This is a genomic window from Lysinibacillus sp. G01H, from assembly GCF_028872195.1.
Classification (GTDB): domain Bacteria; phylum Bacillota; class Bacilli; order Bacillales_A; family Planococcaceae; genus Lysinibacillus; species Lysinibacillus capsici.
Genome location: NZ_CP118397.1, coordinates 2,652,891 through 2,710,561, shown reverse-complemented (window position 1 = coordinate 2,710,561; position 57,671 = coordinate 2,652,891). Strand labels below are relative to the sequence as shown.

Here is a 57,671-nt window from a genome sequence, read left to right as displayed (position 1 = left end):
TGAAAAGCAATTGATTCAGGTTCAGCAAATAAAAGAAGCATTTTTTAATGAGCACCTTGGTATAGAGGGAGTAACACTTACCGAGCTTATTACTCGAATGGAAAAGGGGGAGGTTTTATTACTAGATGTTCGTCCAAAAGAAGAGTTTGAAAAAGCACATATTCCTGGAGCTGTTTCGATTCCAATTGAAGAGTTAGAGGAACAACTATCTTCATTGCCAACCCATTTTGACATTGTGGCTTATTGTAGAGGCCCCTACTGCTTATTGTCAGCACAAGCTGTAAAAATGTTGAAAGCAAAAGGCATGAATGCTTTTCGATTAGAAGAGGGCGTTTTAGAATGGCAAAGTTTAACTGAAAATAAATGAAGTGTTTGTAGCTCTGATAAAGATTAATGGAAAGAAGGTTGAAAAATGGTTGAAAAATCTCAAGAGTCAATTGCGTCCTATATTGAGTCACCAGAAAAACTAAAAAACCTATATAGGCGTGTATTGATAGTTGTTAGCTTATCCCAAATTTTTGGTGGAGCTGGACTTGCAGCGGGTATTACTGTAGGCGCTCTACTGGCACAACAAATGCTTGGAACGGATGCCTATGCGGGTGTACCCTCTGCATTATTTACATTAGGCTCTGCGGTTGCGGCTTTCATTGTAGGAAAACTATCACAACGTTATGGTCGCCGCATAGGCTTATCAACGGGTTTTATAGTGGGTGGACTCGGTGCAATAGGTGTAGTTCTTGCTACTTTAATAAATAGTATTGTGTTATTGTTTGCCTCTTTATTAATCTATGGAGCTGGTACGGCAACTAATTTACAGGCACGCTATGCCGGGACAGATTTAGCCAATAATAAGCAACGTGCTACAGCAATCAGTACAACCATGCTTATGACCACGTTTGGAGCTGTTTTAGGTCCAAATTTAGTAGAATGGATGGGAAAAGTGGCCCTGTCTATCGGTATTCCAGCTCTAGCGGGTCCATTTCTATTATCTGCTTTGGCCTTTATTATGGCGGGGCTTGTATTGTTTACTATGTTGCGTCCTGACCCTCTAGAAATAGCGAAAGCCATAGAGGCACATAAGCAAAAAATGAACAAAGAAAATCAAACACCATCCATGCCTATATCAAGCAATAAAAGAGGCCTAGCGGTAGGAGCAACAGTTATGGTCCTAACACAAATTGTCATGGTGGCCATCATGACAATGACACCTGTACATATGAAACATCATGGACATGGATTAGCTGAGGTTGGTATTGTGATAGGGTTTCATGTAGGTGCTATGTATCTGCCATCACTCGTCACAGGTATGCTTGTTGATAAAATCGGACGTACGGCAATGAGTATTGCTTCAGGTATTACGCTGCTGCTCGCGGGCGTAGTGGCTGCATTTGCACCAAGCGATTCCATGGTGTTACTCATTGTGGCACTTTCTTTACTGGGATTAGGTTGGAACTTCGGCTTAATTAGTGGAACTGCTCAAATTGTTGATGCGACGGAGCCTTCTACCCGTGCAAAAACACAGGGGAAAATGGATGTCTTTGTGGCATTGGCAGGTGCATCAGGTGGTGCGCTATCAGGTATGGTAGTAGCGAATTCAAGCTATGCAGTGTTGTCCTTAGCAGGAGGGCTATTGTCGTTAGTATTAATTCCTGTTGTCATTTGGTCTAGAAGAGCCTAAAAAAGAGAAGGAGAAAAAAGGGAATCTCATCATCTTGGACATGGTACCTTTTGATTGCGCAAGATGTTGTCCGACGTGATATGTTAAAGGTGCATTTATCGAGAAGGCAATCTTTCTATTGAATTAATTCGTCAAATCGCAGAGTATGGTAAAGGTCGTTGTGAAGTTGTCATTGTAGAAGGAATATTACATACCAGTCGTTATGGAGCTATGTTAAAAGATTTAATCCACTTCTATGATCAGAAGGCCAATACTTATTATTTTGATTTATCTTTTGAGGAAACCGTTATTCGTCATCATTCTAGCGCTAAAAAGAATGACTTCGGGGAAGATTCTTTACGTGCTTGGTGGAATCCGCATGATTATCTTGGGGTGGATGGAGCAACGCTGCTGACGGCAGAGATGTCTCAGGATGATCGATTAAAATTGATGGTAAAGCAACAAACTTACCCTTTCTTAGGGTAAGTTTTTTCATAGTGTTGAAAAACAAAACCATCAATAGAATTGTTGTAAAAGGTGAAAATGGATTTCCGTGCAGGTTACTTCTTTGGCGAACACAGCTCCGTTTAGAGGTTTACCTGTATCGCTATCCCAGAAGATTCAAGTAGCCTTCCACTCCAACCCATTAAAATGTTTCTTTTTTAGAAAAATTTATCGAATAAAACAAAGGTGTTCACTACTCTTTATGGCGAGGGTAGTCACTCATCACTTCTCACTACTGCCAGTATGAAAGAGGAAAAGACACTTTTGTAGAATGGTTGATTGGAGAGGAGTCAGCAACACAGAGGAGACCCCTAAAGCGAACGCCCTGGAAAGGACACTGGCGGAACGAAATCAAACCCTCGCCTTTTAAAATTGCATTTTCTACCGTTGACATCACATTTTTTCAATTGGAACTATTTTATTGAATAAGCGTTACAATATTAAATCGTTAGAAAGCGAAGAGTAGGTACATATGTGGATTTAATAACAGAAAAATTAATCATGATTGCTTTATTTATTTTAATCATTCATGCGATTGAAACGCTTGCCTATGCCGTACGTTTATCAGGAGCACGTGTCAAATTACTAGCATCGGCTTTATCTCTTTTTAATGTAATGGTCATGGTGTCGAGGTTAGCAAATATGATGCAACAACCATTTACAGGGAGCCTTGTTGATACAGCACCCACGGTTAATGCGATGACATTTGTAGAGCATCAATTTCGACTAATTATTGGAGCGGCTTCGCTTGGAACAATAGTAGGAATCTTACTTATCCCCACCTTTGTAGCCATTTTTTCAAGGGCTATCGTTCATTTGGCTGAGGAAAGAGGTTCAATCCCGTCTTTATTGAAAAAGGGCTTTACATTTGACTATGTAAGACGGGGGATTAAGCATATTCATACACCAAATTTTAGTTATTTAAAAGGCATTCGTCTACAGGATATACCGATTAAATTATTTGTCATCAATATTGTCATTACAGCTATCTATACGATTGGCGTTTTATCTGCATTGTATGCCACATTATTAGTACCAGAATTAAAGACTACTGCTGTTATGGCATCTGGATTAATTAATGGCATTGCAACGATACTATTAATCCTATTTATTGACCCGAAAATATCCATTCTAGCAGATGATGTGATCAATAAGAGAGGAAGCTATCTAGACCTAAAAAGAATGTCTGTTATGATGATGTTTTCCAGATTTTTAGGAACCATTGTGGCACAGTTATTATTGATTCCAGGGGCTCATTACGTTGCATGGTTTGCAAAGCTAATTGCTTGATTAGAACCACTTCCTTTATGTTTTTTTAGGAAGTGGTTTTTTACTTTTAGGACACAGCAATTAATCGTGAGGTGTGGTAGGGGAGAAGTAAAGAAATTATATAGTATAATGTGGGTGAATAATAGATTCGAAAAGAGGGGAACGAATGTATGCCAACGATACTTGTTGCGGATGACGATGCGAACATTCGTGAACTTGTTTGCCTTTTTCTGCGCAAAGACGGGTTCACTACAATGGAGGCAGGAGATGGTAAAGAAGCATTAGCCATCTACGGCTCAGCACCTATTGATCTTGTTGTACTGGATATTATGATGCCAACGATGGATGGCTGGACACTATGTAAGGAGCTCCGCAAAATGAATATGGATCTTCCTCTACTGATGCTGACTGCAAGAGGGGAGACATGGGAAAAAGTGAAGGGCTTTGAGCTTGGAACGGATGATTATTTAACAAAGCCATTTGATCCGTTAGAGCTAACTGTACGTGTAAAGGCACTTTTAAAGCGCTACAGAATTGGCCATTCGCAGACCATTCAACTTGGTCAAGTCACGTTGGACCGTCAGACCTATAAAGTAATGAGAGGAAAAGATGTTATTTCACTACCACTCAAGGAATTTGAATTATTATATAAGCTTGCAGAAACACCTGGACAAGTCTATACAAGAGAACAACTGATCGACCAAATTTGGGGGATTGATTATGTGGGAGATAATCGAACCATCGATGTACATATTAAGCGCCTGCGTGAGCGCTTCAACACCATCACTGATTTTCATATCGATACAATAAGGGGTCTGGGCTATAGGCTTGAGGTTGAGGAATGATTAAATCTTTATATACACGCGTCGTTTTAATCTTTCTAGTTGCTGTCATTGGGGGAACTGTTATCTCTTTTTTCATGGCAACATGGGTATTTAAAGATAAATTAAATGAAAGCTTACAAATTCCCTTACTAAATTTTGGACAAGACATGGTACAAATTTTTGACACATTGCCATATCATGAAGCAGATCGTTTTATACGTGATATGCATCAGCTTGAATCCTATCATATTCGCATTTATGAAGAAACAGGGCAGTTTACGTCTTACGGAAAGCTTCATGGCAATCAGTTAGCCCCTGTAACAATGGAACAAGTACAAGCTGTACTGGATGGAGAGGTCATTCAAGTAATTCCAAGTGGTATTTCATCAATATTTGTCGGCATACCTCTAACAACAGAAATGGGAACTAGAGCGATGTTTATCCAAACGATTTCTTTACCTTCAACCTCTTTTTCCATTAAGTTGATTTTGAATTTTGCTACTTATGCCCTTGTTATTGGAAGCGTTGTGTTTTTAGTTGCAGCGATGTTTTTAGTCAAGCCAATCAAAAAACTAACACAAGCAACTAAACATATTGCTGGTGGTGATTTCAATGTCGAATTAAATATTAAGCAATCGGGGGAGTTAGGTACGTTGGCTAAAAGCTTTGAAGACATGGCGGAGGAGTTACAGCAGCTAGAGCAAATGAGGAGGGATTTTGTATCAAATGTGTCTCATGAGGTGCAATCTCCACTTACCTCCATTTCTGGTTACGCATTAGCACTGAAACAAGTCGATGTAACGGATGACGAGAAACGCCGTTATCTTGATATCATCATTTCAGAGGCCAATCGAATGTCTAAGATGAGTGATAGTCTTTTAAAGCTGAGCTTACTAGAATCAAAGACACAGCCAATGCTTCTCGATACGTTCAGTCTAGATGAACAAATTAGACGTGTCATAGTCTCCCTCCAGCCTCAATGGTCCTCTCGTAATATTGATTTTGAGCTTCAGTTGAAGGCTGTTCGCCTCATGGCTGATTACGATCAATTACATCAGGTATGGACAAATATTCTTACGAATAGTATTAAATTTTCAAATGCTAATGATACGATTGAGATCAGCATGAAGCAAAGTGCAAATCATGTGACAGTCCGAATAGCGGATAGAGGCATTGGGATTTCTTTAGAGAATCAGCAACGTATATTCGAACGGTTTTTCAAGGCTGATCGTTCCCATAGTCATAAGTATGAAGGCAGTGGGATGGGGCTTGCTATCGTAAAGCAAATCGTCTCGCTACATCGAGGAGAAATTGAAGTCGAGAGTGAGCTTGGATACGGGACGACAATGATTGTCAGATTACCTATCACCTTAAATTAAAGAGAGAATGTTTGTCGTAACATTTTTTTTGTTGTTCATCTTGTGTTCATCTTGTCGTCATGCGTAAGACATCTCTCTCCTTTATAGTAACACTAACAGCTCAAAAGTAGCTGGAATAATCGTAGTAAAGGAGGGAGGCACGAGTAAAGGTGAATCCCCCTCGTGCATTAAACATGAAAAAATTTATGCGTGTTTTACTGAAATCAATGGCAGTCCTAGGTGTAACAATTGTGGGATTACTTCTCATTGTTTTTACAATAAACATTATTTGCAACAAAATAGAGCAAGGAAAAATAGAACCCTATGGTCAGCTCGTCTCCGTTAATGGGGAAAAGATGAATGTCACTATTCAAGGAAAGGGTACTGAAACCATCGTATTACTACCAGGCTTTGGGACTGCAGCACCGACGCTTGATTTTAAGCCATTGATAGATGAACTAGCTCCCTATTATAAGATCGTCTCAATAGAGCCATTTGGCTATGGCTTAAGTGAGGATACAGCTAAAGAACGAAGCACAGAGAATATTGTTAGTGAAATTCATGAAGCTTTACAGGAGTTAAAGATTGATCGGTATATGCTAATGGGCCATTCGATAGCAGGCATCTATGGACTCGATTATGTTAATAAATATCCGAATGAGGTAACTGGATTTGTCGGAATTGATAGCAGTGTCCCTACACAGGATGGTATGGACACGAAGTTTCCAATCAAGTCGTTACAACTTCTAAAAAAATCAGGGATTGCAAGAATTCTTATAAAATTTTCAGATGATCCCTATGCAGGTTTTCCGTATGATGATGACACAAAAGAGCAAATTAGGATGATTACACTCAAAAACTTTTATAATACAAGTACTTCAAATGAATTAGAATATATAAGCGAAAATTTTACAGCAGCAAAAAATCTTACATTCCCTAAAGATTTACCGCTTCTCTTATTTGTCCAAGCAAAAAGTGGTGGAGTTGAAAAGAACTGGATACCGCTTCATGAAGAACAAGTCAAACATTCAGTTTATGGCAAAGTAATCACATTGGATGGGGATCATTACTTACACCATACAAAATCGCAGGACATCGCAGACAACGTCAGATCGTTTATGCAAAATAAATAATCCATAGTATCTTACCTCTTTGCTTTTGGAGGTAAGATTTTTTAAAGACTATTCCTTTCATTAATTTCTTCCTAAGGAAAGCTTATAAAATTTTTCAATCGAGTTGTAATCCATACTTCGATGAGTATTGAAATACTTCCTGATTATAATGGACGTAGAACAATTATTCTATCAGGTAAGGAGCTATTGGATGAAAAATTATCAATTTATTGCTTTATTAGTAGTAACGACCTTTTTAATGGGTTCATCATTTGCCATTGTTAAATTAGGCTTACCGTATGCCTCGCCTTTATTATTGGCTGCACTTCGTTTTATATTGGCTGGTATAATCATGGCGATCGTTGTTATCATCTTGAAGAGACCCCATCCTATTACAAGGAGGGAGTGGTTCAAGTTATGCATGATCGGGCTCTTTCAAACGGCAGGTGTGATGGGGTGTATTTTTTTAAGTCTACGCACCATCACGGCAAGTGAGTCTTCTATTTTAACATTTACAAACCCATTACTGGTTGTGATTTTTGCCACCATTTTCATGAAAGTGCGCTACCGTTTCTATCAATGGATAGGGGTTTTATTTGGCTTAATCGGGGTGATGATTACGATGGGGGCACAAGTTGATTTGAAAGTAGGGATCCTTTTTGGCTTGCTATCAGCTATTTTTTGGGCTACTGCCACCCTGTTAGTGAAAAAATGGGGCGTGTTATTTGATACGTGGGTTTTATCTGCTTATCAGATGCTGTTTGGTGGCTTACTATTATTAATAGGAAGTTTATTGTTAGAACAGCCATTTTTTATTGTGAACCCACAATCGTTATTTATTCTATTGTGGCTTAGTATTTTTTCCTCCATCATTCAATTTGCAGGGTGGTATTATCTTCTGCAAAATAGTGATCCAGGGAAAACAAGTGCCTATTTATTTTTAGCTCCTTTTTTTGGCGTATTAACAGGCTGGGTGTTATTGGATGAACCGTTAAAACCATCACTAATGGTTGGCGGCTTACTCATCATCATGGGCATTTATTTAGTAAACCGTACTTTTAGTAGAGAAAAGGGCTAGGAGATAACTCCGTGCCCTTTCCTATTTTACAAATCTAAATGAAAGATCTCTTTAAAGCCTATTTTCCCTTTCTCCGTCACTTTAATGGCGCGAATAGAGGGAACGCGTAAAAGCCAACCAAGGTTGAAAAATTGATTTAATAGCTCACAGCCTAATGCACCAGCTAAATGATAACGCCGTTCACTCCAATCTAAACAGGCATGAGAAAAGGATCGTCGTTTTCTCTTTAAAGCAGTTAAATCGATTCCGAATGTCGTAAAAAATAATGTGCCCTCATCTGTCAGGACAAATTGTTTACCCTCCAATGTAAGATAGCCTGCCTTCAGCATTGATTCCGTTAATTGGACACCCAATTTACCAGCAAGGTGATCATAGCAAGTTCTAGCATCCTGTAATAACTTGATTTGGCTCGATTGCTTTAATGAACGTACTTCAGGTGGTGGAGAGATGGCTAGGAATGACTCTAAAAAATGAGCAATGTCCTCACCAGCCAATTGAAAATAACGATGACGGCCCTGTTTTTCAACTTTTATCAGCTTTCCTTCTACTAATTTAGCAAGATGAAAGCTAGCAGTTTGTGGTTTGATGGCAGCCATATAAGCTAGTTCACTAGCCGTATGAAAACGACCGTCCATCATACTAGCAAGTATGGTTGCCCTTGATGTTTCACCAAGAAGTGCCGCTATTTCTGCCATGTTTGGATTAATTCCCATTCTGTCACAATCCTTTCAGTGTCCTATATTTAGATTTTAGTCAAAGTCATTATGGTTTACAATAAAAGTAATGGAGGAGGAGAAATAAATGGAAACATATTATGCAGTGATTTTTACATCGCAAAGAACTGAGCAAGATGGGGATGGCTATGGCAAGATGGCTGACCTAATCGATGCCTTAGCACAGCAACAGCCTGGCTTCATTCGTGTTGAAAGTGTTAGAAATGAGGAAGGAAAGGGCATAACAGTGTCTTATTGGGAATCGCTAGAGGCTATCCAAGCATGGAAAGACAATACTAAGCATTTAACAGCACAACAATTGGGTAAAGACAAATGGTACGCAAACTATAAAGTGGAAATCTGCCAACTGATAAAAGATTATTCATTTGCCAAATAGCAAGTGAGAAGGAGGCTTATTTTTTATGACGATTGTGGAAGAATGGCACGAACTAAGACAAAAATTTAATCCTTCCAATCCGATAACCATTAATCAAATGCATATTTTTAAAGATCAATTAAAGCAGGTTCAACAAACAGAAGAAACATTAAGGATATTAGTAGAGGTTTACTGTTTACTTAGGATGTATCCTGAGGCATATCAGTTATTTACTGTCATTATGAATAAAGACGATAAAAAGGATCTGAAAAAATATGGCGTTCTCCAGACCTACATAGATAAACCAATTACGGTGAATCCTCTGCTACCAAGAAAAATTAGAGACCATCAGCAACTTAAAACGAAAATTCCAACGTTTAAATATCTACCAAACCCTCTTGAGGCTGAAATTTTTGAAACAGATGAAATCGTTGTATGTGATTGTTGCGAGCAAGAAGTGGATGTTTATTATACTGGTGGTATTTATGCAATTGAGGACGTAGATTATCTTTGTCCTTCCTGCATCCATAGCGGGGAAGCAGCTCAAAAATATGATGGTTCTTTCCAGCAAGACTTAATGGATGATGAACAGGTTACGAATCCCAAGTTTGCGGAGGAAGTGCTCTTTCGGACGCCTGGCTATGTAAGCTGGCAGGGCAATAATTGGGTGGCACATTGCTCTGACTATTGTGCGTTTATCGGCTATGTTGGTTGGCGTGATTTAGTAGAGCTAGGAATTGAGGATCAATTTGATAATTATACCGGCTTTTCAAAAGAAGAACTTTCCGCATCCTTAATGAACAATGGGCATCATCAAGGATATTTATTTCAATGCTTGGAATGTGACCGTTATGTGCTTTATTCAGATTTTAGTTAATCGTTGTTTGAGGGGGTAGAGAAGTGGAACAATTTCTACAACGATATATCTATTCATGGCGTTTAAATGGTTGGCTCACCCACGATATTTTTTTCTGGATCGTGCTAGGCATAGGATTTTTACTGTTAATGTTTATCGTCATGAAACGAAAACGACTCGTTACTTCTAGCATTTTGCTCATTGCTTTTTTATTGGTCAGTAACCTATTAATGATTGTTTTTGGCTTAGCGGGGAGAGGCTTTCCCATCAAATCAGATTCTCCGATTTATACGGATGATTCACAAAGCATTGCTGTTCAAATGGTGCAAGGCTCAGAAAATAATGGGACATCGAATGGTATTACACATGTAATCGCGCACCATCTCCTAGTAGCTGTGAATTTACAAACAGGTGAAAAGCAATGGACAAAATCAGCTTCCTATAAAGAAACACTGCTCGGGGAATTTATGGGTGGTGTTCTTGTCCATCATCGTGATGATGAATTTGGTCAATTATCACTGGTAGATATGGAAACAGGCAAAGAAATACTTTCTGAAAAAGATTTTCGAACGCACCATCCGTCATTAATAGCGATATTGAGCAATAACGCACATCAAATGGCTGTCCTAGAGAACAATTTATATTTGGAAGGGGTCGATGGCAAATTCTATCGCTTTGATGGTAAAACATTAAGTGAGGATGCGAAGGCTCAAGATTACCTATCTGCCCGTTTTTTCATCGAGACAGAGTTGCCAGGATATTTTGCCACACATCCACAGCCTGTAGAGAATTATCAGGGTATTCGAGATTTTAGTCAAGCTGTCCTAACTGAGCCAGCCATTCGAGCCTATGAAAATTTACAACCAAAAGTGGTGGATGTAGATATCATAGAAAAAACGGCTCTTGTTTCATATAGGCAAACACAGCGAGAAAGTGCTGAACACATGTTATTGCTCTATGATATGAACAAACATCAAATATTGTGGGAAAGCAATATTGGCATCATTAATTCCCAGCAGCAACAGCCCGCTGTACGGACTTTAGAGAATAGCTATGTTATTCAAGCTGGTGATAAATTACTGGTATTGGACAAACAAATGAAAAAGAGGTCTGTTCACTATCATCTACGTTGGAATCGTCCTATTGATGAGTGAAATCTACTGGAAAAATCGTTCTTTTTTTGATTCGCCAAAAAAGGAGTATAATTTAATAGGAAGAAACTCTGATTAAAAGGACGGCATGCGAATATGGATGAGCAATTAGTAGAGTGGATTATACGCTTTCAAAGGGACAAGGATATGGAAGCACTGGCCCATTTAAAAGATTATTGTTATGAGATGATCGAGCCTTTGATGGAAGAATTTACGATGAAGTATGGCGAAGAAGCAGGAGAGTTATTACGCCTAAAGTGGGATAAACGATTTTATTTTATATTTACAAAATATCAAGTGAATGTAGGGCTACCCCTAGAGACATTTGTAAAAAATACGTATCGTTTTTATTTCATGCAGGTGTTACAAAAGGCTGGTTATAAGTAATCGAAAAAACCCTTCATTTGGGAACTGACAGTCGTTTTTGAGACAGTCAATCCCATAATGAAGGGTATTTATTTTGTCTTTAACCTCTTAATAAGTAACTGATAATAAAGTTTTTTATAAATAAATGCGTTTAGATGAATTGGCTATGTTCAATTCTTTACGATATTTTGAAACTGTGCGTCGTGAAATTCGAATACCCTCAGTTTCTAATTTTTCAGTTAGTTGTTGATCTGATAAAGGAGTTTTTCTATTCTCATTTTCTACCAATTTTTTAATGCGACTTTTTATATAGGACACAGAATCAAGCTTTCCTGAATCGTTGATAATTCCTTTTGTAAATAAAGACTGGAGTGCAAAGATTCCATGTGCTGTACGGATAAATTTATTTTTAACCGCACGACTTATGGTGGATTCATGCATATTTAATGCTTGTGCAACATCTTTTAAACGCATAGGAGATAAGGCTTTTATTCCATGTTCAAAGAATGAAGCTTGTAAATCAAGCAGTAATCGTGTCAGGCTGTATAAAGTTTTATCACGTTGAGCTATTCCTTGTGTTAAAGCTATAATATCGTTCATGCATTGTTGGTAATAGGCATAATCTTCAACGGACTCTTTTAATAGATCTACGTAATCTTGATTAATTTCTATTTTAGGTAAAAACCGATTATTTAGTTCTATTATCCATTCCCCATTCAATTTGCTAATGATTATATCAGGTATAATATACACGCTAGTAGCATTATTATCCAATGAAGCTGGAATGGGTTTTAGGTTTCGTATATATTGTATTGTTCTTTGAGTTTCTTCTATTGAAATGTCGTAAGTTGTACTTAACAATTTAATTGATAAATTAGCTACTTGTTCTAAATGATGTTGAATGAATGGAGCTGCAAATGGTGGGGCCTCTATATCATTGTAAATTTGAATTAATAAATATTCTTTCATATTTCTAACGCCAACGCCAAGAGGTTCGAATGTTTGTAATAGATCTAACAGTGTATTTATATGGTCTAAAGAGATGTTAAATGATTTAGCAACTTTGGATAAATCTACATTTAAAAATAGATGTTCATCGAGGTTATGTATGAAATATTTTAAAATTTCTCTGTCGTGTTGTGTAAGACTTAGATGTAAAGGTATTTGATCGAGTAGTTGGGTAATATATGAATGTTGCTGTGTTAGCCGAGTTTGAATGAAATCATACTGTTGCTTTTGCTTAGGTTGAATACCTTTTATAGACATTGTGGCAAGGTCTACAATATCCTTTGTGTGATTCATGTTTTTCTCAATAACAGTTAATAGTGGATTTTCATTTGATTTCTCATAAATATGTTGTTCTAATTCGGAGCTGGAGTATTGTAGTAGTTCCAATTGATGAATGAGTTCAGTTGTCAACGTTTGAGTAATTTGTTGTGAGACGTTTAAATTCATTTTCAAGGGAATCACCTCATTTTCTCTATGTAATGTTATTATTATCTAATCTACAAATTTTGTCTATATTGGATCAGATATTTAGTAAAAAAACATAATGCTTAAAGGTAACTAGTTCTTACAATGAGTAGGAAAGCAGATAAAGATAAATAGCTGTTGTTGAATGAGATAAACTTCTAATTTAGAGGATGATATAGAATATAGACATAGTTATAAATGTTAGCTACCCAGTCATGGAATGCCCCATTTAAAGTTAGATATTCTGTTTAACTTTTATGGGGCAATTCAATTTTGCATGGCTTTTTTCATGCTCTATAATCCTTGAAGAAAATTATAAAGGTAAGATGTAACTTTTGGCGAATTAAAAAAGATAAGATAATTAAACTTCCGTAAAAGGTGTAATTCTCATAAAACCTAATCCATTAACTATTTTATGGACTATTACGAGCTATTTTCACTATAAACAAATTGGCTATATTACTTTTTCGATTTTTGTGGGGGGAATATCATGTTGAATGCCGAAAAATTAGTGCAATCTATGCTGGATGCCTTTGGTGAACTATTACAATTGGAAATGGCCTATTTCACTTCGAATGGTGAAGTTTTTATAGCAACGGAAGAATATAGAAAGCAAAAAGGGATACAGGTACACCTTCCGTTCTTTCAGAAGTATTATTCTAAATCTGTTCAATATTTACAAAAACCTGGTCAAATGAAAGTGTGTTCTGGTTGTAGGTTCCAAAATAACTGTCCATCTAAAGTGGAAATGCTAATGAATTTAGTAAAAGGAGATCGTCACTTCGGATATTTGACATTTGTCAGTTTTACAGATGAGGGGGAGAAAAAATTTTCATCTGAGCCGAAGGAATATCAGTATTGGTTAGCTCGGTTGGGAGATATGATTATGAATGCCCTGAACAACGAAGGATCCTATTTATTGCTTGAACATAAAAAAGGATTTGATACGAAATATGTATTAGGCAACGCACCTCACTTACAACTTATAAAGAGTAAGTTAAGTAGTATTGCAAATAGCCCATCTTCAATTGTCATAACAGGAGAGACGGGAACAGGGAAAAGTTTATTAGCGAAATATATTCATTCAAATAGCATTACACACAAAGGGAAATTTATAGAGTTGAATTGTGCAAGCATTCCAGAAAACTTGTTTGAAAGCGAGTTATTTGGCTATGATGAAGGGGCGTTTACAGGGGCTAGAAGAAAAGGGAAAATGGGCTATTTTGAAGTAGCAGATAAAGGTACTTTATTCCTCGATGAAATTACAGAATTACCATTACATTTACAAGCGAAGCTATTAACAGTTTTGCAAGATGGGCTTATTTATAGAGTCGGAGCAATTGAGCCTAGAAAAGTAAATGTCAGGATTATTGCTGCGACAAATAAACCTTTAGAAGATATGGTGAGAAAAGGTGAGTTCCGTTCGGATTTATATTATCGACTAAATGTGATCCCTTTAACATTACCTCCTTTAAAAGAAAGAACAGATGAAATAGAATATTTGATTGTAAAGTTACTTGAAAAGATTCAGCATAAAACAGGGAAATTTATTAAAGATTTTTCGCAGGAATTTTTGGAGGAATTGAAATTATACTCTTGGCCAGGGAACATAAGAGAGTTAGAAAATGTATTAGAGTACAGTATGGTAATGGAGAATTCCTTACAATTAACAAGGGAAAGCTTACCGAAATATATCATCGAGAATAATCAAGCACAAAATCTTTATAGCAATTCTAATATATTGAAAGATACAGAAATGGAGGTCATTTACCAAATGCTCTCTATATATGGAAATGACACTGCTGGAAAAGAACGTGTTGCTGAAGAATTAGGCATAAGTACAAGAACGCTTTATAGAAAACTAAAAAGTGTAAATTTATAGTTTAAGTTTGACACAAATACCTTGCTTTTAGAGATTTTTAAATTTCTCAACTCCTTAATGGGGAATTTAAAATGAACTTCCTAGGTATTTGTGTTTTTTTATGGCTGATTTTAATGACAAAAGTGACAACGGAATTGACAAATATGGCAAAAGGAAATTTAGTATATTGCTGAATCTTTTACGATACATATTTTGAAAACCCTTTAACATCAGAAATTTCTGATATTTTGTAGATTAAAATGGTAAATGGATTTGTGTTTCTACACTTGGCACGTATTTTGCTAGATATATAGTAAGCAAAGGAAAGGAGGAAGATTTATTTGGTAGATTATTTTGAATTGGAAGGTAAGGTGGCTGTGATTACGGGAGGTGCCTCAGGAATTGGCCTTGCAACAGCTAAATTATTAAGTGAGTTGGGAACTAAAACTGTGATTTTAGATATTGATCAACAAAAAGGTAAGGATACAGAAAAAAGCTTTCAAGAAGCTGGTTTAGATGTTGAGTTTTTAAAATGTGATGTAACGAATACACAAGATTGCAAAAGTGTGGCTGATTCTATACAGAAGAGATATGGAAAAGTAGATGTGCTTTTTAATAATGCAGGCATTATCCGTAGAAAAACGGTAGTGGATTTAGAGGAAGCGGATTGGGATGCGGTGATTAATGTTTCTCTAAAAGGGGTCTATCTACTTTCGAAATACTTAATCCCACTCATGAGAGGAAATGGTGGCAGTATCATTAATACTGGTTCTGGGTGGGGAATCAAAGGTGGAGACAAAGCTGCATCTTACTGTGCTGCAAAAGCAGGGGTTGTAAATTTAACAAAGGCTATGGCTATTGATCATGGTCCAGAAAATATTCGCGTAAATTGCATTTGTCCTGGAGATACAGATACGCCATTACTTCGTGGAGAAGCAAAACAATTAAATATAGATGAATCAAGTTTCTTACGTAGTTCAGCTGTTGATAGACCGTTAGCAAGATTAGGAACACCTGAAGATATTGCTAAAGGGGTACTATTCTTGGCAAGTAATTTATCTGCTTGGGTTACGGGAACGACATTAACAGTTGATGGTGGCGGCTTAGCCTAAAAATAATTATAGAGGGAGGCAAATTAAATGAGTAAAAAGGTCCATCCATATATCCCCAATATGGTATCTGAGGTAAAGCAAGAAATGTTAGATGAAATTGGTGTTCAATCCGTTGAGGAACTTTATTCGTGTATTCCAGAGGATTTACATTTTAAAGGTACCATGAATATTCCAAAAGCTTTAAATGAATTAGAGTTACGACGCCATATTGAGGGTCTTTTAAATAAAAATATAAGTACCAATGAATATATTAATTTTCTAGGAGCTGGTTGCTGGCAACACTTCATACCAGCCGTATGTGATGAAGTGAATCAACGTGCAGAGTTTTTAACAGCTTATGCAGGAGAGCCTTATGAGGATCATGGACGCTTTCAAGCATTATTTGAATATCAAAGCTTAATGGCGGAGCTTGTGGATATGGAAGTAGTGAATGTTCCTACATTCGATTGGGCCCAAGCTGCATCTACATCGATTCGTATGGCGAGTCGGATTACAAAGCGTACGAAAATATTACTTGCTAATACACTTTCTCCCGAACGCAGAAAAGTTATTACAAACTATGGTACACCACAGTTATCATTTGAAGGAATAAAATTCAATCTTAATACAGGATTAATGGACTTAGCCGATTTAGAAGAAAAGTTGTCAAATGAAGTTGCAGCTATTTACTTTGAAAATCCATCCTATTTAGGTTTTATCGAGTCGCAAGGTCAGGAAATTTCACAACTTGCTAAAAAATATGACGTACTTATGATAGTAGGAGTTGATCCAAGTTCCCTAGGGGTATTGGCACCACCAAGTCAATATGGAGCCGATATCGTATGTGGAGATCTTCAACCATTAGGTATGCACATGAATTATAGTGGAGGGCAAGCTGGATTTATTGCAACATATAATGATCCAAAATTTGTTAATGAATATCCATCACGATTGTTCGGTATTATTCCGACTGTAAAGAAAGGTGAATATGGTTTTGGTGACATTGCCTATGATCGTACGTCCTTTGCAGATAGAGAAAACGGTAAGGAGTCTGTAGGCACACAAACAGCTCTTTGGGGAATTACAGCAGGTGTGTATTTATCATTAATGGGGCCAAATGGCATGTACGAGTTAGGTCAAGCCATTATGCAAAACAGTCAGTATGCAGTAATGCAATTGAATTCTATTAACAATATTCGGGGTTCAAGAATTACCTCTCCATTTTTCAAAGAGTTCATTATAGATTTTAACGATACAGGATTAACAGTAGAAGAAATCAATTCACGGTTACTTGAGCAAAAAATCTTCGGTGGTAAAGACTTATCGTTGGAATTTCCTGAATACGGTCAAACAGCACTTTATTGTGTAACTGAAGTTCACACTAAAGAGGATATTGATAAGTTAGTCAATGCTTTATCTACAATTGTTGGATATTAAATAGGGAGAAAGGAGTTTTAACGTGGATAAGATTCTAAGAGAGAATGTAAATAAAGATTTTCATCAAGCTAAATGGAATGAACCTATCATTTTTGAGTTACATCAATCAGGAGAAGTCGGAGTAGAAGTACCGCAACCTTCAAATGAGATTGTAGAAGCAGTCGGGGATGGTATTTCATCCTTACCTCAGAAAATGAAAAGAACAAATAAACCGAATTTACCAGAAATAGGTCAAGCACGTGTGTTACGACATTATGTAAGGCTATCGCAAGAAACATTAGGCTCTGATTTTAATGTTGAAATTGGACAAGGCACTTGTACGATGAAGTATATTCCAAAAATTAATGAATTGCTTATTCGTAATCCTAAAATAATGGAATTACATCCTTTACAAGAGGGAAGTACTGTCCAAGGAATGCTAGAAATCATTCACAATTTGGACTTAGCGATGCGTGAGATTTCGGGGATGGATTGTTTCTCTTTCCAACCAAGTGGGGGTACACAAGCATTGTTTGCTATGGCATCGATTGTGCGCAAATATTTTGAAGTAAAAGGTGAGGCAGATCAACGTAATGAAATTATTACAACCATCTTCTCACACCCTTCTCAAGCAGCAACCGCAGTAGTCAAAGGTTATAAAATAATAACTATTCATCCAGATGAAAATGGTTTTCCGGATATTAATAAATTGAAAGAAGTTGTATCCGAAAGAACAGCTGGTTTTGTTGTAGCTAACCCTGAAGATACAGGGATTTATAATTCTAAAATTAAAGAATTTACGAAAATAGTGCATGATGTTGGTGGAATTTGTTATTACGATCAGGCAAATGCCAATGGACTGTTAGGAATCACACGTGCAAGAGAAGCAGGTTTTGACATGTGTTTTTTCAATCTACACAAAACATTTGCAGCACCTCACATGTGTGGAGGACCAGCAACAGGGGCTCTTGGGGTCACAGAAGAATTAAAGCCTTATTTGCCAGGCCCAATTGTTGAAAAAGAGGGAGACCAATATGTGTTAAATGATCAATTAGAGCATTCGATTGGAAAAGTACGATCATTCCATGGGGTAGCTCAAACGATTTTGCGTTCTTATGCTTGGATTAGGGCATTAGGCACAGATGGACTTAAAGCTGTGGCAGAAACAGCCGTATTAAATAACAATTATCTGTATAGTAAAGTATCAAAAATTCGAGGTGTAAGTGTGCCATATATACAAGGGCAACGATTAGAGCAAGTTCGTTATAGTTGGGAGCAGTTGGAGAAAGAAACAGGTGTTACAACAGAGGATGTACAGCGCCGAATGACTGACTTTGGTTTACATTACTGGACTAGTCATCATCCGTATATTGTTCCGCAACCATTTACACTTGAACCAACAGAATCTTATTCTAAGGCAGATTTAGATGAATACATTCAAGCGCTTGAGCAGATTTCTAAAGAAGCGTACGAAACGCCAGAAATTGTTAAAGCAGCACCGCAAAATAGCACAATTCATCAGTTAATTGAAGCAGACTATTTAGATGAGCCTTCTAAATGGTGTATTTCATGGAGGGTATATCTACAAAAGGTGAAAAATAAAAAGGATGTATTAATTAATAACCATTAGGGGGGGTGTTTGAATGAGAACCAATCATAGAAGTTTAAAAAATAAGAGAGTAGTTATTACAGGAGGTGCTAGTGGTATAGGATTAGCCACCGCACAACGTTTTATAGAAGAAGAATCTATAGTGGCTATTTTAGATATTAATAATGAGGGTATTGAACAGTCGATAAAAGAAAATCCCGGAATTGCTAAAGGCTATGTAGTAGATGTTAGTAATCCTGAAAATGTAAACGCTGTTTTTGAGAATATAAAGAGGGATTTAGGTGGTGTAGATGTTTTTATTGCGAATGCAGGTATTAGCATTCGCAATAAGTTTCTTGATATTAGTCCTGAACAATGGAGTAAAGTATTAAACATTAATCTTAACGGTGTATTTTATACTTCACAAGCAGCCGCAAAAATGATGGTGGAGCAGGGCAAGGGTGTCATACTTATGACAGCGTCTACAAATGGAGTGACAGGACATCCATTCTATGCTGACTACAATGCTTCAAAAGCAGGGGTTAATCTTTTAGCACGAACAATGGCATTGGAGCTTGCTCCAAATATCCGAGTTAATACGATATGTCCTGGATACGTACTAACCCCTATGCAAATGGCTGAGTATACACCAGATATGTTGGAAGTTGTAAATGAAGGTATCCCTCTGAAACGACATGCAGATCCTAAGGAAGTCGGAGCATTATATGCTTTCCTTGCTTCGGATGAGTCATCTTATATTACCGGACAAACAATTGCTATTGATGGTGGAGAGCTAGCTTAATTAAATGGAAGGGGTTATTTGATGAAGAAAAATTTATTCTATTTATTATTGGTGTTGGTTATTTCGCTGATGGCGGCATGTTCGGAAAATAAAACAAATACACAAGTTCCAGCTACTGCGGATGCAAAAAATGAGGATCAGGATAAAAGTGTAACAACAGAAATGAAATTGGTTAAGGATGGCAAGTTAACATTTGCAATGAGTGGTTTACTCAAACCATTAAATTATAAGGAAAACCAAGAATTAGTAGGCTTTGATGTTGAGATAGGGAAAGAAATTTCAAAAAGGATTGGGCTAGAAGCAAATCCTGTAACAAATCCATGGGAAACAATTATTCAAGGGTTACGAGGAAATAAATATGATGCCATTATTGGCAGTATGACAGCTACCGAGGAAAGGTCTAAACAGGTCGACTTTTCAATCCCTTATTATGTTTCAGGTGCTACAGTATTTATCTCGAGTGAAAATAATGAGATTAAAACGGTAGAAGATTTAAAGGGAAAAACGATTGGTGTTATGCAAGCTAGTACGTATGTTGAAGATGCGAAGAAATATACAGATAAAATCAAAGAATTCCCTAGTGAAATCTATGCATTACAAGATCTTCCACCAGGTCGGCTAGATGCAGTAATTACTGATAGAATTGTAGGTATTTCAGCCATGCAAGAATCCGGATTAAAGATTCAAGCCCTAGGAGAGGTCATTAAAAGAGAAGAAATTGCAGTGGCGATTAATAAAGATAATGAAGTTTTATTAGAAGCGATTAATAAGGCGATTGAAGAGATGGTTAAGGATGGAACGTATAAAGAAATAAGTATGAAATGGTTTGGGAAAGACTTGTTAGAATAACTGTTAAAAATAGCGTGCCTAGTATGCTAAAGACGTACTAGGCATAGATATTAATTGTTCTAAAATATAAAGTTATTAAAATTGTAGGTTAAATAGATTGAAAATTCTATCTATTTAATCCCTACCAAAATCTAATTTTAGCTATCTATAGGAGTGTTTGTCTTTTACGTCCACATACTTAAAAGAGGTTAGGTGATTAATATGGATTTTCTAACAAATGTAACATCTATATTCCAAAAGCATGGCATTGAGTTTTTAAAAGCGACAGTTTTAACTATTGAATTAACAATTGTTTCTTTATTTATTGCTTGTGTGATTGGGTTAGTGTTTGCCTTCTTCAAAGTATCCAATATAAAAATATTGGAAATTATTGCTAATGCTTACATTTTTGTTGTTCGTGGTATGCCATTAATCGTACAACTTATGTTCTTATACTATGGTATTTCTAGTATTTTTACTTTATCAGACTTTGCAGCAGGATCCATTGCGCTGGGAATTCATTCAGGAGCATATATTGCAGAAATTTTCCGTGGATCCATTCAATCTATTGATAAAGGCCAAATGGAGGCTGGTCGATCATTAGGAATGACATATTTTAAAACAATGAGAAGAATTATTTTACCTCAGAGTTTTAAAAGAGCTATTCCAGCATTAGCTAATCAATTTATCATAGGGTTAAAAGATTCGTCTTTAGTAGCTTATATCGCAGTGTCAGAATTATTTAACCATGCACTTTCAACCCAAGCATACAACTATATGCCTCTTGAAACATACTTTGTTGTGGGAATATACTATTTAATTTTAGTCTTATTATTCACGTTGTTATTTAATAAACTTGAAAGTCGACTGGATGTTGGAAGGAGGAAAAAACGTGATAAAGTTGAAATCGCTTTCTAAATCATTTGGTGACTTGGAGGTTTTAAAAGGGATCAATCTTGAAATTAATAAATCAGAAGTGGTTGTTCTAATAGGGGCTAGTGGATCAGGGAAGAGCACTTTATTACGATGTATGAATTTTTTGGAGATATTAGATTCAGGTACGATAAGCATTAATGATGAGATTATTGATGTAAAAAGAACTAATTTAAATCATGTAAGAGAAAATATGGGGATGGTATTTCAACATTTCAATTTATTTCCCCATTTAAGTGTTTTACAAAATGTAATAGAAGCACCAATTCAGGTGAAAAGGCAAAGTAAAGAGGAAGCGATTAAATTTGCTATGAATTTGTTAACACGAGTAGGTCTTGCTGATAAAGCTAATTACTATCCTGAACAACTATCTGGTGGTCAAAAACAACGAGTTGCTATTGCTAGAGCACTGGCAATGAATCCAAGTGTTATGTTATTTGATGAACCAACATCAGCATTGGATCCTGAGTTGGTAGGAGAAGTCTTAGAGACTATGAAAAACCTTGCTAAAGACGGAATGACGATGGTCGTCGTAACCCATGAAATGGGCTTTGCTAAGGAAGTTGCGGATAGGGTAATTATGTTAGCAGATGGCAAAATTATTGAAGAGGGCTCGCCAGTCGAAATTTTTAAAGCACCAAAACAAGAAAGAACGATTAAGTTTTTGCAACAAGTTTTATAATTATTATCTTTAATTAGGGGATGATGATAGATGTTAAAAACGTATGAAGAAGTATTAAAGGTTACGAACGAACTTGTAAATATTGAAAGCATTGTTAATACCGAAGGGGAAATTAACATATCAAAGTCACTGGCTAAAACAATTTCTAATTTACCTTATTTCCTGAAAAATCCTAATTATGTGTTTACTTCACGAACAATTAATGATGAGGTTGAAAGGTACAATGTGTTTGCATTTGTAAAAGGGACTAAAGGAGATAGTAATAAAACGGTTGTGCTAATGGGACATACAGATACGGTGGGTATCGATGATTATAATAGTTTGAAAGAGAAAGCTTGTTTTCCTAATGAACTGCATGAAGCGTTAAAGGGTGAAGAAGTTCCGCCGTTGGTTCGAGAGCATTTAGAATCAAATGAATGGTTATTTGGAAGAGGAACACTTGATATGAAGAGCGGTGTTGCAAGCCATTATTATCTATTAAAATATTATTCAGATCACCCAGAGGAACTGAATGGAAATATCGTATTTTTTGCTGAATGCGATGAAGAGGATAGTTCTCATGGCGTATTGTCTGGTTTAAATGATTTAAAAATGTTAAAAGTAGAGCATGGGTTTGATTACGCGGCATTAATTAACTCCGATTTTGTTGCTCCTAAGTATGAGGGGGATGAAAGTAGATATATATATAAAGGAAGCGTTGGTAAGCTACTCCCTTCTTTTTATATAACTGGGGTGGAAAGCCATGTAGGTTCTAGTTTTGAAGGAATCGACCCTAACTATATTGCTGCGGAGTTAACTAGACAAATTGCATATAACCCAGAGCTATGTGATAAATCGTTAGGAGAAACACCAATGCCACCTGTAAGTTTGAAGCAAACTGATTTTAAAGAGACTTATACAGTTCAGACAGCTCTTGCTTCATATGTATATTATAATTTCTTTGTGCAATCATGGTCACCTAAAGATGTGTTAGAAAAGTTAAAAGTCCATGCTGAAATTGCATTTAATAATGTAATAACTAATTTAAATCATCATTATAAGAGATATTGCGAAATTAGTGGGCAGGAATATACAAAATTGCCATGGAAGACGAGGGTATTGTTCTATGAAGAATTAGAACAATCAATTATTGTTGAATATGGGGACAATTATAAAGAGCATATAAAAAATTTTAAACACGAATTATTAAAAAATAAAGAGTTAGATGTACGCATGTTTTCTGCAAGAGTGGTAGAAGAAGTTTGGAAGTGGACCAAGGATAAGAGTCCTGCAATCATTATTTTTTATTCTTCATTGTACTCACCATGTGTAGAAGTAACTGGTAAAAATGAAAAAGAAAAAAATTTACTAACCGCCTTAGATTATGCAGTTGAAAAAGTTCAACCACATTATGATAAGCCTATTGTACAAAAAAATTATTTCCCTCATATTTGTGATATGAGTTGCGTGGCTATAAATGTCGATGAAGATAGTGTGAATTCAGTTGTTAACAATAACCCTAGCTGGAGAACTAAACATTATGTAAATTATGATGCCATTAGAGAATTAAATATCCCTGCAATCAATATTGGACCATATGGATATGATGCACATAATAGATATGAAAGAACAGAATTGAAATATACTATGGAAATAATGCCTAATTTAACAAAGCTAGTAATAGATAAATTACTTGAAAATTAAAGCGTATCATGGTATTCGTTTTAGTGAATGATAGAACGTTTCGGATCTAAGCGAGGGTTAGGTCAAAAACATCTCGATTGGGGGATGATTGACTGTGCCTTTAGGGGACATGCTCATGGTCATTCCTTTTTTACTTCTTGTTGATAATACAAATTATAGAGTCTTAATTTATATGCAAGGTAACTTTTTCTGACAGATGATGTGACTGAAGAAGTGTGCCTAAGATAAAAAAATGTAGACGCAATGTTTGGCGGGGACTTTTGCTTATCTTATTTTTTTCTTCTATATAATAACATACTCTTGGTCACATAAAAAACACCTTCACGTTGATTGTTCGGGATGCTTATCCCCTTATTTCAGCGAAAGGTGTTTTCATTTGTATCAGTTTTTAGATTAGTGCATGGTAAAAAAACAAATCAAGGGTTATTTATAGAGTAGATCTTCTGCTAAATGAGTAAACACCTCACCGATTATCGACTCTTCATCATAGATCGAGGAACCTGTATTTTCCTCAGGTTGAGCAAAAGGAATTTGAGCGATTACATCTGTCTGTAATAAATCTGCTAATTGTTCGGCTCCGCCTTGTCCAAATAGATAGTTTTTTTGACCGTCAGCACCTTCAAAATAGGCCATGTTTTCAACAACACCAAGAATCCTGTGTTTCGTATGTTGCGCCATCAAGCCTGCACGAGAAGCAACATGAGAAGCGGCAAGATGCGGTGTTGTCACGATGATTTCTTGAGCTTGTGGAATCATCGCAGCCATATCAATCGCAACATCACCTGTACCAGGTGGTAAATCGATGAGGAGATAATCTAAATCTCCCCATAGCGTGTTGACAAGGAAATTGCGAATCCACTTATTGAGCATAGGACCACGCCACATAACAGGCTGGTTGTCATTTGTAAAAAAGCCCATCGACATTATTTGTACGCCGTGACGTTCTACTGGAATCGCCGTTTGATCAAGCATGGTAGGCTTTTGATCAATCTTCATCATGGCAGGGATACTGAAACCATAAATATCAGCATCTAAAATACCTACACGTTTGCCAAGACGAGCAAGTGCAACCGCTAAATTGATTGTTACAGTAGACTTTCCAACACCGCCTTTACCACTTGTAATGGCAATGAATTGAACACCAGAATTAGGCAGTAGCATGTTTGGCATTCCTTGTTCAGTCACATTTTTTGCCTGTAGAGAGGCGGTTAAAGTGCGTCGCTCCTGATCTGTCATAGAGCCAAAGCTAATGGTAACAGTGGAGGCACCAAGCGCTTGTAAGGCCTCCTCCACATCTTGCTGTATTTTCGCCTTTAACGGACATCCTGGTATGGTCAAAATAATATCCAGCGCTATATGGTTGTCATGTATTTGAATGTTTCGCACCATATTCAAATCTACAATACTCTGATGTAGCTCAGGATCATTTACCTGTTTCAATGCGTTTACAACATTTTCTTTTGTTAACATTTAGGAACCACCTTATTCTTTTAAGCCTTTGCCGAGTCCCTTTAAGAAATGAACCCCAAAATTGAGCGCACGATTGACATCTGGATCGTTTATCATTTTCATGAGCTTAAAGGCACTGACCTTTTCATTCGATTCAAGTGCTTTACTTGCTTCATCTACGCCTGTATTTAAGCCTTCAATCAGCTTAGTCGTTGTTTCAGGATTGAGCTCCGTCAATGCTCCCGCAACACCCATTAAATTGTTAATGATATTGGTTACAGGCTTACGTGTTAATTGTCCAAGTGCAATATGGGCCACTTCCTCTTTGGCTTCAAGTAGCTTCATTGCTGCTTCTAATGCACCGATATCATTTAATTCAGCCATAATACTAAACACTTGATTGACGGTTTCTTCATTTTCAGAAAGCAGTTCTTTTAGATTGTCTAATTTTTGTTCCTTTAGTTGTTCTTCCGTTAATTGTTGTTTTTTAATACCTGTAATGGGTACAGCCATGCTCTCACTCTCTTTCGTTTATGGTTGTTAAGTGAACGTAGCCAGGACGATTCCATTTTCGTTGTACCTCAACACCATTTTGAGGATGACGCTTTTTATAGCGTGGGTTTGTGCGAGGAAGTGGTGATTTACCTTTTGCTTTTAGCACTTCTACTCGTACTTTTGTTTGTTTATAAGCTGGTGTTGACGTATTCACATCTGCTGCAGGGCCAGTTAGGAAGTTGATGGCTGAATCTTTGCTAACAGAGTTCATTGGTAAGAATAATTCGTTTCCTTGTACGCGATCTGTAACAAGAGCATTTAGCTTCAAGGCACCATATGGAGACACTAAACGAAGTAGGGCTCCATCTGCAATGCCTCGTTCTTTCGCCAATTCTGGTGATACTTCAACGAAAATTTCAGGTACTTTCGATTGAATACCTTTCGATTTATTAGTTAGATTTCCTTCATGGAAGTGTTCAAGCATACGGCCATTATTAATATGACAATCGTATTGTGCTTCAAACTCAACAGGTTGCACCCAATCATTTAAAGCAAAACGAGCTTTTTTGTCAGGGAAGTTAAAGCCATCTTCATATAATAAAGGCGTATCCTTACCATCATGGCTACCCCAACAGAAGCTTCCCCAGCCTTCAAGAACATCATAGTTGGCTTGTGAGAAGAGGGGAGACAGGCTCGCCATTTCATCAAAAATGTCACTTGGGTGATCATAATGCCAATCTGCTCCTAAACGACGAGCAACCGCTTGCAAGATTTCCCAATCTGCTTTCGACTCACCAAGTGTTGGTAATACTTGATACAGGCGTTGAACGCGGCGTTCTGTATTCGTGAATGTACCTTCCTTTTCAAGCGAAGGCGCAGCAGGTAAAATCACATCTGCATATTGTGCTGTGCGTGATAGGAAACAATCTTGGACAACGAAAAAGTCAAGCTGTGAAAGCACCTCATCTACATGGTTAGCATTACAGTCAACGAGTGCCATATCTTCACCCACTAAATACATTGCTTTCATTTTCCCTTCCATAATCGCATCTAACATTTGCATATTATTTCGACCAGGCTGTGGTTGAATAGGGACACCATAGGCTTTTTCGAATTTTGCACGTGCCTCGTCATCAGTGACTCTTTGATAGCCTGGCAGTAGATTTGGAAGTGTCCCCATATCGCAGGCACCTTGCACATTGTTATGGCCGCGAAGTGGGTAGGCACCAGCACCTGGACGACGATAGTTCCCAGTTGCTAAAAGTAAATTTGAAATCGCCGCGGATGTATAGGAGCCACCAGTATTTTGTGTTACACCCATGCCCCAAAGAACACATGTCCCATCTGCATCACGAATCATTTCAGCCACTTCGATCAATGTTTCTTTACTTATACCAGTCATTTCTTGCGCATAATCAAGTGTATAGGTTGCAAGTACTTGTTTAAAATCTTCATAATGAAGGACGTTTTCTTGAATAAAGGCTTCATCATGCCAACCTTGATCAATGATATATTTGGTAACAGCCATTAACCAAACTTGGTCAGTACCTTGCTTTGGACGCATAAAGATGTCGGAACGCTCTGCCATTTCATGCTTACGAATATCAGCAACAATTAATTTCTGACCATGTAATTTATGTGCACGTTTCACACGTGTTGCTAAAACAGGATGTCCCTCAGCTGGATTAGCCCCAACAATAATGACAAGTCCAGCCTTAGCAATATCTTTGATCGTACCAGCATCTCCTCCCATGCCAACTGTACGTAATAAACCATCAGTTGCAGGAGATTGGCAATAACGAGAACAATTATCGACATCGTTTGTTCCAAATAATTGGCGGGCCATTTTTTGAATTAAGTAATTCTCTTCATTTGTAATTTTAGAAGAGGAGATAAAGCCAACAGAACCTGGACCATATTGTTGTTGAGTGCCACCTAGTTTTGTTGCAATTAAATCCAGGGCTTCATCCCACGATGATTCCACAAACTCATTATTTTTACGAATGAGTGGTTTTGTAATACGTTCCTCAGAATTGATAAAATCCCAGCCGAATTTCCCTTTGACACATGTAGAAATCGCATTTACTGGACCATCGGAAGGCTGTACTTTTAAAATTTTACGACCCTTTGTCCAAACTTCGAACGAGCAGCCTACACCACAGAAAGTACAAACTGTTTTTGTTTTTTTGGTGCGCTTACTACGCATAGCAGCTTCCACTTCAGAAACGGCAAAAATACCGCTATAACCTGGTTCAACTTCCTTAATCAAACTGATCATCGGATCTAACATATCCTGTTTGAGGCCAGTCATAAATCCTGCCTCTCCAAGCATGGATTTTTCCATTAAGGCATTACATGGACATACGGTTACGCATTGACCACAACTTACACAGGAAGAATCATTGATAGCTACGCCTGTATCCCAAATGACACGTGGTCTCTCTGCTTCCCAATCGAGGGATAATGTTTCATTTACTTGTAGATTTTGACAAACCTCTACGCACTGACCACAAGCGATACATTGGTTAGGATCATATCGATAAAACGGATGGGACATATCCACTTCATGAGGTTCAACTTTTGGTTGGTAGGGATATTTTTGATGCTCGATTTCCATCATTTCAGCGGTGTTGTGTAATGCACAATTACCATTGTTGTTATCACAAACTGTGCAATACAGTAAATGATTTTCAAGTAGACGGTCCATCGCTTCTGTTTGTGCCGCTTTTGCTTTGTCAGAAGTTAGGAGTACATTCATGCCGTCTACTGCCTTTGTAGAGCAGGAACGAACTAATTGGCCATTCACTTCCACGATACATGTATCACATGTTTCAATTGGGTCAACAGCGGGCACATGACAAATCTGTGGATGCGGAATGTCATGTTGATTAATGGTATCAAGGATTGTAGCTCCTTCTTTTACTTCATACGGTACGCCATTAATATTAATTTGAGTCAAGGTAACTTCCTCCTTTTGCACTTTGAGACGAATCGGATAACATGTTACAGCTTAAGACAAAAGGGAATAACAAATCGAGTTGGTGATTGTTGAAAAAGATTGTCTTGTTATCATTGTAATTCCCAATGGTTCTTGAAGCTACCTCAAAATAGGTAAATTGCTAGATCATAACATGTTATCCATGTCTCGGTTTGAAAAAATAAAAAAATCCACCATGAAATCACATGTCCTAGACATGCTAATAATTCATGGTGGATAAAATTCTTAGCAGGTCTTGCTAAAAACTCAATCTACTTTTATTTTTTAATAACAATAGAATTCAACTATTAAAAACACTATGCAACATCGTAACATAGGGATCAAAATAAATTAATTCCATTTGTGATATGCATATTATAGCCCTTTCCTTCAAAATGAACAATATTTATCATAAAATTTATTAAATGAGAATTGTTATCAAAAAGTATTTTCTCTTTTATTTTTTTAAAAGTTGCTATATCATTAACAAACTGTAAGGGTGGCCTACATAACCATTTGCCTAAAAAAGTTTAATTATGATGGGAGAATCGTTGCTATGTCTAAAAAAATCCACGAATTTAATGACATGATTCGAAAGTTAAGGAAGGAAGTATTTGGTAAAGGTCCGGAGCGTATTCATACCGTTTTTGTAGAGAATATGGCTGTATCTACCCTATACGGAAATATCACTCCGACAGAAAAATTTATTGCCAGTACACCAGAAGGGCTGAAAATGGTCCATGCTGCAAGAACAAGTATGATTCAAGATTTATATAGACAATCGCCACCAGAGGGTATGGAAGAACTGATGGGCAGCAAATTACTTCACTTATTTTCAGATATTAAAATTGAAGAGGATTTTGCGATTTCCGTCTTTGTTTTTGAAAAGCATATCAGTGAATAAAGGGGATGCCTTATGGATCGAGCAATGACAAGAAAAATTGTGCGTGTTGAAGGACAACGAGTGACAGAAATGGATGATTTAATTGTTTCAGAATACGCTGTGACCGTAAAAATTAATCAGCAAGAATTTGTCACGATGGTATGTACACCGGAGTATGTAGAAGATATGGTTATTGGCTACTTAGCTTCTGAACGAGTGATTCGTAGTTTTGAGGATATTGAGGAAATTTGGCACCAAGAGAAAGAGGGCTTTGTGCATATTAAAACAAAGCATATTAATCCTTATTACCAACAGACGCAAAACAAGCGCTATATTACGTCTTGCTGTGGGATGAGTCGACAAGGGTTTGTGTTTACGAACGATGCATTAGTAGCGAAAAAAATGGATCAAGTCCATGTGCAAATAACGACCGAGGATTGCTTCCGTCTAATGCATGCGATGCAGGATAGTGCCGACATTTTTAAGAAAACGGGTGGCGTGCATAATGCTGCACTCTGTGATGTAAATGGCATGGTCCTAAGTCGCATGGATATTGGACGTCATAATGCTTTGGATAAAATTTACGGCTATTGCCTACGCAACAACATCCGTATGGAAGATAAAATTATCGTCTTTAGCGGACGAATATCATCAGAGATTTTACTAAAGGTTTCCAAAATAGGCTGTGCCATTGTGTTATCTAAATCAGCACCAACCGAATTAGCATTGCAATTAGCAGAGCAGCTTGGTATTACGACGGTTGGCTTTATTCGTCAACAGACATTGAATATTTATACACATCCACAACGCATCCTATTACCAGCTAATGAATTGAAAGAAGGAGATTAAATGACGAATCTACAAGACCAATTACACAGACCGTTAAGAGATCTAAGAATATCCGTGACAGATCGTTGTAATTTTCGCTGTCGCTATTGTATGCCAGCAGAAGTATTTGGTCCAGATTACGCATTTTTACCGTCTGATAAAATATTAAGTTTTGATGAAATTGAACGATTAGTAAAAATCTTTGTTTCATTAGGCGTGAAAAAAATACGGATTACAGGTGGGGAACCCTTGCTACGTCGTGATTTGCCCGAATTAGTTGCCCGTATTCACCGCATAAAGGGTGTAGAAGATATTGCTTTAACAACCAATGGCTCGTTATTAAAAAAATACTCACAGCCATTGGCACAGGCAGGCTTAGCCCGAGTTTCTGTTAGTTTAGATTCACTTGATGATGAGCGTTTTTTCGAGATGAATGGTCATAGAGGCAAGGTATTGCCAGTGTTAGAGGGAATTGAAAAGGCTGCAGAAGCGGGCTTACAAGTAAAAATTAATATGGTTGTTCAAAAAGGGAAAAACGAACAAGATATTGTTACTATGGCGCAGTTTTTTAAAGAAAAACAACATATTCTACGCTTTATTGAATATATGGATGTAGGGAATTCAAACGGCTGGCGCTTGGATGATGTGGTGTCCAAAAAAGAGATCATTGAGCAAATTCATCAGTTTACGCCTTTACAACCAATAGCTCCCAATTATAAAGGAGAAGTGGCAACGCGTTATCAGTATCAAGATACTCAAGGTGAGCTTGGTGTCATTTCATCTGTAACGGATTCATTCTGCTCCAATTGCTCACGTGCTCGTCTCTCTGCAGAAGGGTCATTATACACTTGTTTATTTGCAACAGAAGGCACGGATTTAAGGGAATTGTTACGTTCAGGGCAAGATGATGCTGCCATCATCAAGTGCATTTCGAACGTTTGGGAAACAAGAAATGATCGTTATTCAGATGAACGCAATGAACAAACGATGGCAAAAAGGAAAACGTCAAAAATTGAAATGTCTCATATTGGGGGGTAGCGTGTAAAAAAACAGAAAAAAATCGGCACAATAATGCCGAATTTTTTCTGTTTATTTATGCACAAAAGTGCCACTTTTTCCACCCGTTTTTTCAACAAGGTAAGTTTCTTTGATGACCATCGTCTTATCAACGGCTTTGCACATATCATAAAAAGTTAGTGCAGCGACAGACACAGCAGTGAGAGCTTCCATTTCAACACCCGTTTTTCCACTACATTTAACAGTGGCTTGGATATGGAGCTCATAGCCATTCTCTGCTTTTTCATAATCAAACTGGAAATCCGTGCCCTGTAGCATAATGGGATGGCACATGGGAATGATATCAGCTGTTTTTTTAGCTCCCATAATCCCTGCAATTTGCGCAACTTGCGTCGGATCACCTTTTTTAATGCCTCCTTGTTGGATGGCTTCATAGACCGCATCGGATAAAAGAATCGTACTGCGCGCAATGGCTGTACGTGTGGTAATTTCTTTTGCGGAGATGTCGACCATTTTAGGACGACCTTCTTCGTTCCAGTGTGTAAAATTATTCATTATTAAACTCCTTTTTACTTGTTTGTGACCAGTCTTGTTGTGCGTTGATATTGATGAATGTTGAGCAATCGTCATCAAAAGGGACATAACAAACACGAAGTTGCTCTAAAAGCACTTTCATACTTCGTTTATTTTGTGCCGTTAATTGTGTCGCCTTTGGTAAAGCCGTACGTCGATATAATGCAGCTAATGGCTGATCGCGTAGTGCTTGCGTCGGAACAATGGCATCGTACGTGTCATGAATCAGGCCTAACATTTTTTGGATAAATTTTGCATTCATATAAGGCATATCGCTCGCTACGACAAAAAACCATTCCACATCAGGATAGGCTGTCATGATATGATGCAAAGCAAAAAGAGGGCCTTGATGTGGCTGCTTTTCAATGACCCATTGGACATTTTCCTTTCCAAACTGATGTTGTAAGTGCGCATTCGTAGCGATAATAAGAGGATCTAGCTGATTTTTTTGCAGGGCTATGAGACTATGTTTATATAATGGCTGTCCAGCAAACATCTCAAACATTTTTGGCTGTCCATAGCGAGAGGATTGACCGCCAGCTAACACTATACCTGCAATTTTCATAAGCGCTTTAACTCACCTACAAAATGTTGGACAGTAGGTACTATGAGCTTCGTCATAGCCAAAGTCACCGCATTTGTGGAGCCTGGTAAAACATAAATGGCTGTTTGCTGGAGACTTCCAGCGGTGGCACGACTAAACATCGCCTTTGGGCCAATTTCTTCATAGCTGAGCATTCGAAATAATTCACCAAACCCCATCATTTCTTTTTCAAGCAGAGGCAGAATGGTGTCATAGGTTTGGTCTCTTGGTGTAAATCCTGTTCCACCAGTAACGATAATGGTATTTATTGTTGGATCGCTGCACCATTTTTTAACATAACGAGCGATATCGAGCGGTTCATCCTTTGTTAGTTGGTAGTCTACAACTTCAAATGCAGCTTCCTGTAGTAAGGACTGAATACGCTGACCAGCATAATCATCTGCCTTTGTGCGTGTATCACTGACCGTTAAAAGGGCAACTTGAATTGGTTGCTGCTGATGTGTGGGATGCACAGTAAGACCTCCTTCAAATGCGTTTTTGCTAAAAAACATTGCTTTTATTATAATGCTATAAATGAAAAGGTCAAACGAAAATTCATAGAAAGAAAGGCCTCATACGTATGCAAAATAGATATTCTAGACAACAATTATTTCATCCCATCGGACAAACAGGGCAACAATCCCTCCAGCAAAAACATGTCCTTATCATAGGTGCGGGGGCATTGGGGAGTGCTAGTGCAGAAGCGCTTGTGCGAGCGGGTATTGGCAGGCTGACCCTCATTGATCGTGATTATGTAGAGTGGAGTAATTTACAAAGACAGCAATTATATACAGAGCTAGATGCACAAGAAAAAATGCCCAAAGTTATCGCAGCTAAAAAGCGTCTCCAACAAATAAACACAGAGGTAGAAATTCATGTCGGTATTATGGATGCTTGCACAGAGACCTTGCTACCATTACTAGAAGATGTTGATGTGATGGTCGATGCGACCGATAATTTTGATGTTCGCTTTGTCATGAATGACCTTGCGCAAAAATATCGTATTCCTTGGGTATATGGCTCTTGTGTTGGTAGTTATGGGGCGACTTATACAATTGTGCCAGGCAAAACACCTTGTTTGCATTGCTTATTAAACGTGATGCCTCATACTGGGATGACTTGTGATACGGTAGGAATTATTAGCCCAACGGTACAAATCGTAGCTGCTTATCAAGTGGCAGAGGTTTTCAAGCTGCTTGTTGGGGATGACAAAGCCTTACGAAAAAGCTACTTAACGTTTGATGTTTGGCAAAATCAACACTATGAAATCAATGTGGAGAAAATAAGGCAGGGTGATTGTCCATCTTGTGGCGACAAGCCAACCTATCCTTACCTATCCTATGAAAATCAAACGAAATTACAGATCCTTTGTGGCCGAGACGCGGTACAAATTCGACCACCAAAGCCTATCTACTATTCGCTCGACCAGCTGGCAAATCAGCTCCGTTCCCACGGAGAAGTTCAGATTAATCCGTATTTGCTATCTTGCCAAGCGGACGATTACCGAATTGTTATTTTCCAAGATGGGCGAGTCGTGATACATGGTATACAAGATATACAGAAAGCCAAAAGCATTTATTATCGTTTATTAGGTTAAGGGAGTGTACCAAATGGTAGAAAAAAGACAACCAATTCCTGTGGCAGAAGCCGTTCATCGTGTAATGGACTATGCCTTTCAAGCAAAAAAGGAGCATGTGCCATTAACGCAAGCGCATGGACGTTTTATAGCACAAGCTATTAGAGCCGATCATGATGTACCAGCTTTTGATCGTTCACCGTATGATGGCTATGCCATTCGTTCCATCGATAGTCAAGAGGCATCTTCACAGCATCCAGTCCGCTTTCAAGTCGTTGGGGAAATTGGCGCTGGCTATGTCTATGATGACGAAGTTGGCGATCATCAAGCTGTCCGCATTATGACGGGGGCCCCGATACCACAAGGATGTGATGCAGTGGTCATGCTAGAATTAACCCATACATTTGAAGAAAATCATCAAAAGTATATGTCGATTAAACGACCTTTTGAAGCAGGTACTAACATTTCCTATAAAGGGGAAGATGTACAGCAAGGCGCTGTCCTCATTGAACAGGGACAAACGATTAATCCAGGAGTGATGGCACTGCTTGCTACTTTTGGCTATGAGCAAGTACCTGTTTATCGTAAAACAGTTATTGGTGTGCTTGCCACTGGTAGCGAATTATTAGAGCCAGGGGAATCTTTACAGCCAGGTAAGATTCGCAATAGTAATGCCTATATGATTATGGCGCAAATTGAGCGTGCTGGCGCAGAAGTGAAATATTTTGGCAAGTTTAGTGATGATCTTGCGTTATGTATTGATCGTGTTGAAAAGGCCCTACAGGAAGTTGATATTTTAATTACAACGGGTGGCGTTTCCGTAGGTGATTATGATTATTTACCAGCTATTTACGAGGCGATTAATGCAAAGGTATTGTTTAATAAAATAGCGATGCGTCCAGGTAGTGTGACAACAGTTGCTGCTCGCAACGACAAATTATTATTTGGCCTTTCTGGTAATCCTTCAGCCTGCTATGTTGGCTTTGAACTATTTGTACGTCCGATTATACGTTCTGCATATGGGCATACTCAACCACATTTACGTAGAGAGCAAGCTATTTTAGGGGCTGATTTTACAAAGCCCAATCCCTTTACACGCTTTGTACGAGCTCGTATCGATTATGAAAAAGGGCAGCTCGTAACTGTCCCATCTGGGTTCGATAAATCGAGTGCAGTTTCATCTTTAGCGACAGCCAATGCGTTCATTGTTTTACCAGGAGGCTCCAGAGGCTATGAAAAGGGTATGCAAGTGGATGTCCTTTTGCTAGAAGATTTGCAAGGAAGTGAGTGGCCTTGGGACAATATCGAAAAATCTTACAGATAGTTGGCTATCAAAATAGTGGGAAAACAACATTGATGGCGCAATTGATCAAGCGGGCTACAATGGAAGGGCTAAGGGTTGGAGCCATTAAGCATCATGGACATGGTGGTGTACCGATGATGGAAACTTCAAAGGATAGTAGTCGGCATGAGCAAGCAGGCGCGGTTGTCACAGCAGTGGAGGGGGCGGGTACTTTACGTATGAGTATCCACCAAAATAGCTGGCAATTGGCTGATATACTAGCGATTTATGATTCTTTTCCCCTGGATATCATGCTAATTGAAGGGTATAAAAATGAACATTATCCGAAGGTTGTGCTGCTGCGCACTGCTCAGGACCAAGTACTGCTACAGCAAGTAACCAATATCCTCTGTGTAATTTATTGGCCAAGCTGTCCACTTGATCTATCCCTAACAATCCCAGCTTTTTCGATTCATGAAGAAACACAATATATGGAATTTTTGTTGACAGAAATGAGGGGAAAACGATGACGACAGCGTTATTTGAAATTATCGATCAACCGATAGATGTAGAGGAAGTAAGGCAAAAAGTCCTTAGTCGAAATGCTGGAGCCATCACATTATTCATCGGCACAGTGCGTGAAATGACGAATGGTAAAAAAACGATGCATTTGGAATATCAAGCCTATCCAGCAATGGCGATTAAAATGTTTGAACAGATTGCAAAGGAAATACAAGAAGAGTGGCCAGAAGCAAAAGTGGCCATCACCCATCGTGTCGGGCATTTAGCTATTTCCGATATTGCCGTAGTGATTGCTGTGTCATCACCGCATCGTAAAATAGCTTACATGGCGAATGAATATGCAATTGATCGCATAAAACAAATCGTACCCATATGGAAAAAAGAACATTGGGAGGACGGGACAGAGTGGATTGGTGATCAATTGGAAAATGTCCCCTATCCGCAAGGGAAACCAGCCATTCAGGAGGAGGAAGACCTGTGATTAACATTTTATTATTTGCCCACCTACAGGAAGCACTAGGTGAATCAAAGCTATCAGTAGAGCTGTCAGATGTGACAGTTGCACAGTTAAAAGAGTGGATGGAAAAGCGCTATCCTCAGCTAACATTACAACAGATCATGACAGCGGTTAATGAGGAATTTGCAACGGATACGACGATTGTCAAATCTGGCGACACAATCGCCTTTATTCCACCGATCAGTGGGGGATGAGCAAAAAGAGGTAGTTGGCTTGAGCCAACTACCTCTTTTATACTTTCAGGATATGGATAGTAAGAAGTAAAAGGAAGGAAATGGCGATCATACACAGAACCCATGTCCAGGCAAGGGGCATGTTTCCAGAATCGATGGCCATATATATTGCTAGCGGTGTTGTTTGTGTTTTCCCTGGAATATTTCCCGCAAACATAAGTGTCGCTCCAAACTCACCCAAAGCGCGTGTGAAGCTTAGAATCCCACCAGAAACAAGTGCCTTTAATGCAAGGGGAATGGACACATAGAGAAAGACCTGCCATTCATTCGCCCCATCCACACGTGCTGCATTTTCAATATCTCGATCGACAGAGGCAAAGCCAGTTTTAGCTGATTGATACATTAATGGAAAGGCAACGATTGTAGAAGCGATGACGGCCGCCCACCATGTGAACATGATAGGTTGATCGAATAGCCAGATAATGAAATTTCCTAGCATACTATTTTTCCCGAAAATGACGATAAGCAGGAAACCGACTACGGTAGGAGGTAAAACTAATGGTAGTAGCAATACCGTTTCTAGCACTAGTTTGCCTTTGAAATCATGAGTTGCCATCCATTTACCCATTAAAATACCTGCTATAATAGCGATAATCCCTGCAACAAAAGCAATTTCAATCGAAAGCCTAAGTGGAGACCAAAAATCGGTACTCATCTTTTATTGAGCCCCTTTAAATCCATACTTTTCAAAGACATCCATCGCTTCATCACTTTGTAAGAAGTGATAAAAATCCTCCGCCTCTTGTGCATGCTTACTAGCTTTTAAAACACCTACAGGATAAATAATCGGTGCGTGCATAGCATCATCGGCAGTTGCCACGACATTGACCTGATCAGAGACAAGGGCATCTGTTTTATAGACCATCCCAGCATCCACATTTTCTGTTTCTGTATAAGTAAGTACTTGACGTACATCTTTTGTATATACTACTTTTGATTCGAGTGAATCCCACAGTTGCATATTTTTTAATGTGTCCACACCATACTGTCCAGCAGGAACCGTTTCGGGCGTACCGAGTGCAATTTTTCCTGCTTGTTGTAAATCTTCAAAGGATTGAATTTGCTTTTCATTGTTTTTAGGCACGATTAATACTAAGTCATTGGCTAAAAGATCCGTTCCTAGCTTTTTATCGATCATTTCTTTCTCTACAAGCACATCAAATTTATCCTCCGCTGCTGAAAAGAAAAGGTCTGCAGGAGCACCTTGTAAAATTTGTTGCTGTAAAGCACCTGAACCACCAAAGTTATAGAGGATTTTGATTGTATCGTGTTGTTTTTCATAAGTTGTTTTCAATTCCTCTAAGGCATCCTGTAGACTAGCCGCCGCAGAAATCGTGAGTTCAACAGGTTCGTTTGTTGCCGCCTCTTTTTCTTGGTTACCACAGGCTGCTAATAGTCCAACTAGTACGAACAGTGTCGCAAATAAACGATAAAATTTTTTCACTATGAGTATACTCCTTTTATAACTCGTTATAACAAGACATAACTAATTATAATCAGATATAAATAAAAAAGAAAGTTAGTAAGGGTAGAAAATGTCAAGATGTTCATAAAGCTATAAATACGTTACCATGTAAATAGAGGCTTATAGGAGGAGAACTTTTACATGTCACAAGAACAATCCTATACGATTGAAGAGGTTGCACAATTATTAAAGGTTTCAAAATTAACAATTTATGATTTAGTGAAAAAGGGTGATTTGCCAGTTTTCCGCGTAGGACGGCAAATGCGGGTAGATCGTGCTGACTTGCAAACCTATATACAAAAACGGAAAACAGGTAGTACGCCAGCTGTGGCACAGGCTTCCATTGTCACTCCGACTAAAAATCATGCGAAAATTATAGTGAGTGGGCAAGATTTAGTATTAGATATTTTAGCAAAATATATCGAGAAACGACGATCTATGAAAGTATTACGCTCACATGAAGGTAGTTTTAATGGTGTAATGGCGTTGTATCACGGAGACTGTGATATTGCGAGTTTACATATGTTTGATGGGGATACAGGAGATTATAATACTCCTTATGTAAAAAAAATCTTTGTCAGCCATGCCTTTGTGCTCATCAATGTTGTATCACGTAAAGCAGGTTTCTATGTTCAAAAGGGGAATCCGTTGGAAATTCACACATTTGAAGATTTTCAAACAAAGACATTCACATTTATCAACCGTGAAAAAGGCTCAGGTGCTCGTACTCTGTTAGATGAGCAATTGCGCATTCATGGTATTGCATCATCCACGATTGCAGGCTATGCCCATGAAGAAATGAGCCACCTCGATGTCGCCTCTGCAGTCGCCAATGGACGTGCAGATGTTGGGATTGGCATTGAAAAAATCGCCAAGCTTATTCAGGTCGATTTTATACCAATGGTCACTGAACGTTACGATATTGTGTTATTAAAAACACCAGAAAATCAACCGCTCATCGATATGGTGAAGGAGATTTTAAATACTTCTGATTTCCAATCTGAAGTAGCTGCATTAGGAGATTATGACGTCTCTTTAATGGGCCAAGTCATGTATGAAACGCTATAATCGAAAATTCATATTGAGTTTAATGAAAAAATCAATTACAATTCTAACTAGGAAATTTTATGGTCGTTGTGTCATTTAGTATGGCTCAGCTACTATATGTTTTATGATACATGGTGAGATGGATAAATTAGTAGGTGCTACTGCTAGGATATTAGCCCACCATAAAATAGCTTGCGTACTCAATGCGCAACTATTTTATGGTGGGCTTTTTTGTATAGTAAAAAGGAGATGGATGATGTGACATGGTCAGTACTACATATTATTGGCATGATTGCCTACGCCATTAGTGGAGCATTTGTTGCGTTACAGGCCAACTATTCTTTTATTGGCATATTTGTGCTTGGTCTTACAACGTCTTATGGTGGTTCCATTATCCGCAATGTTGTACTGGATATCCCTGTGTCAGATATATGGGAACGGCAATCCTTATTAGTCGTTTTAGTCACGCTGACGACCATTTTATTTGTCAAAAGGAACTGGATTCATCATTGGAACCGCTGGGGCTATTTCTTTGATTCAATTGGCCTAGCCTCTTTCGCCATACAAGGCGGATTGTTAGCAAAAAGCTTGCATCACGACCTAGGTATCATTATTATAGCGTCGATGTTTACGGGTGTTGGCGGAGGCATGGTTCGAGATTTATTAGCTGGTAGAGCGCCGCTTGCATTAAGAGAAGAAATCCACGCTGTCCTAACCTTTGTATGTGCCCTTTGTATATGGTTGGGGTGGGATAGCCCGTTTGAATTGTCAGTCATTGTTATTTTTATAGTAGTGATTCGCATGTTATCTGTGAATAATAAATTAAAATGGAAGCTTCCTTTTCAACATTCCTATAACCATGCAAAGGAAAAATAGGTTGATTGTCGAAATAGGTGAAGGTAGTTTTTTAATTCGAAAAAAGGAGGGGTAAAATGGCAATAGAACGTTTACGTGAGTGGTTACTATCTTCAAATAATACAGTGATTCTAACAGGAGCGGGCATGTCAACGGAAAGTGGAGTTCCCGATTTCCGTTCAGCATCTGGTTGGTGGAAACAAATGGATCCAAGAACTGTCGCAACAACGGAAGCATTAACAGATCACTACTCATTATTTCATGAATTTTATAAAACACGTATTGAAAACCTAGAAAAGGCGGCTCCCCATGAGGGGCATCATATATTAGCTGATTGGGAAGCAAGAGGTCTAGTGTCTCTAATCGCTACTCAAAATGTGGATGGTTTTCATCAATTAGCGGGAAGTCAATACGTAGAGGAATTACATGGCTCCATTCGATCTATTCGTTGTCAACGTTGCCAGCAGGCTGCAGGCATGGAAAGCTTCTTGAACAAGGCTAATTGCTCCCATTGTGGTGGGAAACTTCGTCCAAATGTCGTGCTATTTGGAGAAAGCCTACCACAAGCAAGCTGGCACCGTTCCATGGAGGCAATCAAAACAGCTGAACTTGTCCTTGTCATTGGAACGAGTCTTGAGGTGTATCCCGTCAACCAACTGCCTATGATGACAACAGGAAAAACTGTTTATATTAATATGGATATTTCACAGCAGACAACCCCATTTGATCTGACGGTGAGAGGGAAAATAAAAGAAGTGTTGCAAACACTTCAAATCTAAAAAAGGCGCCCTTGCAATTCCAAGTGGCGCCTAAAACATTTGGGGTAGAAATTCCCTCATGAATCGTTGATTTTTTCGTAACCATATCTTCAAAATCATACGATGTGTTAACAGTTTATGCCTTTTATTTGGTCTCGCCTTTGCTTCTATGAGGCTCTGTAAAAGAATACAAGTTTCAGGTGCAAAAGCTTGAGGTTCAACGAGAACATCCAGCTTGTAATCAATCAACTGGGCTGTCTGAACCTTGGCAAGTAATTGCGCAAATTGTGTATTCATGGTAGCGTAATTTTCCTTTAATTCTAGGTCAATCAATGAATAGAGCGTTTGCTCTATTTCAACTTCTAATTCCTCCAGTAACTCTTTTGACGGCAGTGTCAATAGTTCACCCTCTTTTATACGACTAGATAACCAATAGCTGCACTAAGTATGCCAATTAGCAAGGTACTGGCAATATAGCTAATGGCTTGTCTCCATTTTTGTTGTTCTATAAGCTGTAGACATTCAAATCCAAAAGTAGAAAAAGTTGTGTAGGCTCCTAAAAAACCTATGCCAATTAATTGCCATAACCAATCACTAAGATGTAGGGCAAATAAGAAACCAAGCGCAAAGGAGCCTGTACAATTAATAATCAAAGTCGCCCATGGATAGGGATGTACAAGTAATTTTCCTAAATAAAATCTAGAAAGAGCGCCAAAAAATCCACCAATTCCAACTAAAATCATGCAATACGCCCCCTAGCAAGTCGTATTCCCAGCCATGTGCAAGCTAATCCACCTAAAACACTCACTGTAACATAGAGTACAGCCTGTAGCCACTCGCTATTTTCTAGGAGTAATAGTGTCTCTAAGGAAAATGTCGAAAAGGTAGTAAAAGCGCCACAAAACCCTGTACCTACTCCTAGTATAATAGGTGTGCGTTTTATAAAAGAAGTAAAAAGCCATGCTAAGCAAAAGCAGCCCAGTAAATTTATAAACAGTGTTGTGAATGGAAATATTTCTGTATTGGGAACGGCGAGACTAAGGCTATATCGACAGATGGCACCAAGAATTCCACCAATTCCCACGGCTAGGAATGACCTCAACATAAAAACCCCTTACTGAAAATGACTATAATGAAAGTGTATCATGAGACAAAAATTTTAGAAATATTTCAATTCAAGTTATGTCCCCAAATCGATTATTAAAATGTATATAGTGTATAGAAAGTTATAAATGCTTATGAAATAATATTTCGAAATATTATATATGGAAAATGAAATGTATTTTATTACATGGACAATTCTTGTTCCCTCTTATGTGAATCCGTTGACGGAAAACCCGATGACGGCTAAACCATAAACGGAAATCACGACACTACTAAATAATAAATAACTAAATAATAATTAACTAAATAAAGATGATGATAAGCATATTGAAGGAGTGCAATAGACGCAAAGAGAATATTCTATTGTCTGCTATTTGGTATCAAAATCACTAGTCGTGTATTTCAGTCTTTAGGTTAATGTTTGTGCTGTAGAATTATTGTAAGGTTATAGACAACACTGTAATTTTAAGCATGTTCTCCCTTTGATTCCTTGAAGCATTTCAATGCTTTAAAGCGCTAACTATTTCCTGAAAATGATAAAAAATAACAGGGTGATAGTTGACAAATATTTCTATAGTGTGATAATCTTCAAGAACACTATAACAAATAAACTAAAGGAGGGCATGACAATGTTAATTTTATCCGCATCAAATTCAATCACAGTTACATACATTGTCCGTGCCTAACGCTTTATTTACTATTGCAGAACTAGGTATGGAATTATCCTGCCTTTTATAAGAGACACTTACTCTTTTAGGGTATGTGTCTTTTTTTGTGCAAAAAAGGTTGTAGTGAAAACAAAAAGGAGTGTATGTATATGACAAAAACAGTTAGAAGAATGATTTTCAAAAAGGAATTTCTAGAAAGTGGGTAGTCATCCACAACAGCACGGAGGAAAGAAGGTTATGATGTATGTTTGATGTGTTAAGTAAATTAGGCTGGTTCTTTAAAAAATACTGGAAGCAATATACGGTGGCCATTATTCTACTAATGGTTGCCAGTGGATTAGAGGTTGTCCCTCCCTATTTACTCGGTTCTATTATAGATCTATTGACTGCAGGAGAAATGACACCAGCTATTTTAACAAAGTATGTCTTGATTTTTATTGGGATTATTATTGGGGGCTATTTATTAAATTTTGTGTGGCAATTCCGACTATTTGAAGGAGCTATCAACCTTGAGAAAATTTTACGTCGTAATTTAATGCAGCATTTTTTACGCATGACCCCAACATTTTATGAAAAAAACCGTACCGGTGACCTGATGGCGCGTGCAACAAATGACTTGAATGCCGTATCCACGACAGCAGGTTTTGGCATTATGACGTTGATTGATTCAACGATTTATATGGGCTTTATTATTTTTGCGATGGGCTATATGATTTCGTGGAAGCTTACATTTTTTGCTATGTTACCAGTTCCTATTATGGCGATCCTCATTCAATATTTAGGGAAAATTGTTCATGAGCGATATATGAAGGCACAAGATGCTTTTGGGGAACTAAATGATAGTGTGCTAGAATCTGTAGCAGGAGTGCGCGTGGTGCGTGCCTATGTGCAGGAAAAAAAGGATGAGGCTAATTTTGCAGATATGAGTGAAGTTGTGTATGCGAAAAATATTCATACAGCGAAAATCAATGCTTTATTTGGTCCAATTACAAAAGTCGGAACAGGCATTAGCTATGTTGTAGCACTTGGTTACGGGGCTCATTTAGTGGCAACTGAGGCGATGACGGTTGGGCAACTGGTCACGTTTAATGTTTATTTAGGTTTGGCTGTTTGGCCGATATTTGCGATTGGTGAGCTCATCAATGTTATGCAGCAGGGGAATGCCTCACTAGATCGCGTGCAGGAAACCTTGAACTACGAGGCGGATGTTCAAAATATTCCGAATCCACAAATGATTGCGACACCAAATGCGATTGGCTTTGATGCCTTAACATTCCAATATCCGATGAGTCAGGTGAAAAACCTACAGCAGATTTCACTTTCCTTGAAAAAAGGTCAAACCCTTGGCATTGTAGGTAAAACGGGAGCAGGTAAAACAACCTTCCTACGCCAATTATTGCGAGAATACCCAATTGGTCAGGGACAGCTTGCCATTGACGGTATCGATATTACGGCTCAAACGAAGGAGCAGATCCTCGATTGGATTGGTTATGTGCCACAAGATCATGTGCTATTCTCACGAACTATTCGTGAAAATATATTATTTGGGAAAGAAGATGCAACACAAGCAGAGTTGCAGCAGGCGATACGTGCCGCTTATTTTGAAAAGGATTTAGACAATCTACCAATGGGCCTTGAAACACTTGTTGGAGAAAAGGGTGTCTCTCTTTCAGGCGGTCAAAAACAACGTGTGTCTATTGCTCGTGCTTTAATTAAAGATCCTGAAATTTTAATGCTGGATGATTCGCTTTCCGCTGTCGACGCGAAGACAGAGGCAAGAATTATTGAAAATATTCAGCGTGAACGTCAAGGTAAAACGACGATTATTACGACACATCGCTTGTCTGGTATTCAGCATGCCGATGTCATCATCGTACTGGATGATGGGCAAATTGTAGAGCAGGGAACACATGAGGAACTTCTTGCGCAACAAGGATGGTATAAAGAGCAATTTGACCGTCAGCAGCTAGAAGGAGGTGCCTCATGAGTACGAGTCAACGTTTAATACGCTATGCGATGTATTTTAAAAAGCCGATACTATTAGGCTTATTCTTCCTAACCATTGCCGTATTCACGGAGCTTGTTGGACCGTTTATTGCGAAACATATTATTGATAATTATATGACAATCGGTCATATAGAAATCAAACCGATTACATGGTTGCTCATTGTTTATTTACTTTTAGCCATTGCAACAGCCATATTACGTTATTTTATGTATATTTATTTGCAAATTGGGGCAAATCGTGTCATCCAAAAATTACGTAAAGATGTCTTTGAACATATTCAAACTTTACCGATCCAATACTTTGACAATTTACCAGCGGGTAAAATTGTTGCTCGTGTAACAAACGATACAGAGGCAGTTCGGAATCTATATGTACAGGTACTATCTAATTTTGCGACGAGCTTTATTTCTATTTTTGGGGTGTATATAGCGCTCTTTATTTTAAATTGGAAAATGGCAATGCTTGCTTTAACCATGATTCCAATTGTTTATGTGTGGATGATTTTATATCGAAAATTTGCCTCTAAATACAACGATGTCATTCGTACAAAAATTGCAGATATTAATGCCATGATTAATGAATCCATTCAGGGCATGACAATTATTCAGGCGTTCCGTCGTGAGCAGCAAATGACGAAGGAATTTGATGACATGAATAATGAGCATTATGCGTATGAACGTAAGCTGCTGGTGCTTGATTCAGCTACATCCTTTAACCTTGTGAATACGCTAAGACTCATCATGTTTACGGTCTTTATTTTCTACTTTGGTACACGCTCATTCACTGCAACTGAAGTGATTACGGCAGGGACATTGTATGCATTTGTTGATTACTTAACAAAGCTATTTAATCCGATCACGAATATTGTGAACCAGTTTTCACAGCTTGAGCGTTCACTCATTGCAGGTAAACGTGTCTTTGAGGTGCTCGATACGAATGGCGAGCCTGTTTCTAAAAAGAGCATCCCACGATATAAAGGAAATGTGGTTTTCGAAGATGTTTCCTTTGCCTATAAAGATAATGAATATGTGTTGAAAAACCTGTCATTTGAAGCACATCAAGGTGAAACAATTGCCTTAGTTGGTCATACAGGTTCAGGGAAAAGTTCCATAATGAACTTGTTGTTCCGCTTCTACGATCCGTCAAAAGGCAAAATAACCATTGATGGCATTGATATTACCTCTGTTCCACGTCAAACGATGCGTGAACATATGGGTATTGTGCTACAGGACCCTTACTTATTTACGGGTACGATTGCATCCAATGTTAGCTTAAACAACCCGCGCATCTCTCAGGAGAAAATAGAAGCTTCCTTAAATGCTGTTGGTGGGGAACGCGTTTTAGCTAATTTACCAAATGGCTATGAGGAGCCAGTCATTGAGAAGGGCAGTACATTATCTTCAGGACAACGTCAGTTGATTTCATTTGCACGCGCTCTAGCATTTGATCCAGCAATTTTAATATTAGATGAAGCGACATCGAATATTGATACGGAAACGGAAGAAATTATTCAGCATGCGATGGATGTCCTGAAAAAAGGACGAACAACGTTTATTATTGCCCATCGACTTTCTACGATTAAAAATGCAGATCGTATTCTTGTACTTGATCGCGGGAAAATTGTAGAAAACGGCACGCATGATGAACTGCTAGCACTTGGCGGAATTTATGACAAAATGTATCAAATGCAAGCGAACTCCTTACAATAAATTAATAGCTATGAAAAGCCCCACTTCAACTGAAGCGGGGCTTTTCTATTTATCTTACATATTTAAAGACATTGACAAAGAATAACAGGACAGACAACGCTACAGCAATACCACCACCAGACACGAAAAGCTCAAATAACCAGCGTGGTACATCCCAATACACCATCATCATGCCAACAAAAAGGAAGGGTAAACCGAGATTGTAAAGCCAGAACTGTGCTTTGGCGAGACCTGTCTCCGCAGCATTTTTATAAGTCGAATAAATTAAACCAATGAATCCAGTAGTCAGCCAACCTACCACACCAATATGAGCATGTGTCGCTTTCCATTGAAGTTGAACCGTATAATGCATAAACAGGCCAAAAGCAAAAACAATCAATAAATAAAAGACTGAAACCTTTATCCATTTAGCACCCATTATCCACAACTCCTTTCTTGAAAGTGATTTTAGCTAGCTGCTACAGTATATTCTTGTCAAATTAAAAAGATGCTTGTATGTATTTGAAAATAAATGTTGTTGGTTTTCATTAAACTAAAATAATTAATGGGAACTTTTTGTAATATGTAAACTTTTCATGGAGTTCTGCGTTGTATAGGCAGAAGGGAGGTGGACATGGTAAAGCAATCAATGAATGCGTTTCTACAGCAAGCAGGAACGCTGCTATATCGTTATTTGAGAAAACGTGGATTAGCCCATGAGGATGCAGAAGATATCGTCCAAGATACATGTTATAAATTTTTATTACATAAAAATGGAATTCAGTCAGACAAAGTAATGAGTTGGTTATATCGTGTAGCAACCAATCAATTTTATGATCTCAAGAGAAAAGAAACACGTCATCCAACAACAGAATTAGATGAGGTTCAATTGACTTCATTCATTCATATTCCTGAGATCCAGATGCTAAAGAAAGAAAAATTAAAGGACATACAGAACACACTCGAAACGTTATCCATTTTGCATCAGGAATTATTAATCCTGAAATATGAGCTGGGATTATCGTATAAGGAAATTTCAGCCTTGATGAATAAGAATGAAAACACACTAAAAACGCATGTCAGACGTGCTAGGGAAGAATTTACAGAACGATTTAAGGAGGATATTCATGATGAATAAAGAAGAAAATGAATTTTTGTTTGATGATAAACAAACGAAAAAAATAATGAGAAAGGCAAGGTTTTGGTCAACAGTCAAAATGATTGGGATTACATTGGTCGTTACCCCCATTGTGCTAATAGCATTATGGTATGGGCTGAGGGCTTTATCGTTAAATAGCGCGCAAAAAGTAATGGATGATATTCATTTATTTAACGAAATAAGTGCGCCCAATGTCCAAATTAGTAATCAGGTTTATGACGATCATTTGCTGGGAGGGAAAATAACAACAACAACCTATAAGGTGCTTGGAGATCAGCATCGTCCATATATTTGGGAGCCTATCAAAAGCGATTATAATTTATTTGGAACGCTTACACGAACGGCCATTTCTAGCTCCATCCAGATAGAAGGTTCAGAATCACTGGCAGAAACATATCAATTCGAACGGTTTAATGACTACACAGGTGACCGAGAAATGTTTTTTTATCATCCAAGGATTTCCTACGATCATTACCAAGATAATATTAGTGAACTGCATCAATTGGAGAAAAATACTTTAGTAGAAATAGCTATTTCCTTTGATGATGCCTATAATTTTGGTGAAATTAAAAGCAAGCTACCTTCTGAAGTACAAGTAGATTGGTGGTGGGTGGATGCCTATCCAGATGCTACACTAGATTTTTTTAAGCAAGGACAGAATACTATTTCAGCCAATGATCCATACATTTACGGCTTCCAATCAGAGCAATCTAAACCTAAACCTCGACGCTCTTCAAACGACGAGGTTGAGACCTTTATTCGAAACATTGAGCTTCTTCGTAAAAGCAAGAACTTTGAGTGGGAAACAAATCAGGTTTATCAAGCTTTAGTAGGGGAAAATGGAACCCTAGAGAAAAGTGATGTGAAAATAACCGGGGCTGTAGTAACTGGTACTCCAGAGCAATTGCAGTCTTTACAAGGACAAACCTACATTAAAGGGTCTATATTTGGTGTAATATCGAATCAGAAATAGAGCGCTGGAAAAGAGTAAACGGACAATCAATTTTAGAAAAGCTTATTTTGGATTAACTCTTCTCTAGAATAGGCTTTTTATCTGAAGCATTTTAGTTTAAAACTAAATAGTTTGATGTTAAATTATTAACAGATAAACAAGAAGGAGATGTTGTTGCAATGGGTAAGCTACAAAACAAAGTGGTCATTATTACTGGTGGCGCAGGTGGGATTGGTAGTGGAATGGCAAAAGCTATGGTAAAGGAAGGGGCGATTGTGACAATTGTTGACTTAAATACAGAAGCAGGCGAGGCAATGGCAAAAGAATTACAAGAAATGTCTCCGAAGTCTATGTTTTTACAGGCTAATCTAATGGAACGCGACCAATTACCAAAAATTATTGATACAGTCGTAGAAAAATACGGTAAACTAGATGTGCTAGTTAATAACGCTCATGCTGCTAAACAAGTTACAATAGAAGAAACTACACAAGCAGATCTTGATTTGTCATTTGGAACAGGTTTTTATCCAACCTTCTATTTAATGCAAGCAGCCCTACCGCATTTAAAAGAAACTAAGGGTAATATTATTAACTTTGCATCTGGAGCAGGCATTCAAGGTCATGAAACACAGGCTGCTTATGCCGCTGCCAAGGAAGCCATTCGTGGTATTTCCCGTGTTGCCGCAAATGAATGGGGACGTTTTGGTATTAATGTCAATATCATTAGTCCGCTTGCTGATTCACCAGGTGTACAAGCATGGGCAAAAGCACAGCCAGAGTATTATGAAGCGGTGAGAAGTAAAATCCCGTTAGGCCGTTTTGGTGATATTGAGCAAGATATCGGTCGAGTAGCTGTTTTCTTAGCTTCTGACGATTCTCAATATATTACAGGTCAAACGATTATGGTGGATGGAGGCTCACTAATGCTTCATTAATTCTCAGCGTTTGAGGAGGATTTTTTTGAAACAGACAAATATTTTTAAACTGATTCATATGATTGAACAGGTGAACAATGCGAATATTATACGTTTTACAAAAGCGTTCCCATATCCTTTAGGAATTTCACCAATTTTAGTTTTAAATGAGCTACATGTCAAAGGCCCACAAAAACAAGCCGAGTTAGCTGAGACAATCGGCTATACAAAAGGTGCTATGACGAGCATTGCTGAAAAGCTGGTCAAGCTTGGATTAGCAGAAAGACTATATGATCCATCCGACCGTCGCACCATTCGCTTACAAATTACAGACGAGGGTCAAAGTGCTTTAGCAAAGGCTCAATCTATCGGGAAAGAGGTCTTTGTACAGCTTTTTGAAGTATTAGATGACGAGGAAATTACCCAATACTTGCGGATTCAAGAAAAATTAGTACAGGGTATTCAGCAGAAATAGCCATGTAAAAAAATCAACCTACCTTTTAAGAGATGGGTTGATTTTTCATTGTTCAGGCGGATAGCCCTCCTTTTTTGCGGAATAGAATGGCTCTAAGTGGATAGAATGTCCAAACTCGCGGATAAAACTCAATATGTGACGGATAAAAAGAGGATTCTGACGGATAGCCTTCTTTATTAGCGTGATAGAATGGCTCTAAGTGGATAAAATGTTCAAACTGGCGGATAAAACTCAATATATGACGGATAGAAAGAGGATTCTAGCGGATAGCCTTCTTTATTAGTGTGATAGCCATGCTCTGCACAATCCGAATGTGCATAGGAACTGCTTGAAATGAAATCGTGCATTTAAAATCTAATTGTAAAATAGTTGAATTTATTGAAAACTGTCCGTGTTCATTTTATAATCAAAATACGGTTCTATTATAGAGACATTTGAGGTGTGAAATGACATTAAAAACATTAGATAACTCATTGGAGGTACTGAAATATTTTAATAAGGAAAATCCTACATGGGGTGTTCGTGAGCTAGCGAAAGAGATGGATATTAGTCACTCCATTATTTATCGGATTTTAGCAACCTTCGAAAAACAAGGCTTTCTTATTCAAAATCCGGAGACAAAAAAATATGAATTAGGGCTTCGCTTTCTAGAATATGGCCAGATGGTTAAAGATAAATTAAATCTTTCTGACTTTGTTTTACCAATTATGATCAACCTTGCAGATACCATTAAAGAATCCGTATTTTTAACTTGGCTGGATGGCACAGATGGTGTCACAGTAGAAATAGCTGAGAGCTCTCAAACCATTAAGTTTTCAGTGTCGATTGGCACGCGGACACCACTACATATCGGGGCATCTTGTAAAGTCATCATGGCTTATCTACCTGAAGAGAGAAAAAAGGAGATCATGGAACATGGGATGAAAAGATTAACTCCTGAAACCATTACTGACCCTGATGAAATGTTAGCCGATTTAGAAAAAATACAACAGCAAGGCTGGTGCTTTTCAACGGGAGAGTACTCTCATTCAGTATTTGGGATAGGTGTACCTCTTTTTAATAGTAAAAAAGAAGTCATTGCCTCTTTAACAATTGCTGGTCCTATTTATCGTAAGCCAACAGAGGAGAAATTACCTGAAATGGTGAATGTTCTTCAATACGGAGCGATGAATATTCAACGGTATTTCGATCAATACAGCTTTAAATTATATCATGAATAAGCATGAAAAAGAGGCTCAAGATAGACATTAACTATCTTGAGCCTTTGCTTGGATTTTTTTCATAATGGATACGGCCTTGTCAATTTCTTCAAACGTATTAAAATAGTGTGGTGAAAAACGGGCCATTTTAGAAATCTGATTGCGTTCCATAATGGTATTCGCCATAAATGTGCCAGCTTCAATGATGACCCCATGTCCTGCTAAAGCATTGGTTAGCTCATCTGGTGACAGCCCTTCAATGTTAAACGGCGTAATCGATAATCGATGAGCACTATTTTGAGGACCATATAAGACAATGTTTGGAATGGTTGCAAGCTGTTCAATTAAATAGTTTGTTAGCTGCTTTACACGATCATATATGTGGTGGATACCAATATTGTTCGCATAATCAATAGCTGCACCTAATCCAAAAATACTTGGAATGATTGGACAACCTGGCTCAAAACGTTTAGCGGTTTCTAAAAAAGAATAGGCATTGTTCTGATAATCCCACTGGGTGCTGCCCCAGCCAATCATAATAGGCGTCAATGTTGGAATGAGTGCTTCTCGTACATATAAAATACCTGATCCTTCAGGGCCGCGTAGCCATTTCCGCCCACATGCAACTAGAAAGTCACAGCCAAGTTCGGCAACATTAATCGGTGTTAAACCAAGTGTTTGATTGGCATTCATCAATGTTAGTACATGGTGTTGCTGGGCGAGCTGACATATTTCTTTGGCGGGCTGGAGTGCCCCAGCAGCATTAGACATATGGGCAAAGGTAATCAATTTCGTTTGTGGTGTGATGAGTTGCTCAAGTGCATCTAAATCTACCATATATTCATCATTGGTTTTTAACACTTTCAGCTGTACCCCTTGCTGCTGAAGGGCAAGCCAAGGCACATAGTTACTCAACATTTCTGTGTCGAGCACTATGACCTCATCTCCCTGTTTCCATTGCAAGCCCCCTGCGACATAATTAATCGCCACTGAACCGTTTGGCACAAAGGCAATTTCCTCTTTTGTTGCGCCGATGAACAATGCGGCTTTTTCTCGAATACGCTCTACTTGCGCATACGTTTCTTGACGAAAGGAGGGCAAGTAGGGACCAATACTTGCTTGTTTTTGGAGATAGCTAGTCATCTCATCCACTACTGGCTGTGGCATGGCAGATGCAGCAGCTGTGTTTAGGTAAATATAGTGTTCAAGTAGTGGCATATCCTGTTGTATTTTCCTCATATCGATCATTGTACACACCAACCTTATAAAATGATTAATTCTTTCGAATAGGTCATGAAATTTTCGTAACCATTTTCTGTGACGATTAAATTATCCTCGATACGAACACCACCAACATCCTGCACATAGATACCTGGCTCCACGGTAAAGGCCATGCCTGGCTTTAACACTAGCTGATTACGCTGCATCATATAAGGCTCTTCATGTGCACTTAAACCAATGCCATGGCCAAGTCGGTGTGTGAAATAATCGCCATAGCCAGCATCGCGAATAATGCCTCTTGCCAGATCATCAATGGCATGAGCTGTCATACCTGGTTTTATGGCTGCTATGGCTGTTTCATTTGCTTGCTTCACAATACTATAAATGGTTTTGAGCGTTGGTGAAACTTCTCCTAAAGCAACTGTTCTAGTCATATCCGCCACATAGCCCTTATAAATCGCGCCAAAATCTATGACGATTAATTCACCTGTCTCTATTTTCTTTGTGCTCGCTCTGCCATGAGGCAGTGCACCTCGATAACCAGAAGCAACAATGGTTCCAAAAGGTGTTCCCTCTGATCCACGTCGTCTCATTTCATATTCTAATTGGGCTGCGACTTCCATCTCTGAAATACCAGCTTGAATAATCGGTAATGTGGCTGCAAGACTTTCTTCGACAATCTGTACAGCCTGACGCATGAGGGCTATTTCGTGTTCATCTTTTTCCATACGTATATCACGAATGGTTTCACCGATATCACATAAATTGTCATATGTAAGATGTTCAATCGCTTTCTGTTCCTTCACGCGCATGGTGTCAAACTCAACGCCAAGTGTCTGCGCTGTTTCTAGTTCTTTTTTTAGTTGCTGGATGGCCTGTGTCGGTCCTTCTTCATCCGAATAGGATAAGATTGTTCCACCATTCCGCAAGTCAACTTTTGTTAATTCTACTTGTGGAACGAGAAAGTATAATTGATGGTGAGCAGTAATAGCGGCTACCGTTAGGCGTTCACTTTGCTTTAACTGAAGACCTGTAAAATAATACATGCTTGACCCTGGCACTAGCACTGCTACATCAATTGACTGTTGCTGCATACGGGAAACGAGCTGCTCTCTTCTTTTCTGAAACATTGAGTGATCCCTCCTAAAAACGTTTCTATTATAGAGACGTTGTATCTGGAAATTAGTATATATCAACAATAATGAATTTTCAATAAATTAAGATAGCATCATTTTGATAGAGGAGAAAGAAGATAATTGACAAATGAGGGAATAGTATGTTGTAAATTTAGTAAATACTAGTGTACGTCTTTTTTTCGTTCATTATGCATATAAGTAGACTAGATAAACTTTTTTCCAACTTAATACGTCAAAAAGAGGGGCAAAATTGTTAAGCAAGAAAGGACTTATGTATGGAAAAAAACATGAAACGCTCAAAAGAGAAAAAGAGCAAGAAAAAATTATGGCTGTGGATTGTTGGTAGCCTATTAGCAATTTTTTTAATTTTTATAGGTACTGCCTACTTTACCATCCAAAAAACTATGAATAAAATAAATACACCACTTATTCAAACAACAGATGCAGCACAACCAGAAGAAAAAACAGTGATTAAAAAAGATCCATTTTCGGTTCTAATGCTTGGGGTCGATGAACGAAAAGATGATAGTGGACGTTCCGATACCATGATTGTAATCACTGTGAATCCTGAAAAGCAGACGATGAAAATGCTTAGTATACCCCGTGATACTCGAACAGAAATCGTTGGTCATGATACGGTAGATAAGATTAATCATGCCTATGCCTTTGGAGGCGTCCCTATGGCTGTGGATACGGTCGAAAACTTTTTAAATATACCCATTGATTATTATGTTTTTATTAATATGGAGGGTTTTTTACAAATTATTGATACGCTGGGTGGCGTAACAATCGATAATGATATGGATTTAACCTTTGACGAATACCATTATCCAAAGGGAGAAATCACATTAGATGGTAATGAGGCCCTTATTTTTTCTCGTATTCGTTATGAAGATCCTCGAGGTGATTTTGGACGCCAAATTCGACAACGTCAAATCATTGAAGCGGTGATGAAAAAAGCCTCCACACCATCAACATTATTAAAAGCAACCGATATGTTGAATGTACTAGGCGACAATGTTCGCATGAATTTTTCGGTGAAGGATCTTATTCAGCTACAAAGTATTTATAAAAAAATGGATAAGGATATTGAGCAGTTATCGTTTGAAGAGGGAGACGGTGAAAGGATTAACCGCATTTGGTATTATATTCCGAATGAGGCAGAGCTTCAAAAAATACAAACGGATTTAAAAAACCATTTACAAAAATAAGGAAGCAAGTTGCTTACAAATGTCGCATACTAGTTGTAAACTTTTTGGCCACGAAGGGAGGGAGATGAATGAATGGGAGGACCCAGGTGCTGAGGTATACAGCGCTGAATCATTGCATGCAAAGCTATGTACCTAAACGTAAAGTGCGAAAAAATCCAGTCCAATCAGCAATAAGAGGCCTACAAGTATTATGTTTAAAATTATTTATGTAAGGGATAAAAAATCATTCAGGTAGGGTGCATGCCTAGTTGAATGATTTTTTTGCTGTTATTCATCATTTTTCGATATTTCTTGAAATATCAGAAAATTAAGTGTATACTGACATTAGAAATGGTTAAAGGAGTGATTGTGATGATTATAGGCACAATTTTATTAGCATTTGCATTACCAGTGGGTATCGTATTAGCAGTAGATTTATTAAACGAGCAGCATCACTCTACCACACAAACTAACCATTCATAACGATGAAACAGCAAAATATCAATTTCTAGACAATGTTACTTTGTAGCCTTGTCTATTTTTCTATGAATAGGAAACAATTTGTGTGATTCATTCGTCAATAATAGTGAGAAAATGTTATACTATTAAAAAAAACAGTATCGGGGAATGAGCATGCAAGCGGAAAAACCATCCAATCTAAAAAAAGAAATAGTATCCTACATCAAAATTATTGCCATTACAGCTGTTGTTGTTTTTGGCTGTAAGCAATTCTTATTTGCGCCGATTAAAGTGCAGGGAGCATCCATGTATCCAACTTATCACGATAAGGATATTATTATTGTAAGCAAAACAAGTAAAATCGAGCGCTTCGATCAAATTGTTTTCCAATCACCTGTCGAAGATGAGTTATATATTAAACGTGTCATTGGGCTTCCAGGGGATAAAGTGGAAATGAAAGATGATGTATTGTACGTAAATGGCAAAGCATACAAAGAAGATTATGTGAACCGTCAAACGGATGATCCTAATCAATTACGCATTACGGAAAACTTTACATTGGAACAATTAGTGAATGAAAAAGAAGTGCCGGAGGGCATGTATTTTGTGCTTGGTGACAATCGCTTAAAAAGTAGTGACAGTCGCCATTATGGTTTAATTTCAGAGGATGCTGTATATGGTGAATCAAAATTAATACTCTATCCATTTAGTCATTTTCATATTGGCTCAAAATGATGAAAAAAGAGGTCACTCCATTGAGTAGCCTCTTTTTTATTGTTGGGGTAAATCGGTACAGCTTTTATACGTGGGATAATAGACACAAATCCTTGAATTTTCAACGGTTTCCTTGATGGGCGATGGCTTACTTTTCATGGGAGATTGCATTGCTGGTTCTTCATTTGTGAACGCTTCTTCTACTAATTCTACGCCATAAAATAGTATTAAAAAATAGCAGACAAATCCTACTATACGCAAACAATCACCTCGTAAAATAGTTATTGTATGTTACTATATATGGTCAAATTCGTCGAAATATAAGCAGAAAATCGAAATTTTCTCTTGCCCAAAAGATTTTTAAAGGCAATGAATTCTATGAAAAAAGTTATTGTCAATGAAATTTTGATGTGCTACTATAGCTAAAGTAAATATTTGATCTGTATAACCTCAATAATATGGATTGAGGGTCTCTACCAGGAACCATAAAATCCTGACTACAAAACTTTGCTTCATTTTTGTAGTCAGGATTTTTTTAGTTTGTTTTAAAACAATCTCCTACAAAAATGAACGTGTAACGAAGGGGAGATTACGATGAATTGGAGAGTTTATATTCTTGCTGTAACTACCTTTGCAGTAGGGTTAGTTGAATTAATTGTTGGCGGAATCCTGCCAAATATTGCAGAGGATTTAGATGTGTCTTTAGCGACGGCGGGACAATTAATTACTATTTTTGCACTTGTTTATGCGATTTCTGCGCCTGTCCTACTATCCTTGACAGCCAAGGTGGAGCGGAAGCGCTTATTCCTTATTTCTTTATTTATTTTTACGTTAGGAAATCTAATGACCTTCTTCAGTACAACGTTTATCATTGTGCTAATCGCACGTATTTTCACAGCTATGAGTACAGCGTTAGTGATTGTTTTATCATTAACGATTACAACTAAAATCGTAGAGCCTCGCCATCGTGCTAAAGCACTGGGGCTTGTTTTTATGGGTGTAAGTTCTGCGCTGGTGATCGGTGTGCCAATGGGTATTTTTATTACAGAAGCGTTTGGCTGGCGAGCCGTATTTTTAGGTATTAGTATCCTATCAACGATTTCAATGATATTAATTGCTTTATTACTTGAAAAAATGCCAATTGGAGAAGTAGTGCCACTCAAGGCGCAAATCAAATCGCTGGCGAATTTGAAAATCCTGACAGCACAGTTAACTACCCTATTTATGCTAGCGGGTCATTACATGCTTTACGCCTATTTAACACCATTTTTAGTAGAGGCATTTGATATGAATGCTTCATGGATTAGTATTTGTTACTTAATCTTTGGTATTGCCTCTGTTAGTGGGAATGCTGTAGGTGGATGGGTGAGTGATAAAATTGGCACAAGTAAAGCCATTATTTTAATTGTCTCAGCTTTTGCCATTGTCTTATTTAGTATTCCTTATACAATTATTGCCCTTCCACTGTTTTTAGTATTTACGGTTTTATGGGGTGCGTTGAGCTGGGCACTGACACCGCCATTACAAAATTACTTAATTCAAGCGGATCCTCAATCATCGGATATTCAGCAAAGCTTAAATACAGCAGCCCTGCAAATTGGTATTTCTATCGGATCAGCAGTGGGTGGCGCAATGTTTGCTTGGACAGGATCCGTTATGCACCTAGCTAGCTTTGGTACGATTCTAGTTCTTTGTGCATTAGGCTGCGCCATCTTTTCTATTAAAAGGGCACCTCTTGGACAGGAGCAGCACGTAGATTATCAGTCAGCACATCATAATTCATAATCAAGCAATAGCCCTGAAAGGTATTGGGAAAGCCATCCCAATACCTTTTTAATTGGTTGGCATGAATCTATTTTCGTACACTTCCCAAAATTAAATTCTCTATGGTTTCTTAGCATACTCTAATTACCTATGGAATAGATTGTTGTAGTTAATGAATTTACAGATTTGAGAAGTTTGAGATTTTAAGAACGAATATTATTTTTAAGAAAAATAGTAGGAGACTTTCAAATCTTGTAAATGGAAGGAGAACTCAATGACTGAATATCATCAACAATCATCTGCTGAAGTCATGAAGATATTGAACGTCACCACGCAAGG

General features: G+C 38.0%; 60 protein-coding genes and 1 riboswitch (2 of these 61 cut by a window edge). Of the genes, 44 read left to right on the top strand and 16 right to left on the bottom strand.

Annotated elements, in window-relative coordinates:
- The 8 genes from PSR12_RS13875 to PSR12_RS13840 form a co-directional block, all read left to right on the top strand.
- On the top strand, positions 1-367 hold the 3' portion of the coding sequence (locus PSR12_RS13875) for an ArsR/SmtB family transcription factor (protein WP_221680302.1). The gene continues 287 nt to the left of window position 1, outside the view; the window shows 367 of its 654 coding nt (coding positions 288-654); the start codon falls outside the window, past its left edge; its stop codon occupies positions 365-367.
- A gap of 45 nt (positions 368-412) precedes the next feature.
- The gene (locus PSR12_RS13870; RefSeq protein ID WP_221680303.1) at positions 413-1,678 is read left to right on the top strand and encodes an MFS transporter; all 1,266 of its coding nucleotides are present in this window, start codon (positions 413-415) and stop codon (positions 1,676-1,678) included.
- Positions 1,679-1,888: 210 nt separating this feature from the next.
- Positions 1,889-2,143, top strand: a complete 255-nt coding sequence (locus tag PSR12_RS13865; RefSeq protein WP_274769392.1) for a P-loop NTPase family protein — start codon at positions 1,889-1,891, stop codon at positions 2,141-2,143.
- A 519-nt stretch (positions 2,144-2,662) separates the two neighbouring features.
- Positions 2,663-3,451 (top strand): lipid II flippase Amj family protein, encoded by a 789-nt coding sequence (locus tag PSR12_RS13860; RefSeq protein WP_255600892.1) that lies wholly within the window; start codon positions 2,663-2,665, stop codon positions 3,449-3,451.
- A 149-nt stretch (positions 3,452-3,600) separates the two neighbouring features.
- A complete protein-coding gene (locus PSR12_RS13855; protein ID WP_221680306.1) occupies positions 3,601-4,275 on the top strand; it encodes a response regulator transcription factor in 675 nt (224 codons plus the stop codon).
- Positions 4,272-5,633, top strand: coding sequence for a sensor histidine kinase (locus PSR12_RS13850; protein ID WP_274769390.1), 1,362 nt, complete (start codon positions 4,272-4,274; stop codon positions 5,631-5,633). Before PSR12_RS13855 ends, PSR12_RS13850 begins: the two co-directional genes overlap by 4 nt.
- Positions 5,634-5,782: 149 nt before the next feature.
- A complete protein-coding gene (locus PSR12_RS13845; RefSeq protein ID WP_274769389.1) occupies positions 5,783-6,745 on the top strand; it encodes an alpha/beta fold hydrolase in 963 nt (320 codons plus the stop codon).
- A gap of 190 nt (positions 6,746-6,935) precedes the next feature.
- Positions 6,936-7,802, top strand: a complete 867-nt coding sequence (locus PSR12_RS13840; protein ID WP_263081871.1) for a DMT family transporter — start codon at positions 6,936-6,938, stop codon at positions 7,800-7,802.
- Positions 7,803-7,828: 26 nt separating this feature from the next.
- On the opposite strand, the gene PSR12_RS13835 is transcribed toward PSR12_RS13840, so the two are convergent.
- Positions 7,829-8,515 carry an ArsR/SmtB family transcription factor gene (locus PSR12_RS13835; RefSeq protein WP_202341089.1) on the bottom strand — a complete coding sequence of 229 codons (687 nt, stop codon included), beginning with the start codon at positions 8,513-8,515 and terminating at the stop codon, positions 7,829-7,831.
- An 88-nt stretch (positions 8,516-8,603) separates the two neighbouring features.
- On the opposite strand from PSR12_RS13835, the gene PSR12_RS13830 reads away from it, so the two are divergent.
- From PSR12_RS13830 to PSR12_RS13815, 4 genes are all read left to right on the top strand, one after another.
- Positions 8,604-8,912 (top strand): antibiotic biosynthesis monooxygenase family protein, encoded by a 309-nt coding sequence (locus PSR12_RS13830; protein WP_274769387.1) that lies wholly within the window; start codon positions 8,604-8,606, stop codon positions 8,910-8,912.
- A gap of 25 nt (positions 8,913-8,937) precedes the next feature.
- Positions 8,938-9,768 carry a CbrC family protein gene (locus tag PSR12_RS13825; RefSeq protein ID WP_221680309.1) on the top strand — a complete coding sequence of 277 codons (831 nt, stop codon included), beginning with the start codon at positions 8,938-8,940 and terminating at the stop codon, positions 9,766-9,768.
- Positions 9,769-9,791: 23 nt separating this feature from the next.
- Entirely contained in the window at positions 9,792-10,901 is a 1,110-nt protein-coding gene (locus tag PSR12_RS13820) for a PA2928 family protein (protein WP_274769386.1), read from the top strand.
- Between the two features lie 93 nt (positions 10,902-10,994).
- Positions 10,995-11,285 (top strand): hypothetical protein, encoded by a 291-nt coding sequence (locus PSR12_RS13815; RefSeq protein WP_221680311.1) that lies wholly within the window; start codon positions 10,995-10,997, stop codon positions 11,283-11,285.
- 114 nt (positions 11,286-11,399) lie between these two features.
- Here the strand turns inward: PSR12_RS13815 and rpoN are convergent, their stop codons facing one another.
- Positions 11,400-12,719, bottom strand: coding sequence for an RNA polymerase factor sigma-54 (gene rpoN, locus PSR12_RS13810; RefSeq protein WP_274773486.1), 1,320 nt, complete (start codon positions 12,717-12,719; stop codon positions 11,400-11,402).
- Between the two features lie 508 nt (positions 12,720-13,227).
- On the opposite strand from rpoN, the gene PSR12_RS13805 reads away from it, so the two are divergent.
- From PSR12_RS13805 to PSR12_RS13765, 9 genes are all read left to right on the top strand, one after another.
- Positions 13,228-14,619, top strand: coding sequence for a sigma-54 interaction domain-containing protein (locus PSR12_RS13805; RefSeq protein WP_274769385.1), 1,392 nt, complete (start codon positions 13,228-13,230; stop codon positions 14,617-14,619).
- A 320-nt stretch (positions 14,620-14,939) separates the two neighbouring features.
- The gene (locus PSR12_RS13800; protein ID WP_221680314.1) at positions 14,940-15,710 is read left to right on the top strand and encodes an SDR family NAD(P)-dependent oxidoreductase; all 771 of its coding nucleotides are present in this window, start codon (positions 14,940-14,942) and stop codon (positions 15,708-15,710) included.
- Between the two features lie 27 nt (positions 15,711-15,737).
- Positions 15,738-17,126, top strand: a complete 1,389-nt coding sequence (gene gcvPA, locus PSR12_RS13795; RefSeq protein WP_221680315.1) for an aminomethyl-transferring glycine dehydrogenase subunit GcvPA — start codon at positions 15,738-15,740, stop codon at positions 17,124-17,126.
- A gap of 22 nt (positions 17,127-17,148) precedes the next feature.
- Positions 17,149-18,735 carry an aminomethyl-transferring glycine dehydrogenase subunit GcvPB gene (gene gcvPB / locus PSR12_RS13790; RefSeq protein WP_274769384.1) on the top strand — a complete coding sequence of 529 codons (1,587 nt, stop codon included), beginning with the start codon at positions 17,149-17,151 and terminating at the stop codon, positions 18,733-18,735.
- 13 nt (positions 18,736-18,748) lie between these two features.
- Positions 18,749-19,495: an SDR family NAD(P)-dependent oxidoreductase gene (locus PSR12_RS13785; RefSeq protein WP_221680317.1), complete on the top strand. Its 747-nt coding sequence runs from the start codon at positions 18,749-18,751 to the stop codon at positions 19,493-19,495.
- A gap of 21 nt (positions 19,496-19,516) precedes the next feature.
- Positions 19,517-20,344: an ABC transporter substrate-binding protein gene (locus PSR12_RS13780; protein WP_221680318.1), complete on the top strand. Its 828-nt coding sequence runs from the start codon at positions 19,517-19,519 to the stop codon at positions 20,342-20,344.
- A 201-nt stretch (positions 20,345-20,545) separates the two neighbouring features.
- A complete protein-coding gene (locus PSR12_RS13775) occupies positions 20,546-21,241 on the top strand; it encodes an amino acid ABC transporter permease (RefSeq protein WP_274769383.1) in 696 nt (231 codons plus the stop codon).
- Positions 21,216-21,938 (top strand): amino acid ABC transporter ATP-binding protein, encoded by a 723-nt coding sequence (locus PSR12_RS13770; RefSeq protein ID WP_004230601.1) that lies wholly within the window; start codon positions 21,216-21,218, stop codon positions 21,936-21,938. The genes PSR12_RS13775 and PSR12_RS13770 overlap by 26 nt, the downstream gene beginning before the upstream one ends.
- Before the next feature lie 30 nt (positions 21,939-21,968).
- Complete coding sequence (locus PSR12_RS13765; protein ID WP_274769381.1) at positions 21,969-23,621, top strand: M20/M25/M40 family metallo-hydrolase; 1,653 nt, start codon at positions 21,969-21,971, stop codon at positions 23,619-23,621.
- Positions 23,622-24,044: 423 nt separating this feature from the next.
- On the opposite strand, the gene PSR12_RS13760 is transcribed toward PSR12_RS13765, so the two are convergent.
- Genes PSR12_RS13760 through fdhF form a run of 3 tightly spaced genes read right to left on the bottom strand, consistent with a single transcriptional unit; the run spans position 24,045 to position 28,524 of the window.
- A complete protein-coding gene (locus PSR12_RS13760) occupies positions 24,045-25,091 on the bottom strand; it encodes an Mrp/NBP35 family ATP-binding protein (RefSeq protein ID WP_274769380.1) in 1,047 nt (348 codons plus the stop codon).
- 12 nt (positions 25,092-25,103) lie between these two features.
- Positions 25,104-25,583: a helical membrane plugin domain-containing protein gene (locus PSR12_RS13755; protein ID WP_257522415.1), complete on the bottom strand. Its 480-nt coding sequence runs from the start codon at positions 25,581-25,583 to the stop codon at positions 25,104-25,106.
- Between the two features lie 4 nt (positions 25,584-25,587).
- Entirely contained in the window at positions 25,588-28,524 is a 2,937-nt protein-coding gene (fdhF, locus tag PSR12_RS13750; RefSeq protein ID WP_274769378.1) for a formate dehydrogenase subunit alpha, read from the bottom strand.
- 574 nt (positions 28,525-29,098) lie between these two features.
- Between fdhF and PSR12_RS13745 the strand changes: the two genes are divergently transcribed.
- The 3 genes from PSR12_RS13745 to moaA are packed head-to-tail and all read left to right on the top strand — an operon-like array spanning position 29,099 to position 31,291.
- A complete protein-coding gene (locus PSR12_RS13745) occupies positions 29,099-29,446 on the top strand; it encodes a Na-translocating system protein MpsC family protein (protein ID WP_004230595.1) in 348 nt (115 codons plus the stop codon).
- 12 nt (positions 29,447-29,458) lie between these two features.
- The gene (gene fdhD / locus PSR12_RS13740) at positions 29,459-30,274 is read left to right on the top strand and encodes a formate dehydrogenase accessory sulfurtransferase FdhD (RefSeq protein WP_274769377.1); all 816 of its coding nucleotides are present in this window, start codon (positions 29,459-29,461) and stop codon (positions 30,272-30,274) included.
- Positions 30,275-31,291, top strand: a complete 1,017-nt coding sequence (gene moaA / locus PSR12_RS13735; protein WP_274769375.1) for a GTP 3',8-cyclase MoaA — start codon at positions 30,275-30,277, stop codon at positions 31,289-31,291.
- 51 nt (positions 31,292-31,342) lie between these two features.
- Here moaA and moaC read toward each other — a convergent pair whose 3' ends face one another.
- Genes moaC through PSR12_RS13720 form a run of 3 tightly spaced genes read right to left on the bottom strand, consistent with a single transcriptional unit; the run spans position 31,343 to position 32,899 of the window.
- Positions 31,343-31,825, bottom strand: coding sequence for a cyclic pyranopterin monophosphate synthase MoaC (gene moaC, locus PSR12_RS13730; RefSeq protein WP_048392450.1), 483 nt, complete (start codon positions 31,823-31,825; stop codon positions 31,343-31,345).
- Entirely contained in the window at positions 31,818-32,408 is a 591-nt protein-coding gene (mobA, locus tag PSR12_RS13725) for a molybdenum cofactor guanylyltransferase (RefSeq protein ID WP_221680325.1), read from the bottom strand. Before mobA ends, moaC begins: the two co-directional genes overlap by 8 nt.
- Positions 32,405-32,899, bottom strand: coding sequence for a MogA/MoaB family molybdenum cofactor biosynthesis protein (locus PSR12_RS13720; protein WP_274769371.1), 495 nt, complete (start codon positions 32,897-32,899; stop codon positions 32,405-32,407). Before PSR12_RS13720 ends, mobA begins: the two co-directional genes overlap by 4 nt.
- A gap of 107 nt (positions 32,900-33,006) precedes the next feature.
- On the opposite strand from PSR12_RS13720, the gene PSR12_RS13715 reads away from it, so the two are divergent.
- Genes PSR12_RS13715 through moaD form a run of 5 tightly spaced genes read left to right on the top strand, consistent with a single transcriptional unit; the run spans position 33,007 to position 36,517 of the window.
- Positions 33,007-34,023, top strand: a complete 1,017-nt coding sequence (locus PSR12_RS13715; protein ID WP_274769370.1) for a thiazole biosynthesis adenylyltransferase ThiF — start codon at positions 33,007-33,009, stop codon at positions 34,021-34,023.
- Positions 34,024-34,036: 13 nt separating this feature from the next.
- Positions 34,037-35,326 (top strand): molybdopterin molybdotransferase MoeA, encoded by a 1,290-nt coding sequence (locus PSR12_RS13710; protein ID WP_274769369.1) that lies wholly within the window; start codon positions 34,037-34,039, stop codon positions 35,324-35,326.
- On the top strand, positions 35,296-35,814 hold the full coding sequence (gene mobB / locus PSR12_RS13705; RefSeq protein ID WP_274769367.1) for a molybdopterin-guanine dinucleotide biosynthesis protein B: 519 nt from the start codon (positions 35,296-35,298) through the stop codon (positions 35,812-35,814). Before PSR12_RS13710 ends, mobB begins: the two co-directional genes overlap by 31 nt.
- Entirely contained in the window at positions 35,811-36,287 is a 477-nt protein-coding gene (locus PSR12_RS13700) for a molybdenum cofactor biosynthesis protein MoaE (protein ID WP_221680330.1), read from the top strand. Before mobB ends, PSR12_RS13700 begins: the two co-directional genes overlap by 4 nt.
- A complete protein-coding gene (gene moaD / locus PSR12_RS13695) occupies positions 36,284-36,517 on the top strand; it encodes a molybdopterin converting factor subunit 1 (RefSeq protein ID WP_221680331.1) in 234 nt (77 codons plus the stop codon). Before PSR12_RS13700 ends, moaD begins: the two co-directional genes overlap by 4 nt.
- 37 nt (positions 36,518-36,554) lie before the next feature.
- On the opposite strand, the gene modB is transcribed toward moaD, so the two are convergent.
- Together modB and modA are read right to left on the bottom strand one after the other, a co-directional pair.
- On the bottom strand, positions 36,555-37,211 hold the full coding sequence (gene modB, locus PSR12_RS13690) for a molybdate ABC transporter permease subunit (protein ID WP_221680332.1): 657 nt from the start codon (positions 37,209-37,211) through the stop codon (positions 36,555-36,557).
- A 3-nt stretch (positions 37,212-37,214) separates the two neighbouring features.
- A complete protein-coding gene (modA, locus tag PSR12_RS13685; RefSeq protein ID WP_274769365.1) occupies positions 37,215-38,000 on the bottom strand; it encodes a molybdate ABC transporter substrate-binding protein in 786 nt (261 codons plus the stop codon).
- Between the two features lie 162 nt (positions 38,001-38,162).
- On the opposite strand from modA, the gene PSR12_RS13680 reads away from it, so the two are divergent.
- The 3 genes from PSR12_RS13680 to PSR12_RS13670 all read left to right on the top strand — a co-directional run bounded on the left by PSR12_RS13680 (position 38,163) and on the right by PSR12_RS13670 (position 40,702).
- Positions 38,163-39,089 (top strand): helix-turn-helix transcriptional regulator, encoded by a 927-nt coding sequence (locus PSR12_RS13680; protein ID WP_257522405.1) that lies wholly within the window; start codon positions 38,163-38,165, stop codon positions 39,087-39,089.
- A 228-nt stretch (positions 39,090-39,317) separates the two neighbouring features.
- Positions 39,318-39,944: a trimeric intracellular cation channel family protein gene (locus PSR12_RS13675; RefSeq protein ID WP_255600900.1), complete on the top strand. Its 627-nt coding sequence runs from the start codon at positions 39,318-39,320 to the stop codon at positions 39,942-39,944.
- 56 nt (positions 39,945-40,000) lie between these two features.
- Positions 40,001-40,702, top strand: a complete 702-nt coding sequence (locus PSR12_RS13670) for an SIR2 family NAD-dependent protein deacylase (RefSeq protein ID WP_257522404.1) — start codon at positions 40,001-40,003, stop codon at positions 40,700-40,702.
- A gap of 30 nt (positions 40,703-40,732) precedes the next feature.
- Here PSR12_RS13670 and PSR12_RS13665 read toward each other — a convergent pair whose 3' ends face one another.
- The 3 genes from PSR12_RS13665 to crcB (PSR12_RS13655) are packed head-to-tail and all read right to left on the bottom strand — an operon-like array spanning position 40,733 to position 41,786.
- Positions 40,733-41,080, bottom strand: a complete 348-nt coding sequence (locus PSR12_RS13665) for a hypothetical protein (RefSeq protein WP_274769362.1) — start codon at positions 41,078-41,080, stop codon at positions 40,733-40,735.
- A 14-nt stretch (positions 41,081-41,094) separates the two neighbouring features.
- A complete protein-coding gene (gene crcB / locus PSR12_RS13660) occupies positions 41,095-41,424 on the bottom strand; it encodes a fluoride efflux transporter CrcB (RefSeq protein WP_257522403.1) in 330 nt (109 codons plus the stop codon).
- Positions 41,421-41,786, bottom strand: a complete 366-nt coding sequence (gene crcB, locus PSR12_RS13655; protein ID WP_221680339.1) for a fluoride efflux transporter CrcB — start codon at positions 41,784-41,786, stop codon at positions 41,421-41,423. The genes crcB (PSR12_RS13660) and crcB (PSR12_RS13655) overlap by 4 nt, the downstream gene beginning before the upstream one ends.
- A gap of 911 nt (positions 41,787-42,697) precedes the next feature.
- Here crcB (PSR12_RS13655) and PSR12_RS13650 point away from each other — a divergent pair.
- Positions 42,698-44,440, top strand: a complete 1,743-nt coding sequence (locus PSR12_RS13650) for an ABC transporter ATP-binding protein (RefSeq protein WP_274769360.1) — start codon at positions 42,698-42,700, stop codon at positions 44,438-44,440.
- Entirely contained in the window at positions 44,437-46,170 is a 1,734-nt protein-coding gene (locus PSR12_RS13645; RefSeq protein WP_221680340.1) for an ABC transporter ATP-binding protein, read from the top strand. The genes PSR12_RS13650 and PSR12_RS13645 overlap by 4 nt, the downstream gene beginning before the upstream one ends.
- Positions 46,171-46,219: 49 nt before the next feature.
- Here PSR12_RS13645 and PSR12_RS13640 read toward each other — a convergent pair whose 3' ends face one another.
- Positions 46,220-46,588, bottom strand: coding sequence for a hypothetical protein (locus tag PSR12_RS13640; RefSeq protein WP_004230571.1), 369 nt, complete (start codon positions 46,586-46,588; stop codon positions 46,220-46,222).
- A gap of 195 nt (positions 46,589-46,783) precedes the next feature.
- On the opposite strand from PSR12_RS13640, the gene PSR12_RS13635 reads away from it, so the two are divergent.
- The 5 genes from PSR12_RS13635 (at position 46,784) to PSR12_RS13615 (ending at position 50,869) form a co-directional block, all read left to right on the top strand.
- A complete protein-coding gene (locus PSR12_RS13635) occupies positions 46,784-47,287 on the top strand; it encodes an RNA polymerase sigma factor (protein ID WP_221680341.1) in 504 nt (167 codons plus the stop codon).
- Entirely contained in the window at positions 47,277-48,281 is a 1,005-nt protein-coding gene (locus PSR12_RS13630; protein ID WP_263081853.1) for an anti-sigma factor, read from the top strand. The genes PSR12_RS13635 and PSR12_RS13630 overlap by 11 nt, the downstream gene beginning before the upstream one ends.
- A 158-nt stretch (positions 48,282-48,439) precedes the next feature.
- Positions 48,440-49,195, top strand: coding sequence for an SDR family NAD(P)-dependent oxidoreductase (locus tag PSR12_RS13625; RefSeq protein WP_004230568.1), 756 nt, complete (start codon positions 48,440-48,442; stop codon positions 49,193-49,195).
- A gap of 25 nt (positions 49,196-49,220) precedes the next feature.
- Positions 49,221-49,649 carry a MarR family winged helix-turn-helix transcriptional regulator gene (locus PSR12_RS13620; RefSeq protein ID WP_255600819.1) on the top strand — a complete coding sequence of 143 codons (429 nt, stop codon included), beginning with the start codon at positions 49,221-49,223 and terminating at the stop codon, positions 49,647-49,649.
- A gap of 446 nt (positions 49,650-50,095) precedes the next feature.
- Positions 50,096-50,869 (top strand): IclR family transcriptional regulator, encoded by a 774-nt coding sequence (locus PSR12_RS13615; protein ID WP_221680342.1) that lies wholly within the window; start codon positions 50,096-50,098, stop codon positions 50,867-50,869.
- 27 nt (positions 50,870-50,896) lie between these two features.
- On the opposite strand, the gene PSR12_RS13610 is transcribed toward PSR12_RS13615, so the two are convergent.
- Positions 50,897-52,096, bottom strand: a complete 1,200-nt coding sequence (locus PSR12_RS13610; RefSeq protein WP_221680343.1) for an aminotransferase class V-fold PLP-dependent enzyme — start codon at positions 52,094-52,096, stop codon at positions 50,897-50,899.
- Between the two features lie 14 nt (positions 52,097-52,110).
- Positions 52,111-53,199, bottom strand: coding sequence for a M24 family metallopeptidase (locus tag PSR12_RS13605; RefSeq protein ID WP_221680344.1), 1,089 nt, complete (start codon positions 53,197-53,199; stop codon positions 52,111-52,113).
- A gap of 281 nt (positions 53,200-53,480) precedes the next feature.
- Between PSR12_RS13605 and PSR12_RS13600 the strand changes: the two genes are divergently transcribed.
- The 5 genes from PSR12_RS13600 to PSR12_RS13580 form a co-directional block, all read left to right on the top strand.
- Positions 53,481-54,416, top strand: coding sequence for an LCP family glycopolymer transferase (locus PSR12_RS13600; RefSeq protein WP_004230561.1), 936 nt, complete (start codon positions 53,481-53,483; stop codon positions 54,414-54,416).
- A gap of 351 nt (positions 54,417-54,767) precedes the next feature.
- Complete coding sequence (locus PSR12_RS13595; protein ID WP_221680345.1) at positions 54,768-54,878, top strand: transcriptional regulator; 111 nt, start codon at positions 54,768-54,770, stop codon at positions 54,876-54,878.
- Positions 54,879-55,028: 150 nt separating this feature from the next.
- Positions 55,029-55,589: a signal peptidase I gene (gene lepB / locus PSR12_RS13590; protein WP_274769355.1), complete on the top strand. Its 561-nt coding sequence runs from the start codon at positions 55,029-55,031 to the stop codon at positions 55,587-55,589.
- A 399-nt stretch (positions 55,590-55,988) separates the two neighbouring features.
- Positions 55,989-56,088: riboswitch (purine riboswitch) on the top strand.
- Between the two features lie 74 nt (positions 56,089-56,162).
- Positions 56,163-57,353, top strand: a complete 1,191-nt coding sequence (locus PSR12_RS13585; protein WP_004230558.1) for an MFS transporter — start codon at positions 56,163-56,165, stop codon at positions 57,351-57,353.
- Between the two features lie 253 nt (positions 57,354-57,606).
- On the top strand, positions 57,607-57,671 hold the 5' end (the start) of the coding sequence (locus PSR12_RS13580) for a cation-translocating P-type ATPase (protein ID WP_274769352.1). Its footprint extends 2,542 nt past the window's final position; only the first 65 of its 2,607 coding nucleotides appear in the window; its start codon is at positions 57,607-57,609; its stop codon lies off the right edge, out of view.

Coding starts and splice junctions, on each gene's coding strand:
- crcB (WP_221680339.1), bottom strand. CDS start 41,786: ATGTTGAGGTCATTCCTAGCCGTGGGAATTGGTGGAATTCTTGGTGCC.
- PSR12_RS13860 (WP_255600892.1), top strand. CDS start 2,663: ATGATTGCTTTATTTATTTTAATCATTCATGCGATTGAAACGCTTGCC.
- PSR12_RS13670 (WP_257522404.1), top strand. CDS start 40,001: ATGGCAATAGAACGTTTACGTGAGTGGTTACTATCTTCAAATAATACA.
- PSR12_RS13625 (WP_004230568.1), top strand. CDS start 48,440: ATGGGTAAGCTACAAAACAAAGTGGTCATTATTACTGGTGGCGCAGGT.
- PSR12_RS13630 (WP_263081853.1), top strand. CDS start 47,277: ATGATGAATAAAGAAGAAAATGAATTTTTGTTTGATGATAAACAAACG.
- mobA (WP_221680325.1), bottom strand. CDS start 32,408: ATGAAAATTGCAGGTATAGTGTTAGCTGGCGGTCAATCCTCTCGCTAT.
- rpoN (WP_274773486.1), bottom strand. CDS start 12,719: ATGAATTTAAACGTCTCACAACAAATTACTCAAACGTTGACAACTGAA.
- moaC (WP_048392450.1), bottom strand. CDS start 31,825: ATGAATAATTTTACACACTGGAACGAAGAAGGTCGTCCTAAAATGGTC.
- PSR12_RS13855 (WP_221680306.1), top strand. CDS start 3,601: ATGCCAACGATACTTGTTGCGGATGACGATGCGAACATTCGTGAACTT.
- PSR12_RS13780 (WP_221680318.1), top strand. CDS start 19,517: ATGAAGAAAAATTTATTCTATTTATTATTGGTGTTGGTTATTTCGCTG.
- PSR12_RS13700 (WP_221680330.1), top strand. CDS start 35,811: ATGACGACAGCGTTATTTGAAATTATCGATCAACCGATAGATGTAGAG.
- PSR12_RS13805 (WP_274769385.1), top strand. CDS start 13,228: ATGTTGAATGCCGAAAAATTAGTGCAATCTATGCTGGATGCCTTTGGT.
- PSR12_RS13865 (WP_274769392.1), top strand. CDS start 1,889: ATGTTAAAAGATTTAATCCACTTCTATGATCAGAAGGCCAATACTTAT.
- PSR12_RS13835 (WP_202341089.1), bottom strand. CDS start 8,515: ATGGGAATTAATCCAAACATGGCAGAAATAGCGGCACTTCTTGGTGAA.
- PSR12_RS13755 (WP_257522415.1), bottom strand. CDS start 25,583: ATGGCTGTACCCATTACAGGTATTAAAAAACAACAATTAACGGAAGAA.
- gcvPA (WP_221680315.1), top strand. CDS start 15,738: ATGAGTAAAAAGGTCCATCCATATATCCCCAATATGGTATCTGAGGTA.
- moaA (WP_274769375.1), top strand. CDS start 30,275: ATGACGAATCTACAAGACCAATTACACAGACCGTTAAGAGATCTAAGA.
- PSR12_RS13840 (WP_263081871.1), top strand. CDS start 6,936: ATGAAAAATTATCAATTTATTGCTTTATTAGTAGTAACGACCTTTTTA.
- PSR12_RS13615 (WP_221680342.1), top strand. CDS start 50,096: ATGACATTAAAAACATTAGATAACTCATTGGAGGTACTGAAATATTTT.
- PSR12_RS13650 (WP_274769360.1), top strand. CDS start 42,698: ATGTTTGATGTGTTAAGTAAATTAGGCTGGTTCTTTAAAAAATACTGG.
- PSR12_RS13585 (WP_004230558.1), top strand. CDS start 56,163: ATGAATTGGAGAGTTTATATTCTTGCTGTAACTACCTTTGCAGTAGGG.
- PSR12_RS13775 (WP_274769383.1), top strand. CDS start 20,546: ATGGATTTTCTAACAAATGTAACATCTATATTCCAAAAGCATGGCATT.
- PSR12_RS13595 (WP_221680345.1), top strand. CDS start 54,768: ATGATTATAGGCACAATTTTATTAGCATTTGCATTACCAGTGGGTATC.
- PSR12_RS13680 (WP_257522405.1), top strand. CDS start 38,163: ATGTCACAAGAACAATCCTATACGATTGAAGAGGTTGCACAATTATTA.
- PSR12_RS13675 (WP_255600900.1), top strand. CDS start 39,318: ATGGATGATGTGACATGGTCAGTACTACATATTATTGGCATGATTGCC.
- PSR12_RS13715 (WP_274769370.1), top strand. CDS start 33,007: ATGCAAAATAGATATTCTAGACAACAATTATTTCATCCCATCGGACAA.
- PSR12_RS13635 (WP_221680341.1), top strand. CDS start 46,784: ATGGTAAAGCAATCAATGAATGCGTTTCTACAGCAAGCAGGAACGCTG.
- crcB (WP_257522403.1), bottom strand. CDS start 41,424: ATGATTTTAGTTGGAATTGGTGGATTTTTTGGCGCTCTTTCTAGATTT.
- PSR12_RS13640 (WP_004230571.1), bottom strand. CDS start 46,588: ATGGGTGCTAAATGGATAAAGGTTTCAGTCTTTTATTTATTGATTGTT.
- PSR12_RS13815 (WP_221680311.1), top strand. CDS start 10,995: ATGGATGAGCAATTAGTAGAGTGGATTATACGCTTTCAAAGGGACAAG.
- PSR12_RS13710 (WP_274769369.1), top strand. CDS start 34,037: ATGGTAGAAAAAAGACAACCAATTCCTGTGGCAGAAGCCGTTCATCGT.
- PSR12_RS13830 (WP_274769387.1), top strand. CDS start 8,604: ATGGAAACATATTATGCAGTGATTTTTACATCGCAAAGAACTGAGCAA.
- PSR12_RS13605 (WP_221680344.1), bottom strand. CDS start 53,199: ATGTTTCAGAAAAGAAGAGAGCAGCTCGTTTCCCGTATGCAGCAACAG.
- modB (WP_221680332.1), bottom strand. CDS start 37,211: ATGAGTACCGATTTTTGGTCTCCACTTAGGCTTTCGATTGAAATTGCT.
- PSR12_RS13745 (WP_004230595.1), top strand. CDS start 29,099: ATGTCTAAAAAAATCCACGAATTTAATGACATGATTCGAAAGTTAAGG.
- PSR12_RS13825 (WP_221680309.1), top strand. CDS start 8,938: ATGACGATTGTGGAAGAATGGCACGAACTAAGACAAAAATTTAATCCT.
- lepB (WP_274769355.1), top strand. CDS start 55,029: ATGCAAGCGGAAAAACCATCCAATCTAAAAAAAGAAATAGTATCCTAC.
- PSR12_RS13870 (WP_221680303.1), top strand. CDS start 413: ATGGTTGAAAAATCTCAAGAGTCAATTGCGTCCTATATTGAGTCACCA.
- PSR12_RS13600 (WP_004230561.1), top strand. CDS start 53,481: ATGGAAAAAAACATGAAACGCTCAAAAGAGAAAAAGAGCAAGAAAAAA.
- PSR12_RS13850 (WP_274769390.1), top strand. CDS start 4,272: ATGATTAAATCTTTATATACACGCGTCGTTTTAATCTTTCTAGTTGCT.
- PSR12_RS13765 (WP_274769381.1), top strand. CDS start 21,969: ATGTTAAAAACGTATGAAGAAGTATTAAAGGTTACGAACGAACTTGTA.
- fdhD (WP_274769377.1), top strand. CDS start 29,459: ATGGATCGAGCAATGACAAGAAAAATTGTGCGTGTTGAAGGACAACGA.
- PSR12_RS13645 (WP_221680340.1), top strand. CDS start 44,437: ATGAGTACGAGTCAACGTTTAATACGCTATGCGATGTATTTTAAAAAG.
- PSR12_RS13785 (WP_221680317.1), top strand. CDS start 18,749: ATGAGAACCAATCATAGAAGTTTAAAAAATAAGAGAGTAGTTATTACA.
- PSR12_RS13610 (WP_221680343.1), bottom strand. CDS start 52,096: ATGATCGATATGAGGAAAATACAACAGGATATGCCACTACTTGAACAC.
- PSR12_RS13760 (WP_274769380.1), bottom strand. CDS start 25,091: ATGTTAACAAAAGAAAATGTTGTAAACGCATTGAAACAGGTAAATGAT.